The 57,671-nt window shown below is 37.1% G+C and carries 46 protein-coding genes and 2 tRNA genes (2 of these 48 running past the window's edge); 18 read left to right on the forward strand and 30 right to left on the reverse strand.

The features are described from left to right. The 4 genes from AC1RJ8_RS19285 to murA form a co-directional block, all read left to right on the forward strand. Positions 1 to 535, forward strand: the 3' portion of a protein-coding gene (locus AC1RJ8_RS19285) for a glycosyltransferase family 9 protein (protein WP_492955121.1). It extends 497 nt beyond the left edge of the window; the window shows 535 of its 1,032 coding nt (coding positions 498–1,032); its start codon lies beyond the left edge, outside the window; the stop codon is at positions 533 to 535. After that, positions 528 to 1,025 (forward strand): SixA phosphatase family protein, encoded by a 498-nt coding sequence (locus tag AC1RJ8_RS19290; RefSeq protein WP_492955120.1) that lies wholly within the window; start codon positions 528 to 530, stop codon positions 1,023 to 1,025. The genes AC1RJ8_RS19285 and AC1RJ8_RS19290 overlap by 8 nt, the downstream gene beginning before the upstream one ends. A 423-nt stretch (positions 1,026 to 1,448) precedes the next feature. Then, complete coding sequence (locus tag AC1RJ8_RS19295) at positions 1,449 to 2,141, forward strand: DUF4290 domain-containing protein (RefSeq protein ID WP_426328480.1); 693 nt, start codon at positions 1,449 to 1,451, stop codon at positions 2,139 to 2,141. A gap of 87 nt (positions 2,142 to 2,228) precedes the next feature. After that, entirely contained in the window at positions 2,229 to 3,554 is a 1,326-nt protein-coding gene (gene murA, locus AC1RJ8_RS19300) for a UDP-N-acetylglucosamine 1-carboxyvinyltransferase (RefSeq protein WP_492955119.1), read from the forward strand. Positions 3,555 to 3,802: 248 nt separating this feature from the next. Here the strand turns inward: murA and AC1RJ8_RS19305 are convergent, their stop codons facing one another. The 7 genes from AC1RJ8_RS19305 to AC1RJ8_RS19335 form a co-directional block, all read right to left on the reverse strand. Next, positions 3,803 to 5,164 carry a pyridoxal-phosphate dependent enzyme gene (locus AC1RJ8_RS19305; protein ID WP_492955118.1) on the reverse strand — a complete coding sequence of 454 codons (1,362 nt, stop codon included), beginning with the start codon at positions 5,162 to 5,164 and terminating at the stop codon, positions 3,803 to 3,805. 214 nt (positions 5,165 to 5,378) lie between these two features. Then, positions 5,379 to 6,473 (reverse strand): DNA-processing protein DprA, encoded by a 1,095-nt coding sequence (dprA, locus tag AC1RJ8_RS19310; RefSeq protein ID WP_492955117.1) that lies wholly within the window; start codon positions 6,471 to 6,473, stop codon positions 5,379 to 5,381. A 51-nt stretch (positions 6,474 to 6,524) separates the two neighbouring features. Further along, positions 6,525 to 6,791: a hypothetical protein gene (locus AC1RJ8_RS19315; protein ID WP_029277171.1), complete on the reverse strand. Its 267-nt coding sequence runs from the start codon at positions 6,789 to 6,791 to the stop codon at positions 6,525 to 6,527. 147 nt (positions 6,792 to 6,938) lie between these two features. Further along, positions 6,939 to 8,429, reverse strand: coding sequence for a S41 family peptidase (locus tag AC1RJ8_RS19320; RefSeq protein ID WP_492955116.1), 1,491 nt, complete (start codon positions 8,427 to 8,429; stop codon positions 6,939 to 6,941). A gap of 2 nt (positions 8,430 to 8,431) precedes the next feature. Continuing rightward, positions 8,432 to 9,040: an HAD family hydrolase gene (locus tag AC1RJ8_RS19325; RefSeq protein WP_492955115.1), complete on the reverse strand. Its 609-nt coding sequence runs from the start codon at positions 9,038 to 9,040 to the stop codon at positions 8,432 to 8,434. A gap of 1 nt (position 9,041) precedes the next feature. Further along, positions 9,042 to 9,521 carry a hypothetical protein gene (locus tag AC1RJ8_RS19330; protein ID WP_492955114.1) on the reverse strand — a complete coding sequence of 160 codons (480 nt, stop codon included), beginning with the start codon at positions 9,519 to 9,521 and terminating at the stop codon, positions 9,042 to 9,044. Positions 9,522 to 9,601: 80 nt separating this feature from the next. Beyond that, the gene (locus tag AC1RJ8_RS19335; RefSeq protein WP_492955113.1) at positions 9,602 to 10,252 is read right to left on the reverse strand and encodes an ABC transporter ATP-binding protein; all 651 of its coding nucleotides are present in this window, start codon (positions 10,250 to 10,252) and stop codon (positions 9,602 to 9,604) included. Between the two features lie 345 nt (positions 10,253 to 10,597). Here AC1RJ8_RS19335 and AC1RJ8_RS19340 point away from each other — a divergent pair, with 345 nt between their 5' ends. From AC1RJ8_RS19340 to sucC, 5 genes are all read left to right on the forward strand, one after another. Next, complete coding sequence (locus AC1RJ8_RS19340) at positions 10,598 to 11,233, forward strand: hypothetical protein (protein ID WP_492955112.1); 636 nt, start codon at positions 10,598 to 10,600, stop codon at positions 11,231 to 11,233. Positions 11,234 to 11,235: 2 nt separating this feature from the next. Continuing rightward, positions 11,236 to 11,532, forward strand: a complete 297-nt coding sequence (locus AC1RJ8_RS19345) for a winged helix-turn-helix domain-containing protein (protein WP_492955111.1) — start codon at positions 11,236 to 11,238, stop codon at positions 11,530 to 11,532. An 86-nt stretch (positions 11,533 to 11,618) separates the two neighbouring features. Beyond that, positions 11,619 to 13,181 carry a DUF4153 domain-containing protein gene (locus tag AC1RJ8_RS19350; RefSeq protein WP_492955110.1) on the forward strand — a complete coding sequence of 521 codons (1,563 nt, stop codon included), beginning with the start codon at positions 11,619 to 11,621 and terminating at the stop codon, positions 13,179 to 13,181. A gap of 528 nt (positions 13,182 to 13,709) precedes the next feature. Next, positions 13,710 to 14,018 (forward strand): hypothetical protein, encoded by a 309-nt coding sequence (locus AC1RJ8_RS19355; RefSeq protein WP_492955108.1) that lies wholly within the window; start codon positions 13,710 to 13,712, stop codon positions 14,016 to 14,018. Between the two features lie 435 nt (positions 14,019 to 14,453). Further along, a complete protein-coding gene (gene sucC / locus AC1RJ8_RS19360; protein ID WP_492955107.1) occupies positions 14,454 to 15,653 on the forward strand; it encodes an ADP-forming succinate--CoA ligase subunit beta in 1,200 nt (399 codons plus the stop codon). A gap of 316 nt (positions 15,654 to 15,969) precedes the next feature. On the opposite strand, the gene AC1RJ8_RS19365 is transcribed toward sucC, so the two are convergent. Genes AC1RJ8_RS19365 through AC1RJ8_RS19375 form a run of 3 tightly spaced genes read right to left on the reverse strand, consistent with a single transcriptional unit; the run spans position 15,970 to position 17,364 of the window. Then, a complete protein-coding gene (locus AC1RJ8_RS19365; protein WP_492955106.1) occupies positions 15,970 to 16,176 on the reverse strand; it encodes a helix-turn-helix domain-containing protein in 207 nt (68 codons plus the stop codon). A gap of 35 nt (positions 16,177 to 16,211) precedes the next feature. Continuing rightward, complete coding sequence (locus tag AC1RJ8_RS19370) at positions 16,212 to 16,805, reverse strand: hypothetical protein (RefSeq protein WP_492955105.1); 594 nt, start codon at positions 16,803 to 16,805, stop codon at positions 16,212 to 16,214. Position 16,806: 1 nt separating this feature from the next. Continuing rightward, the gene (locus tag AC1RJ8_RS19375; protein ID WP_492955104.1) at positions 16,807 to 17,364 is read right to left on the reverse strand and encodes a hypothetical protein; all 558 of its coding nucleotides are present in this window, start codon (positions 17,362 to 17,364) and stop codon (positions 16,807 to 16,809) included. A gap of 454 nt (positions 17,365 to 17,818) precedes the next feature. Between AC1RJ8_RS19375 and AC1RJ8_RS19380 the strand changes: the two genes are divergently transcribed. Continuing rightward, positions 17,819 to 18,679 carry a sigma-70 family RNA polymerase sigma factor gene (locus tag AC1RJ8_RS19380; RefSeq protein WP_010601359.1) on the forward strand — a complete coding sequence of 287 codons (861 nt, stop codon included), beginning with the start codon at positions 17,819 to 17,821 and terminating at the stop codon, positions 18,677 to 18,679. Between the two features lie 276 nt (positions 18,680 to 18,955). On the opposite strand, the gene AC1RJ8_RS19385 is transcribed toward AC1RJ8_RS19380, so the two are convergent. The 10 genes from AC1RJ8_RS19385 to AC1RJ8_RS19430 all read right to left on the reverse strand — a co-directional run bounded on the left by AC1RJ8_RS19385 (position 18,956) and on the right by AC1RJ8_RS19430 (position 27,644). Then, positions 18,956 to 19,819: an AMP nucleosidase gene (locus AC1RJ8_RS19385; RefSeq protein WP_057932891.1), complete on the reverse strand. Its 864-nt coding sequence runs from the start codon at positions 19,817 to 19,819 to the stop codon at positions 18,956 to 18,958. A gap of 92 nt (positions 19,820 to 19,911) precedes the next feature. Beyond that, the gene (clpX, locus tag AC1RJ8_RS19390) at positions 19,912 to 21,150 is read right to left on the reverse strand and encodes an ATP-dependent Clp protease ATP-binding subunit ClpX (protein WP_057932890.1); all 1,239 of its coding nucleotides are present in this window, start codon (positions 21,148 to 21,150) and stop codon (positions 19,912 to 19,914) included. Further along, positions 21,134 to 21,841: an ATP-dependent Clp endopeptidase proteolytic subunit ClpP gene (clpP, locus tag AC1RJ8_RS19395; RefSeq protein ID WP_057932889.1), complete on the reverse strand. Its 708-nt coding sequence runs from the start codon at positions 21,839 to 21,841 to the stop codon at positions 21,134 to 21,136. The genes clpX and clpP overlap by 17 nt, the downstream gene beginning before the upstream one ends. A 158-nt stretch (positions 21,842 to 21,999) precedes the next feature. Next, on the reverse strand, positions 22,000 to 22,332 hold the full coding sequence (locus AC1RJ8_RS19400; protein WP_492955103.1) for a four helix bundle protein: 333 nt from the start codon (positions 22,330 to 22,332) through the stop codon (positions 22,000 to 22,002). A 75-nt stretch (positions 22,333 to 22,407) separates the two neighbouring features. Continuing rightward, on the reverse strand, positions 22,408 to 23,760 hold the full coding sequence (tig, locus tag AC1RJ8_RS19405) for a trigger factor (RefSeq protein ID WP_492955102.1): 1,353 nt from the start codon (positions 23,758 to 23,760) through the stop codon (positions 22,408 to 22,410). A 175-nt stretch (positions 23,761 to 23,935) separates the two neighbouring features. Beyond that, positions 23,936 to 24,017: transfer RNA gene (locus tag AC1RJ8_RS19410), tRNA-Leu, on the reverse strand. A gap of 654 nt (positions 24,018 to 24,671) precedes the next feature. Then, a tRNA-Leu gene (locus tag AC1RJ8_RS19415) sits at positions 24,672 to 24,753 on the reverse strand. A 742-nt stretch (positions 24,754 to 25,495) separates the two neighbouring features. Then, positions 25,496 to 25,798 (reverse strand): hypothetical protein, encoded by a 303-nt coding sequence (locus tag AC1RJ8_RS19420; RefSeq protein WP_492955101.1) that lies wholly within the window; start codon positions 25,796 to 25,798, stop codon positions 25,496 to 25,498. Positions 25,799 to 25,877: 79 nt separating this feature from the next. After that, the gene (locus AC1RJ8_RS19425; protein ID WP_492955100.1) at positions 25,878 to 26,681 is read right to left on the reverse strand and encodes an ABC transporter substrate-binding protein; all 804 of its coding nucleotides are present in this window, start codon (positions 26,679 to 26,681) and stop codon (positions 25,878 to 25,880) included. 84 nt (positions 26,682 to 26,765) lie between these two features. Next, a complete protein-coding gene (locus AC1RJ8_RS19430) occupies positions 26,766 to 27,644 on the reverse strand; it encodes a helix-turn-helix domain-containing protein (protein ID WP_492955099.1) in 879 nt (292 codons plus the stop codon). A gap of 208 nt (positions 27,645 to 27,852) precedes the next feature. Here AC1RJ8_RS19430 and AC1RJ8_RS19435 point away from each other — a divergent pair, with 208 nt between their 5' ends. Genes AC1RJ8_RS19435 through AC1RJ8_RS19455 form a run of 5 tightly spaced genes read left to right on the forward strand, consistent with a single transcriptional unit; the run spans position 27,853 to position 33,337 of the window. Further along, on the forward strand, positions 27,853 to 28,617 hold the full coding sequence (locus AC1RJ8_RS19435) for an SDR family NAD(P)-dependent oxidoreductase (RefSeq protein ID WP_492955098.1): 765 nt from the start codon (positions 27,853 to 27,855) through the stop codon (positions 28,615 to 28,617). A gap of 14 nt (positions 28,618 to 28,631) precedes the next feature. After that, positions 28,632 to 29,852, forward strand: coding sequence for an enolase C-terminal domain-like protein (locus AC1RJ8_RS19440; RefSeq protein WP_492955097.1), 1,221 nt, complete (start codon positions 28,632 to 28,634; stop codon positions 29,850 to 29,852). Between the two features lie 18 nt (positions 29,853 to 29,870). Next, positions 29,871 to 31,523 (forward strand): sodium:solute symporter, encoded by a 1,653-nt coding sequence (locus AC1RJ8_RS19445; protein WP_492955096.1) that lies wholly within the window; start codon positions 29,871 to 29,873, stop codon positions 31,521 to 31,523. A gap of 13 nt (positions 31,524 to 31,536) precedes the next feature. Next, positions 31,537 to 32,835 (forward strand): alpha-L-fucosidase, encoded by a 1,299-nt coding sequence (locus AC1RJ8_RS19450; RefSeq protein ID WP_492955095.1) that lies wholly within the window; start codon positions 31,537 to 31,539, stop codon positions 32,833 to 32,835. Positions 32,836 to 32,887: 52 nt separating this feature from the next. Next, on the forward strand, positions 32,888 to 33,337 hold the full coding sequence (locus tag AC1RJ8_RS19455; RefSeq protein ID WP_492955094.1) for an L-rhamnose mutarotase: 450 nt from the start codon (positions 32,888 to 32,890) through the stop codon (positions 33,335 to 33,337). A 121-nt stretch (positions 33,338 to 33,458) separates the two neighbouring features. Here AC1RJ8_RS19455 and AC1RJ8_RS19460 read toward each other — a convergent pair whose 3' ends face one another. The 10 genes from AC1RJ8_RS19460 to AC1RJ8_RS19505 form a co-directional block, all read right to left on the reverse strand. Beyond that, positions 33,459 to 34,139 carry an ABC transporter ATP-binding protein gene (locus tag AC1RJ8_RS19460; RefSeq protein ID WP_492955093.1) on the reverse strand — a complete coding sequence of 227 codons (681 nt, stop codon included), beginning with the start codon at positions 34,137 to 34,139 and terminating at the stop codon, positions 33,459 to 33,461. A 76-nt stretch (positions 34,140 to 34,215) separates the two neighbouring features. Beyond that, positions 34,216 to 36,585: an ABC transporter permease gene (locus tag AC1RJ8_RS19465; protein WP_492955092.1), complete on the reverse strand. Its 2,370-nt coding sequence runs from the start codon at positions 36,583 to 36,585 to the stop codon at positions 34,216 to 34,218. A gap of 77 nt (positions 36,586 to 36,662) precedes the next feature. Further along, a complete protein-coding gene (locus AC1RJ8_RS19470; protein ID WP_492955091.1) occupies positions 36,663 to 39,059 on the reverse strand; it encodes an ABC transporter permease in 2,397 nt (798 codons plus the stop codon). Between the two features lie 73 nt (positions 39,060 to 39,132). Continuing rightward, the gene (locus AC1RJ8_RS19475; protein WP_492955090.1) at positions 39,133 to 41,508 is read right to left on the reverse strand and encodes an ABC transporter permease; all 2,376 of its coding nucleotides are present in this window, start codon (positions 41,506 to 41,508) and stop codon (positions 39,133 to 39,135) included. An 87-nt stretch (positions 41,509 to 41,595) separates the two neighbouring features. Further along, positions 41,596 to 43,977 (reverse strand): ABC transporter permease, encoded by a 2,382-nt coding sequence (locus AC1RJ8_RS19480; RefSeq protein ID WP_492955089.1) that lies wholly within the window; start codon positions 43,975 to 43,977, stop codon positions 41,596 to 41,598. A gap of 69 nt (positions 43,978 to 44,046) precedes the next feature. Further along, positions 44,047 to 46,419 carry an ABC transporter permease gene (locus AC1RJ8_RS19485; RefSeq protein ID WP_492955088.1) on the reverse strand — a complete coding sequence of 791 codons (2,373 nt, stop codon included), beginning with the start codon at positions 46,417 to 46,419 and terminating at the stop codon, positions 44,047 to 44,049. 154 nt (positions 46,420 to 46,573) lie between these two features. Further along, positions 46,574 to 48,934 (reverse strand): ABC transporter permease, encoded by a 2,361-nt coding sequence (locus AC1RJ8_RS19490; protein ID WP_492955087.1) that lies wholly within the window; start codon positions 48,932 to 48,934, stop codon positions 46,574 to 46,576. Between the two features lie 88 nt (positions 48,935 to 49,022). Further along, on the reverse strand, positions 49,023 to 51,392 hold the full coding sequence (locus AC1RJ8_RS19495) for an ABC transporter permease (RefSeq protein WP_492955086.1): 2,370 nt from the start codon (positions 51,390 to 51,392) through the stop codon (positions 49,023 to 49,025). Positions 51,393 to 51,621: 229 nt separating this feature from the next. Continuing rightward, a complete protein-coding gene (locus tag AC1RJ8_RS19500; protein ID WP_492955085.1) occupies positions 51,622 to 52,320 on the reverse strand; it encodes an ABC transporter ATP-binding protein in 699 nt (232 codons plus the stop codon). Positions 52,321 to 52,420: 100 nt separating this feature from the next. Next, positions 52,421 to 53,665, reverse strand: a complete 1,245-nt coding sequence (locus tag AC1RJ8_RS19505) for an efflux RND transporter periplasmic adaptor subunit (protein WP_492955084.1) — start codon at positions 53,663 to 53,665, stop codon at positions 52,421 to 52,423. Positions 53,666 to 53,905: 240 nt separating this feature from the next. Here AC1RJ8_RS19505 and AC1RJ8_RS19510 point away from each other — a divergent pair, with 240 nt between their 5' ends. The 3 genes from AC1RJ8_RS19510 to AC1RJ8_RS19520 form a co-directional block, all read left to right on the forward strand. Then, positions 53,906 to 55,276, forward strand: coding sequence for a sigma-54-dependent transcriptional regulator (locus AC1RJ8_RS19510; RefSeq protein WP_492955083.1), 1,371 nt, complete (start codon positions 53,906 to 53,908; stop codon positions 55,274 to 55,276). A 97-nt stretch (positions 55,277 to 55,373) separates the two neighbouring features. Continuing rightward, entirely contained in the window at positions 55,374 to 56,729 is a 1,356-nt protein-coding gene (locus AC1RJ8_RS19515; protein WP_492955082.1) for a sensor histidine kinase, read from the forward strand. An 84-nt stretch (positions 56,730 to 56,813) separates the two neighbouring features. Beyond that, positions 56,814 to 57,671, forward strand: partial view of a bifunctional alpha,alpha-trehalose-phosphate synthase (UDP-forming)/trehalose-phosphatase gene (locus AC1RJ8_RS19520; protein WP_492955081.1) — the 5' end (the start) only. It continues 1,332 nt past the right edge of the window; 858 of the gene's 2,190 nt are visible here — the first part of the coding sequence; the start codon lies at positions 56,814 to 56,816; the stop codon falls past the right edge of the window.

The raw sequence follows: 57,671 nt of genomic DNA on the forward strand, positions 1-57,671 counted from the left end.
GGCAAATGCACAAGATTTATTTGCCAATAAAGCAACAAAAAAAATAGGCATCTCCCCTTTTGCACAACATGTTTATAAAATATATACTTTAGAAAAAATGGAGGCCGTAATTGCCTTGTTAAGCGGATTAGGTTATGAGCTTTTCATATTTGGTGGTGGTAAAACAGAACAAACAACTGCCGAAAACTGGACTAAAACCTATAAAAACACCCATAATTTAATCGGTAACTTTAACTTAACGGAAGAGCTTGCCATTATTTCAAACTTGGATTTGATGTTAAGTATGGATTCATCCGGCATGCACATGGCATCGCTTGTTGGTGTGCCTGTTGTATCTATTTGGGGACCAACACATCCATATGCTGGCTTTTTGGGTTATGGGCAATTGGAAAGCGACTGCATCCAGATTGATCACCCTAACAGGCCCAATTCTATTTATGGAAACAAACCCTGCCTTTGCGGTGTTGAAAACTGTATAGACTTAATTAAGCCTGAAACAATTGTAGATAAAATTAAAGAGAAATTAAATGGCTAAGCAATTACTTTTGGTCCGTCACGGTAAATCGGATTGGGGAAATTTAGATTTAAAAGATTTCGACCGGCCACTAAACAAACGTGGCAAAGAAAATGCACCGGAAATGGCAGAAAGATTGATTAATAAAGGCTTCAAATTAGAGCTGATTGTAAGTAGTCCGGCGAAAAGAGCCAAATCTACAGCTAAATACTTCGCAGAAGCCTACAATATAGACCATATCCAATTTGAAGAATCTATTTACGAAGCCAATACCAGAGCCCTGCTTAAAGTGGTTAACGGGTTAAATAATGGCGCAGACCATGTAGTGATGTTTGGTCATAACCCCGGTTTTACAGATTTTGCGAACGAGTTATGCGATGCCGACATTTACAACATTCCAACTGCAGGCATGGTATTAATTTCTTTTCCTTTCGATTCGTGGCAAATGGTAAGCAAAGGAACAGGAGAACTCGTGTTTTTTGATTACCCGAAAAATAGTGATGAAGTTTAAGGCTTTTACCATTAAGGGATTAAGATCATTAAGGCTTAAATTCATTACGGTTTGGCTTCAGCCAACTGCATAAATACTTAACACGGCTTTAGCTCATTGGCGCTGGAAAGGCTTTTCCCGACAAGCACAACCCACAGTTAAATAAACCCGGTAGCAGCGGCAGCCCCTGATCCTTTATCGGGGCTATAGCGAATAACGGGCCTGAAGAAGCCAAGAACTACTGAACGAACATTTCCAAAAAAAAATCACCCACTTGATTATCACAATTTAGATAAGCATATCACAAATCGAATAATTTTATTAACTTTGACTATATAAAACGAAAATCTGGCAATAGACATTTCGGTGAATTCATAACCTAAACTCTTCTGGTTATTTCATAATTCGTATCGCCAGAAAATTTATCCATTAATTTATCTGAACATGAGTTTTGACTATAATACTACGCGTAGCCATTTAATTTTATCGGAATATGGCCGTAACGTTCAAAATATGGTAAAGTATATCTGCGAATTACCAACCATTGAAGAACGTAATAAATATGCCCAGGCGGTTATCGACCTGATGGGTTTTTTGCAACCACATTTACGTGATGTTGCCGATTTTAAGCATAAACTTTGGGATCACCTGCACATTATTTCTGGCTACCAGATTGATGTAGATAGCCCATACCCAAAGCCATTAATCGAAAATGCTTACATTAAACCAGCGCCACTGGCCTATCCTCAACAAAGAATTACCTATAAACACTATGGCAAAACCGTTGAGAATCTGATCGAAAAAGCCATGCGCGAAGAAAATGCCGAAATTAAAAAGGCAATGGTTCAAAGCATCGCTAATTTTATGAAAATGGCTTATGTTACCTGGAATAAAGATAATGTGAGTGATGATACCATTATTAAGGACTTAAAGTACCTTTCTGGCGGATTGTTATCACTTGATGAAGGTGTTAACCTGGCCAAGGTAGAATTTAGAGCACAAAACCCTCGCCAAAGTAATAACAACAACAATAACCGGGGCAGAAGCAACAATAATAACAACAACGGAAAAAACCGTCAAAATAACAACAACAACAATAACCGTCAACGCAACAACAACAATAAACCTAAATATTAAGGTTGAAGGTTAAAGGCATAAGGCGGAAGGTTAAAACATCCGCCCAATCTTGATACTTGATACTTGATACTTGATACTAAAAAATATATGAACGCATTTGAAATAACAGGCGGAATTAAATTAAGAGGCGAAATTACCCCTCAGGGAGCCAAAAACGAGGCTTTACAGATTTTATCGGCTGTATTGCTTACTGAAAAGAAAGTGACCATCAGTAATATTCCCGACATTAAGGATGTTAACAAGCTGATTGAGTTACTTGGCGATTTAGGCGTTACCGTTGAGCGCATCAATAAAGACACTTATACCTTTGAAGCTAAAAATATTGATTTGAATTTCTTTGAATCTGATACTTTTAAAGCTAAAGGTGGTGGCTTACGTGGTTCGATTATGATTGTTGGGCCATTGTTGGCACGTTTTGGTAAAGCGGCAATCCCGAAACCGGGCGGTGATAAAATCGGTCGTAGAAGACTGGACACACACTTTATAGGTTTCGAAAAATTAGGTGCAAAATTTGTTTACGACAGCAAAAAAGCTTTCTTTAACGTAGATGCAACCAATTTAAAGGGTGCATATATTTTATTAGATGAAGCATCGGTAACCGGAACCGCAAACATTGTAATGGCGGCTGTTTTAGCAAAAGGCACTACTACGATATACAATGCGGCCTGCGAGCCCTATTTACAGCAACTTTGCAAAATGCTTAACCGCATGGGGGCAAAAATATCGGGCATTGGTTCTAACTTGTTAACCATTGAAGGTGTTAGCGTATTAGGTGGAACTGAGCACAGAATGCTGCCGGATATGATCGAAATTGGCTCTTTTATCGGTATGGCTGCAATGACAGAGTCGGAAATTACCATTAAAAATGTTTGTTACGATGAACTGGGTGTAATACCAGAGGTTTTCAAAAAACTGGGCATTAAATTAGAGCGCCGAGGCGATGATATTTACGTTCCTTCTCAAAAACATTACGAAATTGATACATTTATTGATGGTTCGATTTTAACGATTGCCGATTCTCCCTGGCCAGGTTTCACGCCTGATTTACTGAGCATTGTGCTGGTTGTGGCTACACAGGCAAAGGGGAACGTTTTAATCCACCAAAAAATGTTTGAAAGCCGTTTGTTCTTCGTGGATAAACTGATCGATATGGGTGCTCAAATCATCTTGTGCGACCCACACCGCGCAACCGTTAATGGTATTGACAAAAAATATAAACTTCGTGGAATCAGCATGACTTCTCCTGACATTAGGGCTGGCGTTTCATTGTTAATTGCGGCGTTATCTGCTGAAGGCAAGTCGACCATTTACAACATCGAACAGATTGAACGTGGCTACCAGGACATCGACACTCGTTTACGTGCCTTAGGTGCGCAGATTAAGCGTGTAAATGCCGATGCGCCGAGCCATTAAGGTAGAAGGTTTAGAGGTGGAGGGTTTAAGGTAAAACCCAAAGCGAAAATAGCATAAATAAAAACGTCCGGGTAATTATTACCCGGACGTTTTTATTTTGGTCACTTTTTAAGGGGAATCGTCATGCTATGAAGATCCTGAAACAAGTTCAGGAGGACGATCGCAGGAACTAATCCATCATCTATCTTACATCATTACCCCGATATTGCAGATGCCTCGGTTTGTGTCATCACAAACCGAAATGAATTTTACCCCGATATCGCATTAATAATATCGTATTGTGTAATAATTTCGATCTTTCCAGATTCATCTTCTACCAATACAGCCGAGTTTTCTTTATTGATCAATGAAGAAATTTTATCAATTGAGGTGTTCAAATCAACAAAAGGGAAAGTAGCCGTCATAATTTCTGAAATTGGTGCCGATTTTAAGCCTGGATTTTCAAGTAATGCACTTAAAATATCACTCTCTGCTATTTTACCCACAATCATTCCTTGTTGCGTTACCGGAATCTGAGAGATATTCATCGATTTAATGGTATTGATGGCCTCAAGTACAGATTTTTGTGCATCAAGTGTTACAATCTCTGTGCTTTCTTTTTTAGCCAGGATAGTTTTAGCGGTTAATTTTTCATCCTGTAAAAATCCGCGTTCGCGTAACCAATCTTCATTATACATTTTACCCATATAACGGCTACCGTGATCGTGAAAAATAACCACAACAACATCTTCAGGCTTTAGTTTATCTTTTAACTGAATTAATCCGCCAATGGCAGCACCAGCAGAGTTACCTACAAAAATACCTTCCTTACGTGCAATATCGCGTGTCATTAAAGCAGCATCTTTATCCGTAACCTTTTCAAATAAGTCGATTACATCAAAATTTACGTTTGCCGGAAGGAAATCTTCGCCAATACCTTCGGTGATGTAAGGATAAATCTCATCCTTATCAAATATGCCTGTTTCTTTATATTTCTTGAAAACTGAGCCATAGGTATCGATTCCCCAGATTTTAATATTTGGATTCTTTTCTTTTAAATATTTCCCCGTGCCGGAAATGGTTCCACCAGTACCTACGCCAACCACTAAGTGTGTAATTTTACCTTCTGTCTGCTCCCATATCTCAGGACCAGTTTGCTCATAATGAGCCTGTGAGTTGGCTAAGTTATCATACTGATTAGGTTTCCATGAATTTGGCACCTCTCGTTCTAAACGCGAAGAAACAGAATAATAAGAACGGGGGTCTTCAGGCTCAACATTTGTAGGACAAACGATTACTTCCGCACCAAAGGCACGTAAAGCATCAACTTTTTCTTTCGATTGTTTATCTGTAGTGGTAAAAATACATTTATAACCTTTAATAATGGCCGCCATAGCCAGGCCCATACCTGTATTTCCGGATGTTCCTTCTATAATTGTTCCACCTGGTTTTAGTTTACCACTTTTCTCGGCATCTTCAATCATTTTAACCGCCATACGGTCTTTAATTGAGTTGCCTGGGTTAGTAGTCTCTATTTTCGCCAGAATTGTTCCCGGTATTCCTTTTGTTATCGTATTTAATTTTACCAATGGCGTATTGCCAATGGTTTCCAAAATATTATTGTACCACATGTTGCAAAATTAAGCAATGGCATTAAGTATTTTATAAACTATATTTTATTTGAAATATAATTTTGAAAACAACAAATTAAAAGAATTAAATTCCATAATCTATAATTATGATAGGCATTATAGATTGATTATTGGGCAGAATGCAATTTCGAAAGTGGATTCGTCATTTCGACTGTAGTGAAACGGAATGGAAAAATCTAATATCTAGTCTTCATTACCCCAACTTGTAAATTTTCCCTGGTAACGAAACAATAATCCCCTGCATTTCTAAGGTAAGGATTACAATTGCCAGTTTACTCTGCTGAATATTCAATTGAATGCAAAGCTCATCTATAGAAAGTTGGCCATTTTGTAATGCATCAACAACCCGCTGCTCGTTAGGGGTAAGACTAAGGTGTAGCGTGGTTTGCGCTTCCTTTTTCTTTTCTCTCACCTCATCATCCCAACCCAAATAATAAATCAGATCATGAGCATTATTTATTAATCCGGCTCTATTGGTTTTGATCAGGAAATTACAGCCTTCCGAAAAAACATCATTTGTTCTGCCCGGAAAAGCATACACATCTTTATTATAAGAATTTGCGATTTCTGCGGTAATTAAGGCGCCTCCCTTTATTGATGCTTCAACTACAATGGTAGCATCTGCAATACCTGCAATAATCCTGTTTCTTTGTGGAAAATTAGGCCGATCAGGATTGGTTAGGATTGGGAATTCGGTGAGCAGACTTCCATTCAAAACCATTTTTTGAGCAATCGTTTTATGAATTTTTGGATACATTCGATCTAAACCGTGACCAAGCACACCAACGGTAGGAATATTATTTACCAAACATTCTTTATGGGCCGTTATATCAATACCATAGGCCAGGCCACTCACAATCAAAACATTGTAAGGTGCTAAAACTTCGCACAATTCTTTACAGAGATTTTTTCCGTAGCTTGTTGCATTACGGGTTCCAACGATGCTGATGATACGCTGGTGGTTAAAATCAACCGCACCCTTGGCATAAAGCAGTATGGGCGAATCGATGCAATTCTTTAACCTTTTAGGATATTTTTCATCAGTGAAAAACAATACTTCTATCCCATGTTTTTCGATAAAATCCAATTCTTGCCTGGCCCTTACCAAAGCATCGGTACTACGAATAGCTTCAATTGTTTTCTCTCCAATACCCGGAATCTGCAAAAGCTGCTTTCTGCTCGCAGAAAATATATTTTCGGCGTTTCCACAATAGGCAAGAAGATTTTTGGCTGTTACCGGCCCTATAGATTTAATAAATGTTAAAGCAATTTTATGGAGCATGCTCATGATCTGATAAGGTTAAATAAATGCGGGATGATTTATTTCCTTAAAGCAAGCTTAAAAATCAATATCGATTAAACTTTTTAACGGAATATGAATATTATTCTTTAGCTGTATATATTTTTCTGTAACAGCCCAAACTGTAGTATCAACACGTTTTGGACCAATGGTAGTATTAAAAGTAATAACGGCTTTTGATTTAAACTCATTACCCAGCCGTTGTGCCTCATCAAGTTTTGTTTTTAATTCAGTAGTGTGATCTTCTTTTGCATTGATGATGTTTAAATAACTAATATGTTCCTTTTCTACAATTTCTATTGGCATGGTATCTCTTTAACGATTAATGTTAAACAAGCTTATCAATTTTTTATAAAAAAAACAATACTTATTTTCTCAAATAATGCAATAATCACGTAAAAAAGGCCAGATTTGAGATACAAAACTGGCCTTTTAAGTATAAAGTTTAGTTAATTATTTAAACCTCAGCTTTCTAGTTTCAACCATGCCTTTAAATTCATGATCCATCTTGCCAGAAAGATCTTCAACCTGCGTTTTAGATAGCGGTGAGGTACTGCTGATGATATTATCTTTAAGGAAAGAAGAGAAACCTCCATTAGCTGAATAGTATAAAGCCTGTGCCAATAGCTTTTCCGTTGGATCTCCAAAATCTTTGGTTACATCATCAAAAATATCTTTATCAACTGCCATTCCATCAAAGTAACCGCCTTGATTTAATTGATTTTTGGTTTCAAACTGGGGAATATATAAGTCGTTTTTATCTATACGGATGGAGAAAAAACCAACTGGTTTGCCATAAGTTTTCTTGCCAATTAGTTTAACATCGATTACAGGTTTTAGGTTGTTAATTAACAACTCGCTTGCCGATGCTGTACTACCGGTTACAATAAAGTAAACCCTGGTTAAACTATTCAATACACCACGTTTGGCAAAAACCTCCTGGTTTCCGGCAGCAACCGTAGGTTTGTAAGAATAATCAAAATAAGAGTACATCCGTGTTACACCATCATTACCTTTAGCGTAAAACTTCTGGTTCTGAAGAATAGTGGCTTGATTATCCTGCATTGTCTGTGTCCAGTAAGTGGTGTACATCACTTTACCATTTTGAGCGATTGGTGCAATCAAATTAGTAAAGGCTTCTGATGTAGCAACCGAACCTCCTCCATTATAACGTAAATCGACAACAAGTTCAGTAATTGCATCTGTCGAAAAATTTTTAAATGCTGCATCCAGAAAATCAGTTGAATTGGTGGTAAAACTATTAAAAACAATATATCCCACCTTTTTCGCTCCTACAGTGTAAGTTTTGGTAAAAAGTACAGGATTGATATTATAACTTGCTTTGGTTATTGTTACATCCTGAGTAGTCCCATCCGGTTTTAAAACCGTCATTGAAACCGTTGGGTTCGTACCAAAAATAGCATTCACTACATAATCAATCCTTGCATCAGTGGTATTAATATCTGTGCTACCATTAATTTTAGTAATCTGATAACCTCTTTTTAAGCCTTGAACACCTGCAGGTGATGTTGCATATACATATTTAATCCTTAGATCATTCGCGCTGGCAAAAAATACCGAGAAACCAAAATCTCCAGCCACGCCACCTAATTCTCCAGCTACAGTACCATCATCGATAAATGAATATTTATCTTTTCCTCCGGTACTGGGCAATGCTTTTAAAGCAGCTAAAACCGCATTGTTTGAATTATACTGTCTTGGATTAAAGGCAGAATAACTCGGCATCCCAACATTCCAATAATACGTTTGCTGTGCATACAGGTAAATCGAATCTTTAGTTAACTCTGCCCGGGTTCCTGGCGTACCTTGTGGTGCACCCTCTCCATCTGGGGCATTATTTGATTTTTTACACGATACTGTAAATCCAACCACAATAAGCAAAGCATATAAAAATGCATTTTGCGAAATAAATTTTCTAAGCATATTTATTTGTAAATTTCTAGTGACACAATATACGGCAAATTAATTAATTTAGATTGTTGCTCATCAAATTTATTTGCACCAACAACTAACGCTTGGTTAGCGGATAAATTACTGTTGTTTAATATGTTCTGAAAAATTTCTGCTTTGGTTAAGCCTAGCTCCTCTGCAAAGTATACGGTAAGATATTGCTCTAGCCCATTCCACTCTGTTTGCCTAATTTTATTGAGTTGTTGCTCAGGGTTGCCGGTAGTTACAATAAATATTTGTTTGCGGTCTACCACAAGTTCCTGCATAAACCCGAGCATATTTTTATAAAGCAAAAGTTTTAAAGGTAAACGGGCATTCTGATGTAGAAGATCAAAATTATGCTTATACTTCATATCAATGGCAAACTGATCTGCTGTTTTCTCAAAAAGCTTTTCAGTACCATTACTTTCGTACGTTGCACGCATAAATTCTATAATAGGCTGCGCACTTTTCTGCTCGGTATATTCTATAAACTGAGCAAACAGATAATAAACCTGTAGCAAATAATCTTTCTCCGGAAATAACACATCGTCCAATTCAAAAATTACGATCTGCTTGTCCTTAACGTATTGATACGCATCCATATTAAATTGTAAAAAGTTTTAAATCATCAGCATCGTTATAACCAAATACCCCGTTTAATTTAGGAGATACATTTGTAGGCAGCGCCCCCTCTCCGGTTGAAAAAATCTGATCGCCGTGAATAAATACCGCAAAATTTTGATAAGCAACCTTTTCTTCAGTTATATAGTCAGCAATAACATCTGCATCGGGCAACAGCACCTGGATTCCATACTCACTAAAAAGCACAGCAGATTTAGCCAGTGGCTCAAGTTCAAAATCGTGCAAAGGGATAATACAATCTATGGCCTCGGTAATGCAAAAATTTAATAGAATATGAGCGATACTGTCTTTATTTAATACACCTAAGGATGAAAAGGCATAATTTTCAGTTACAATTCCTGGAACATCGCCATAATCGGCAAGTAAAACAAAATGACGGGGAAACGCTTTCATCAGTTTTAAAGCCTTGGCATTGTTGCCTCCTGTTATCAGTATTTTCAAAGTATAATAATTGAATGAATAAATTAGTGATTGATAGAATGAGTGAATGATCGAATGCCTAGTTAGGGCAGATCATGATCTTATACAATTAAGCCATCCTTCATACTTACCACACGGTCGCTGGTTTTTGCAAGGTGTTCATTGTGCGTAACAATTACAAAGGTTTGATGGAAATTATCGCGCAAACTTACAAACAGCTGATGTAATCCGGCTGCATTTTCAGAGTCTAAATTCCCTGAGGGTTCATCAGCTAATATAATTGAAGGGTTATTGATCAGCGCTCTTGCAATGGCTACACGTTGCTGCTCACCGCCAGAAAGCTGATTAGGCTTATGCTGTGCCCTGTCTTTTAACCCAAACAGATCTAACAGTTCAAATGCCCTGCTTTCGGCCTGTTTTTTATTGGTTTTGGCGATGAAAGCCGGAATGCATATATTTTCAATGGCACTAAATTCTGGCAGCAAATGATGAAACTGAAATACAAAACCGATGTTCTGATTTCTAAAAGTACTCAACAGATCGCCATTCAATTTATTAACAACAGTACCTTTTAGTTCTACAGACCCGGCATCGGGTTTATCCAATGTTCCTAAAATATGCAATAAAGTACTTTTACCTGCACCAGATGGGCCAATAATACTTACAATCTCCCCTTTTTGCACTTCAAAATTTACGCCTTTTAAAATTTGTAGATTTCCGTACGATTTTCTTATTCCAGTGGCTTTTAGCATGCTTCAAATTTAGTAAAATGGTTGGTTAGTTCAATAGTTCATCGTCAATGGTTTATTGGTTAATAGTCTAATTGTTCATTAGCCAATAGTGTACCAGATTTTAGTCCATTGATTATTACAAATTAATTAGTTCCTAATCTGAGTAGTTCTTTAGCGATAGTTCAACAGGCGATAATCCATTGGAAATTCATTATTGGTAATTCATTAAATGCGTTTCTTAAATACCCAGGCTATGAACTATCTAACCATGAGCTATCTGGCCATTAGTATCAACCAATTAAAAACAAAAAAAGATTTGCATATATCAATTTTCTACTTAACTTTGAAAAACAAAGCACTTTTAAAATGAGCACTCAAGAAGAACAATTAAATGCCTTAAAAGATATCAGACAAATGATGGACAGGTCATCGAGATTTATTTCTTTGAGCGGGTTATCTGGTGTTTTTGCAGGCGTTATCGCTTTAATTGGGGCTTATTTTGCCAATGACGAAATTAATAAGTTCATCGACAAACGTGGCTACGCTTACGGTGTTGGCGGAGAAATGGACCTGGAATTTAACCTTATAAAACTTGGTATTTTTGTTTTGGTGATCGCATTGGCCGGCGGCATTTTATTTACCTATAGAAAAAGTCAGAAAAACAATCTTCCAATCTGGGATAAAACCTCTAAATCACTTTTAATTAATTTATTTGTTCCATTGGTTGCTGGAGGTTTATTTATTATTGCTTTATTGATTAACCATCCGAACACTTATGCTATTGTTGCACCAAGCTGTTTAATTTTTTATGGTTTGGCGCTTATTAATGCCAGTAAATATACCTACAGCGACATCCGCTACCTGGGGCTTTGCGAGGTAATACTTGGATTAATCTGCATGTTTTACGTAGGTTACGGCTTAATTTTTTGGGCTTTTGGCTTTGGTGTATTGCACATTGTTTATGGTCTTTTAATGTATTTTAAATATGAGAGAGGTCAGTAAGAATGAAAAACCCGATAGCAGATTTAAATAAAATATTCGATAGCCGGATCAGGTTAGGCGTAATGTCTATCCTGGTGGTAAACGATGAAGTTGGCTTTAACGACCTGAAACAGATGCTCGAATTAACAGATGGAAACCTGGCCTCACACCTGAATACATTAGAGCAGGCAGAATTTATCAAGGTACACAAAGGTTTTATCGGCAGAAAAACCAGTACCACCTACGCCATTACGCCTTTGGGCAAACAGGCCTTTAAAGCACATTTAGATGCACTTGAAAAAATGATCAAAAAACTATAGATCATTTTTTTTGATTATACACTTTGAAATTCAAAGCACTTTTAAAAAATATAAGCTTAAAATTTATAAACCATTATCATATCATTATGAAAAATAGATCCAACCTCTTATCACTCTCTGTTCTGCTGGGTGGCCTACTGTTTACTTTTCTCTTTTGGAAGGAAAGATTAGCGCTCAATTTGCTCATCTACAGCATTTACTTATTGGCTATTACCTTTATTAACCCAGATGTAGTTAAAAGTGCCAAACTAAAAATTTACGGTTTAGCACATCTTTTAGCAGCAGTGCTGGTAGTGGTTAACAATTCTGATTTATCTGTTGCCACCTATTACATCAGTTTGCTATTATTTATCGGTTTTAGTCATAACCAGCAGATCAGAACAATTTTTACTGCTTTTCTTGCCAGTATTTTACAAATGATTACGGTTCCTTTTAATGCGGTGCAAAATTTGAGTAAAATAAGCATAGGCAATTTTAACCTGAAACCTGTTTTCAAATTAATTAAGTACATTTTTATTCCTGTTATTGCCGTAATCTTTTTTGCATGTTTATATTCTGCAGCCAATGATGTTTTTGCACATTATGCCGAAAGTGTATTAACTCATATTGGTCAGTTTTTTGAAGATATCCTCCATTTCTTTTTCAAAGATTTAAGTATCGAACGCATCATACATTTCTGCTTTGGATTAGCCTTAACCGGAGGTTTATTACTCGCTTTTTTTGATAAAAGTTTAGAAAAAGCAGAACTGAAATGCAAGGAACAATTAGTAAGGATTAGGAGGAAATTAGGTCAAAAAACGATTTGGTACCACATTGTAGAAACATTTAGCGGCAACCTCTTAACAAGGAAAATGGCTTTAAAAACCGAATATATTATTGGGGTAATTTCCTTTGTTGCCCTTAACCTCTTATTGCTGTTATTAAATGTGATCGATATTACCACGCTTTGGTTTGGCTATAAACCTTCGGGAAATTTCTCTGGAGCGCTACACCAGGGTACCAATACATTGATCTTTAGTATTGTAATGGCCATGGCTGTAATCCTTTACTTTTTTAGGGGGAATCTAAATTTTTACCGTAAAAGCAAAACGTTAAGGGCACTTGCCTTTACCTGGATGATTCAAAATTTTATCCTGATCATCTCGGTATTGATCCGCGATGGTTATTATATCGAATTTCATGGTTTAACACATAAAAGAATCGGTGTATTGGTATTTGCCATTCTCTGTATCATTGGTTTGGCCACTGTTTATTTAAAGGTAGCTAAGCAAAAAACCATATTTTACCTATTTAAAGTTAACGGGAACATCTGGTTTGCCTTACTACTTGCTTTTAGCACCATTAATTGGGATGTTTTCATCGTTAAATACAATATAAAGCATGTAGATGCTGTTGCTATCGATCCTTATTATTTAATTTCTCTATCCGAAAAAACGCTTCCTTTCTTAGATAAAAACCGGTCAAAAATCCATCCTACTACCAATAACGATTCAGAGATTGCCAAAGTAGATCAGTCAGAAGAAGCGCTAATGAGAAAATTAGACCAACGGATTGGCTATTTTAAAGAACGTTACGAGAAATCGGGCTGGTTATCGTGGAATTTACAGGATTGGAATGCGGCAGAATATTTTGGTGTAAGTAAAAAATAATAGCGTCAGAAATCATGAAAGCAAAAGCATTTCTTATCATTTTGATTGTTGGACTGTTCGCCTGGAATTATCTCTATCAATTGAGTTCTAGCAAAACACTAAGCCATTGCATAATCGATCAGATTGTTTCAGCACAAAGTATTGATTTCACCAAGATTGAAAATTTAGATCTAGATCATATACTGATTGTTGCCCCCTATATTGAGATAAGTAAGCTTAAATGCAAGTTAAAAATAGATTTAAGAAACATTCGAAACAACGGCATAAGATATCTTGATCATTTCAATTTAGTTGTTTTAATAAAAAATGGCCAATCTGTTTCTATAGCAGAATTAAGTAGAAAACGGCAATTTTAAGGAGACACAAATACTTATTCCAATTGCACGGGCAAATCAAGAAAGTTAAAGCCGTTTTGCAAATCATTTTATAATTAACCGCTCAATCCTTAGCTCCCTGATGCGAAGTGCATCAGGGCAACTAAAAAATTATTTAATTATCCATTTAAAACGTATATTAAAATATAAAATCATGAAAAATCAAGAAACATTAAATTCAGGCAAATTAAGAATTACCATCATTTTAAGCGTAATAGCATCAATATTAGCTATTCCTTTAATAGCCATGCAGTTTACTAATGAAGTGGACTGGACACTATCCGATTTTATAATTGCTGGCATATTATTAACAAGTACAGGCTTAGCTATTGAACTTGTAATCAGAAACATAAAAACAGGCACCCTGAGAACAATAATACTCGTTGTTATTTTACTGGCCTTATTCCTTATCTGGGCAGAATTAGCTGTTGGTATATTCGGAACACCTTTTGCAGGAAGTTAACGGACACTATTAACCGTTTTGTTCACACAGATTTAAGATAATTAGCGCAGCGGAAATATTTTTTTTGCATTTGACAGGAACTAACTTTGTTTTTAAGCCTGATAGCAGCGGTAAGCCCGGAGCGTAGTGAGGACTTATAGCGGAAAGCAGGGCCGCCAGCCGCCACGGAGAACCTGGCCTTCACTTTCAAATAAAAAATCTCTGCACATATCTGCGAAATCAGCGGACACCATAAAACAGTGCCCATTAAAGGCACTAATTTCCCGATTAACATAAAACGTTCATTTTCTGAAAAAATCGGCGATTGCTATTTGTTTAAAGGGTTTGAAATTGTAGCTTTGGGCAAATTTTGTAGCAAATGAACCCGATGCGATTAAAATAATATTTTAATCGTAATAGGCTCCATCTGACAGATAAAGACAAAAATATAAACAGATGAATATTCACGAATACCAGGGTAAACAAATATTAAAAAGTTTCGGTGTTAACGTTCAAGAAGGAATAGTTGCCGATACTCCTGAGCAAGCTGTTGAGGCTGCTAAGCAACTGAAAATAGATTACAATTCTGACTGGGTTGTAATTAAAGCGCAAATCCACGCTGGTGGTCGCGGTAAAGGTGGTGGCGTTAAACTAGCCAAAAACCTGGAAGAAGTTAAACAACGTGCAACCGATATTATTGGTATGCAATTGGTTACTCCTCAAACCGGCCCTGAAGGTAAATTGGTGAATAAGATTTTGGTAGCTCAGGATGTTTATTATCCAGGTGCTTCTGAAACCAAAGAATTCTACATCTCTGTATTGTTAGACCGTGCAAAAGGCCGTAACATTATTATGTACAGTACAGAAGGTGGTATGGATATCGAAGAAGTGGCAGAACACACGCCACACTTAATTTTCAAAGAAGAAATCGATCCTAAAGTTGGTTTGCAAGGTTTCCAGGCACGTAAAATTGCTTTCAACTTAGGTGTAAGCGGTAATGCTTTTAAAGAGATGGTTAAGTTTGTAACTGCTTTATACAAAGCTTACGAAGCAACCGATTCTTCAATGTTCGAAATCAACCCGGTATTAAAAACTTCTGATGATAAAGTAATTGCAGTTGATGCTAAAGTAAATCTGGATGAAAACGGTTTATTCCGTCACCCTGATTATGCAGCAATGCGCGATGTTACGGAAGAAGATCCGATGGAAGTTGAAGCAAGTGCATCTAACCTAAATTTCGTTAACCTCGATGGTAACGTAGGTTGTATGGTTAACGGTGCTGGTTTAGCTATGGCTACCATGGATATTATTAAATTGGCCGGTGGTGAGCCTGCTAACTTCTTAGACGTTGGCGGAACTGCTAATGCACAAACGGTTAAAGCGGCTTTTAACATCATTTTGAAAGACCCTAACGTTAAAGCAATTTTGATCAACATTTTTGGTGGTATTGTTCGTTGCGACCGTGTTGCGCAAGGTGTAATCGATGCTTATAAAGAAATCGGTAACATTCCAGTGCCAATTATCTGCCGCTTACAAGGTACCAACGCAGAAGAAGCTAAAAAATTAATTGATGAATCTGGCCTTCAGGTTTACTCAGCAATCGCTTTAAAAGAAGCAGCTGATTTAGTAACTAAAGTATTGGCTGAACAAGGGTAATAAGCTTAAAGCATTTAATCATATTGTACAAACCTTTCAGTGAAAACTGGAAGGTTTTTTTTATTCCCCTCTTTTAGAGGGGTGTCCGCAGGACGGGGTGTTTCTTTAAACTATTATTACAGCAGCCCTCTATTTTTAACATTGTTACCTGGTGTTATTTTGAAAATGAGGGGTTCAATTCTTTTCGGTTACGAAAGCCATGCTATCACTTCAATCTTTTTGTGACTGTCAGTCTCAGCGGAGTCGAAGGCCTGGCAACAATAAGTATTTTCATTCTATCAGGTTTATTTAACATGAGTCCGTCGTACTTCGGAAGTTAATCTGCGCGGAATTCCAAAATATCTCCGGGCTGGCAATCCAGCACGCCACAAATCGCCTCCAGTGTTTCAAAGCGGATTGCTTTGGCCTTACCTGTTTTAAGTATCGACAAATTAGACATCGTAATCCCTACCCGTTCACTTAATTCGGTTAACGACATTTTACGCCTGGCAAGCATTACATCTAAGTTGATTATTATGGGCATTTTGAATCGCTAAAGTTAGGAATGTTTCGGTTAACCTAAATGGTTAAATCGTTTTCTGCTTTAAGCTTTCTGGAATAAGAAAGCAACTCATAAATTACACTGAGTATTGCTATGAGCGATAATATATTAAGATTAAAAGATCCATCAGCTGGATAATAATATTTAAATGCATTATGAGTTAAATTCCCTATATACTCATCAATCAAAAACTTAGTTAAAAATTTCAAAGAAAGAAACAGAATTCCACCGGCAGCCACAAGCTGCCATAGTCTGTTCTCAGTTAAATTTTCGACTGATTTAGGCTTAACATATGCAACAACAATAATAGCGGCTCCCAAAATCAGATAAAAAACTACATTTGGCCCAATATTATCAATCCCTCTTTCTGATAAAATAATAGCTTCCATTAAAGTAGGCTTAAATTCGTATACACCTAAGTGACTGTTGATAAATTTAGCGTCATTAACTATTTTCACCTCTTGTCTTACATCGTTCTCAATCAAACTAATCGAAAGTAATCCGTTATTAAAATTACTAACGGCCGAAATTATGTGGTTGGCAACAGATATTATCGCTATAAAAACCAAGCTAAAACCAGCGTACTTAAAAACGCTTAAAATTTTGTTCATACTATATCGTTAAATCGTTTTCTTGTTGAATTTCTATCCCTCTGTTTACAACCTGTACAATTATAAAAAGCACAATAGCCATAAAAAACCACACATCAGCTCCATCCATATTTAACGATTGGAGATTAGCGGCCATAACGCCATGTTCTGTAAGCCAAACCGTATACTTATAGCCTAAACGGGCAAAAAAACCTATTCCAAGCGCTAAAAAAACCTGTATCAAAATAAAATGCTTCAATTCTATACTGAAAGGCTGAGAAATACTGAGTTTTTTATCAATAAACAGTTTCACAATTAGATAGAACATGATTGTTTTTAACACAGCAACAATAATCATAAGGAGTGTAATGACCAGGAAATACCCCTGATCAAATTCGTAAACACTTGACAAATAATCTGCTCCGTTCCAAAAGTTCCTCACACCCTGCGGGTTTATAAACGTTGTAATAATTGTATTAACAATTACCCCACCGGCTTCGACACATAGCCCCATAAAAATTATCCAGGAAAGTACCTGTAATACTTTCAAAATCTGATTGGTTGTTATTTTAATTTCCATAATTACATACCAGTTTAAAATGTAATACCTGAGATTTAATTTACTGTTTAAATATGTAAGCCGATTTCTTGTTTTGATTTTTATACATGCAACCTGACAAAAATTACATAGTCGAAAACACCTAATAAGAATGGCTTTTGTTTTTTACTTTAAATAGTTGAAAAATTAAGAAACGTCATATTTATTCAATCATTTATCGTACAAACATAAATAATAAATTATTATAATTCAAAATATATTTATCGATTTACAATAAATAATATTCGAAAAACAATCATAATGCAGTTATTCAGACATACAATGGCAGAATTTTGTTTGGAATGATTTTTGCTGTAAGTAAAACTGTAAAAAACTTGTGCAAACAGTAACATTTTCAGCATTTTATCCTTTCGGATTGCTATACAATTTCGTAACTTTGCACACTCAATAATTAAAGAGCACACAATTCGTATAAATGAGACAACTCAAGATAACGCAATCCATTACCAACCGTGAAAGTCAGTCATTAGATAAATACCTACACGAAATTGGCAAAGTAGATTTAATAACAGCAGAAGAGGAAGTAATTTTAGCAAGGAAGATTCGTGAGGGCGATCAGGCTGCATTAGAGCGATTGACTAAGACCAACTTGCGTTTCGTTGTATCTGTTGCAAAACAATATCAAAATCAAGGCTTAACCTTAGGCGATTTAATTAATGAAGGTAACCTGGGTTTAATTAAAGCAGCAAAACGTTTTGATGAGACCAAAGGTTTCAAATTTATTTCTTATGCCGTTTGGTGGATTCGTCAATCTATTCTGCAGGCCATTGCCGAGCAAAGCCGTATTGTACGTTTACCTTTAAACCAGGTAGGCTCGTTAAGCAAAATCAGTAAAGCTTTCTCTAAATTAGAGCAAGAATACGAACGTGAGCCTTCTCCTGAAGAACTTGCCGATATTTTAGAAACAACAGTGGATAAAATTTCGGACACACTTAGTAATTCGGGCCGCCACGTATCAATGGATGCTCCTTTTGTTCAAGGTGAAGAAAATACATTATTAGATGTATTGGAAAACCACGAACCAAATACGGATAGCTCATTGATTAATGAATCTTTATCAGAAGAAATTAAACGTTCTTTATCTACTTTAACCGAAAGAGAAAGAGAGATTATCGTTTTGTTCTTCGGCTTAGGTTCTAACCATCCTCTTTCTTTGGAAGAGATTGGCGAGAAATTTAATTTAACCCGTGAACGTGTTCGTCAGATTAAGGATAAAGCCTTACAGCGTTTACGTCATACATCAAGAAGTAAAATCTTAAAATCTTATTTAGGATAGGATTTAAATGCATACAAACAGGAAAAGATCGGCAAATGCCGGTCTTTTTTTGTTTATACTATTTATGCTAATTGAGCTTATTAAGGATCCTGAAACAATTTCAGGATGACGAAACATCGTTAAAATAATTCTTCTCTGCGTCATGCTGAATTTATTTCAGCATCTATCTTAATAAAAAGTACCTCAAAATAAAGATTCTGACCACGAAGTAGCTATTAGGCCTTTAAAACAATAATAACGACTAATAAAACAAGTTCAGGATCTTGTTATCGCAGGTTAAAACAACAAATGTTTCACCGTCAATCCGTTATTAATTAACTGTTTCAACGAATCAATACCAATTCTTAAATGCGTTTCTACATATTTTTCGGTTACGCTGCTATCGCTTTCTGCCGTTTTAACGCCTTCAGGAATCATCGGTTGATCGGAAACTAACAACAATGCCCCAGCTGGAATTTTGTTTGCAAAGGCCGTAGTAAAAATTGTAGCAGTTTCCATATCTACAGCCATTGCCCTTAAAGTTTTCAAATACTTTTTAAACTCTTTGTCGTGCTCCCAAACCCTGCGGTTGGTGGTATAACAGGTTCCAGTCCAATAATCTCTGCCATGATCGCGTATCGTTGTCGAAATCGCTTTTTGTAAGGCGAAAGCTGGCAAGGCAGGTACTTCTGCCGGAAGGTAATCATTTGAAGTACCTTCTCCCCTGATTGCAGCAATGGGTAAAATTAAATCGCCCAACTGGTTTTTTTTCTTCAAACCACCACATTTACCTAAAAATAAAACGGCTTTAGGCTTAATGGCGGTTAATAAGTCCATCATTGTTGCTGCTAATGGACTTCCCATTCCAAAGTTGATAATGGTAATGCCATTTGCCGTAACGCTTTGCATAGGTTTATCTAATCCCATAACCGGTGCATTATCGTTCCATTCGGAAAACATGGTTACATATTTGCTGAAATTAGTTAACAGAATATAATCGCCAAATTGATCTAGGGTTCTACCGGTATAACGTGGCAACCAATTTTTAACAATTTCATCTTTCGATTTTAATCCTGATTTAACGGGAGTTTCTACCTCTTTTACTTTTTTCGATTTCTCTACTATTTCATCGTCTTTTTTTACGTCTTTTTCTTCGTTCATATTCTTTAGTTTTGAGCATAGCGCCTGGCGCTTAGCGTTAACAATATTGTATTAAAAAAAAATCCCCCCGCTTTCGCGAGAGGATTGAATTTTTAAGCGGCCTGTAACTTTTTAAAGTCGGCCTTTTCAAATTTCTCTATCGCGTAATCGAGATTGATGTGCAGTTCCTTGACATCCGTCTGCGTTGGTGTATCGAACATCGCATCCAACATAATCGCTTCACAGATCGATCTTAAACCACGTGCGCCCAGTTTATATTCCATTGCTTTATCTACAATAAAATTTAAAACATCTTCATCAAAAACAAGCTTTACGTCTTCATAAGCAAAAAGCTTCACATACTGCTTGATCAATGAGTTTTTAGGTGCGGTTAAAATGTTTCTTAAAGATTCTTTATCCAAGGGGTTTAAGTGAGAAAGAACCGGTATACGACCAATTAATTCCGGAATTAATCCAAAAGATTTCAAATCCTGAGGTGTAATATACTTATAAAGATTTTTAAGATCTAAAACTGTCTCATCTTTCTTTACTTTATAACCTACAGCCTGCGTACGTAAACGGTTGGCTATTTTACGTTCAATACCATCAAATGCCCCACCACAGATAAATAGAATATTATTCGTGTTTACCGGGATCATTTTCTGATCTGGGTGCTTACGTCCGCCCTGAGGTGGAACGTTTACAACTGTACCCTCTAAAATTTTCAATAAAGCCTGCTGAACACCTTCTCCCGATACATCACGTGTAATGGATGGGTTATCACTTTTACGCGCTACTTTATCTACCTCATCAATGTAAACGATACCGCGTTCGGCAGCCGTTACATCATAATCGGCAGCCTGGAGCAAGCGCGTTAAAATACTTTCAACATCTTCACCTACATAACCTGCTTCTGTTAAAACAGTTGCATCGCAGATACAGAATGGCACATGCAAAATTTTAGCAATGGTTTTGGCCAAAAGTGTTTTACCGGTACCGGTTTCGCCAACTAACATGATATTTGATTTTTCGATCTCAATCTCGTCTTTATCAACTTTTTGATTTAAACGTTTGTAGTGATTGTAAACGGCAACGGATAATACCTTTTTAGCATCATCCTGACCAATAACATACTGATCAAGATGCTGTTTAATTTCAAGAGGCTTTAATAAGTTTATCGCCTCTTGAATATTTTTTGTCCCTTTGGTCCCTAATTCCTGCGCAAGCAATTGATTGGCCTGGGTTACACATTTATCGCAGATAAACGCATCCATACCTTCAATCAACATTAACGTTTCATGCTTGCCAGAATGGCAGAATGAGCAACGGGATTCTTTATTTTGTTTCGCCATCTTTTTTTGCGTTTCTCGATAACACTTCATCAACCATACCAAATCCTTTTGCCTCGTCAGCTGTCATCCAGTAATCGCGATCTGAAGCTTTCTCTACCCAATCATATGTTTGCCCAGAGTGCTCTGAAATAATATCGTATAATTCTTTTTTCAATTTCAACATCTCTCTCAAGTTGATCTCCATATCAGATGCTACACCTTGTGCGCCTCCTGAGGGTTGGTGAATCATTACTCTTGAGTGAGGTAATGCAGCACGTTTTCCTTTTGCGCCTGCTACCAATAAAACTGCTCCCATTGATGCGGCCATACCTGTACAAATTGTAGCTACATCTGGTTGTATATATTGCATGGTATCATAAATACCTAAACCTGCATAAACTGAGCCACCTGGCGAGTTAATGTAGATCTGAATATCTCTATCGGCATCTGTTGATTGCAAAAACAACAACTGAGCCTGAATAATATTGGCATTCTGATCGTAAATCGCATCACCTAAAAAGATAATACGATCCATCATTAACCTCGAGAAAACATCCATTTGTGCTACATTCAACTGGCGTTCTTCAATAATATACGGTGTCATGCTCTTAGGGTTCAGATTAGCCTGAGCAATAAATTTATCTACATGTAAACCGCCAATCCCCTGATGTTTAACGGCAAATTTTCTGAATTCTTGTGAATCTATGTTCATTGTATGAGTTTTTTTAGCAGAGGGCATAGAGTTTTAATTTCCTGTTCCCCATAGTTTCGTGAATAATAAAAAACCAAAATATAAATAATATTTCAATTATGTACTGGTTTAGACAAAGAGTATACCACATCAAAATCCATGACAATATAGCACGCTTGTTATTTCAAACTTTTAGAGAAGCTAGAAATCATCCTTGCTAAAATATCTAAATCTTCTAATAAATCTGCCAAATCCTTGTCAGAAATCAGTAGCCTTAAATTCAAAACCAAAAGGATATTAGCATTCTCAAAAACAGATCGATGCGCAAAGTTCAAAAACCTCCTAAAATCAGGTGTAGAATTAGATCCCGAACCTTCTGCAATATTATTAGATACGCTAAGAGCAGCTCCGCGAAGCTGCTCTGCAAATCTATACTTTTTTATTTCTTCTAATTTCTCAGAAATGTCAATTAACTTATTACCTACAATTATAGCTCTCTGCCAAATTAGCAAGTCTTGAATCTAAATTTTGCCAAAAGACAAAATAAGATTTTATATTATGACATTAAAATCACGAGGCACTCTGCCCTATGCTTTTTTATCCAGCGCAATAAACTTATCGTAATCAATATCTTTTTGCTCTAAAGTAACAACAGATTTGATTTGTTCGAAAGTTTTTAATGCTTTTACCTCTTCGAAAACACGGTTTGCATTTTCTTTTTCCTGTAAAAACTGAACGGCATATTGAGCCAATTGATCCTCAGGAAGTGGGCTTGGGCTGTACATCCTAAACTGTGCATCTAATTTAGCCTTTGCTGCCTGAACTACATCCTCATATTTAATTTCGATACTGTTATCTTTAATGATTTTGTTTTCGATTAAAGTCCATTTAAGGTTTTTAGCGAAATCATCATAACCTTCTGCCAACTCTTCGTCGGTTAGTTTTTCGTTTGTAGCTTTTAACCAGCGACGTAAAAATTCATCAGGCAGTTCGAAGTTGTGTTTAGTTAAAAGTGCCTCATAAATATCATTTGATAATTTACGCTCAGCATCTTGTTTAAACATACCTTCTACTTCTTCAGTAATTTTTGCTCTGAAACCAGCTTCGTCAGTTACAGTACCTTCTCCAAATAATTTATCAAAAAACTCTTGGTTTAAATCTGACTCTTCTAAACGGTTAACGTTTTTAACATGAAGTTTAAAGTTTGCTTTTAACCCAGCAGCTTCTTCTTCCGAAATATTTAAAGCTTTTGCAATTACTGCAGCATCTTCTAATGCTTTTTGGATGTCGATGGTTACTTCATCATCTTTCTTTAAACCAATTAACGATTTAAGGATTTTTTTATCTTTAATCTGATCTAAACGAACAGTTGCTGTACTGGTAATACCACCTTCAACAGCATTACCATCTGCAGCTACCTGAGTTAATTCGGTGTAAAGTACATCATCATCAGCAGAAACCTCAGGATTGGTCATTTTACCATAACTACGACGGATATTTTTGATACGGCTTTCTAAAGTTTCTTTATCAGCTTTAATTACGTATTCTGTAAATTTATCTTTAGATGAAAGATTTACATCAAAAGCAGGCGCTAAACCTAACTCATAATCAAACTCGAAATCATCTGTATTATCCCATTTAAATTCACGCTCATCATCCATTTTAGGAAGTGGTTGACCTAAAATTTCTAATTTTTGCTCGGCGATATAGTTAGATAAAGTATCGTTCAACAAGTTATTAACCTCTTCTACCAAGATACTTTTGCCGTACATTTTTTTGATGTGGGCAGCAGGAACCATTCCTTTACGGAAACCAGGTAATTGTGCTTTTTTAGCTTGATCTTTAATGGCTTTCTCTACTTTTCCAGTGTAATCAGCAGGTGCGATTTTGATTTTTACAACAGCATTTAAGTTGCCGGTTTTTTCCTGTGTAATATTCATTTTTTCTGAGATATGAGTATTGAGATGTGCGATTAGATTTGAGTGTCGAGATATGAGATTTGAGACAAACAGCACATATCGCTTCAATTAAAACAGCACATCAATTTTTATTAATCAATGTTTTTAAAAACAAAACCGTTCCGATTTTTAAATCGGAACGGCCTTTATCTTGTTGTGCGGAAGAAGGGACTCGAACCCCCACGCCGTGAAGCGCCAGATCCTAAGTCTGGTGCGGCTACCAATTACGCCACTTCCGCAGTTAGGATGTTGTAAGGACTGCAAAGATAGAAACAAGATTGAATAATCAAAAGGCATCGGCAATATTTTATTGATTATTTCGATCAAAAACCGCTAACTCTTTAATTTTTAAGGAGAAAAATTTTAATAACAGGGCTATTAGAAGTTTTTTTGATGGTCTGTAGGGACACAAACCACGAAGACTTGTAACTTAAAGCAGGATTAACGAGTAATGAAACTTAGCCTTTGTTTTCAGCATAAATTAAGCATTTATTTTTTTGGAAAGCAAGCTCGGTAGCGTTTGGGCTAATGCAGCCCTGCTCTCCGTTCTTTCCGATGAAAAATCGGAACCACTGCGATCAGGTTTAGGTGGCAAGGATAGGTGAAGAATTAATGGTTAAAACACCAAACGTTCCTACGGAACGAAAACGCCAATTTTACAACTGGCTATCGTGGAATCGTCCCGCTGGGACGGCCAGGAAATCTTCTTTTAGCTATTTTTTGCAGTGTATAGAAAGAAAACCAATTAATTATGTAATTGAATCTATAACAAATGCACCATCCGTGTGCGTCTGTGGTTAAAAATAGCTGAGCAGTAACACTAATTGCAAAATTAATTACCTATGCCATAAAAAAACCGTTCTGATATTAAATCGGAACGGTTGATCTTGTTGTGCGGAAGAAGGGACTCGAACCCCCACGCCGTGAAGCGCCAGATCCTAAGTCTGGTGCGGCTACCAATTACGCCACTTCCGCAGATAGGATGTTTTAAGGATTGCAAAGATAGAAACTAAATTGAATAATCAAATCTTTGCAATACTTTGTGAAGAAACAAAATTAAGCTCAATGGTCTTGCGTACATCTTTGCAGTCCCCTAACACTGTCCGTCGTTGCCAGCCTGACTGGCAATCTTAATGCATTAGAAAGTTAATGAATTATGGGTGAAGCTTTAGGATTCCCGTTTTTTACCTGTCGTGTGGACACATGTTTTGATTTGGGTTTTTTATGCATTTTGCTAGCCAACGTTAATAAAGTTCAGGCTTTGCCGAAGAACGTCGTCAATCCCAAGTGGCAGAAAAATCAAAAAAACAGTTGCAGAATAGAAGAAATAGCACCACGAAACCTTAAATGCAGTGGTTTTGTGTTCAATAATCATGATTCCTAACTTTTAAAAAGGTATTGAACACAAAAGGAAGTGCCGCTGTTTTTTTGATGAGCCATGGGCAGTGGGAAGCCACCTTGCCGGATTGACAAAGCGCTTTGGGTACTTTGGCGCTCCAAAGTACCATGCCTCCGCGGCAAAGAGCGGCAAAAATCAATACTTGTGCGTAAACGGTAGTTCTTTTTGGACCAGAATGTTTTTAATAGCAAAAAAGATGCTGAAACAAGTTCAGCATGACGATCGCCTTAGACAAGGCAGCTAACAAATAAAGTCAAAGAAAAGTGTGTCCACACGAGAGGTTTTCACGGGAATGACGCTATTGCCTTAACTAGAGTATCAAAATTTCACTAGTGTTACATCAATAAATTCAGGCCCGCCTTCTAATGGATAACCAGAAACCTTTTTTCCTTTTATAGTAACCTTCTTATCTAAATAGGTATCAAGATTTATGCTTGCACTTTTTAAGGCATAAGTTTTATTGTCGGCTTTTAATAAATGCGTACCGTATTGAAACGTAGTCATGCCTAATTTTTCAATTGTTCCACTTGCAGTAACTGTAGTGGAGTTTCCTCCATTTTTCATTGAACTGCAACCAGAAATTACGGCTACGAACAGCGATAATATTAATATTTTTTTCATTGGTTTATGATTTGTTGTGATGTAATGGTATGATAACGGGATGTTTTAACGTTATGCTACAAATTATAAAAATTTGCTTTTAAAAGCTAATAATTTGCTTCTGAAACTCGAAAAAGTATTGAACCGCTTTTACCAATCTACTTCCATACCAGCTAAACATTTCTCCATCTACCAATACAATTTTTGCTTCAGGAACGGCAGCTTGAATCTCTTCAATATGTTTTTCGCCAAAGGGATAAGGTTCTGACGACAGTAGAATCAGTTCACAGTTTAAAGTTTTCAGTTCTGCTAGTGTAACCGATGGATAACGTTCTTGCGTAATCACATTCGTCATACCATTGATCAGCAGAATATCATTTATAAACGTATTTTTCCCAGCAGCCATGTAGGGTTTACGCCAGATGAGGTAGGCTACCTTTTTATCAATATGCTGTTGAAGGGCAAGTGTTTTCAGATCATTAAATCCAGCAGAAATTAAATGATTAAGGTAACTAGCTTCTGGCTCGCGATCTACAAGCTCCCCTATCTGCCCAATGGTCTTCATGGCATCATCCAAAGTGAAAATATCGCTCATCCAAACCGGAAAGTCTGCTGCAAGCTCTTCAATATCACTTTGCGTATTCTCTTCTTTGTTCCCAATAATCAAATCGGGTTTTAAATCTTTGATTAAATCGATGTTAAGCTTTTTTGTCCCACCAACCTTGGTTCTTTCTGCAAATTTTTCTATCGGATGGATGCAAAATTTGGTCAATCCGATAATTTCCTTGTCCAATCCCAAATCAAATAACAGTTCTGTTTGCGAAGGCACAACAGAAATAATCCGTTTAGGTGGAAAATTGATGAAAATTTCCCTGCCCATTTGATCGATAAAGGACTTTTGCATGTTGCAAATATAGGATTTAGTCAAGATTAGTCCGTTTAAGTCGGGCTTTTAAAAAAACATTTTTCATTCCGTATTTTTACCGCATCAATCTGCAATTAACATTTTTTTATATTCCTTTGGCGTAACGCCTTTTGCCAGTTTAAAAAATTTGTTAAAATTAGAAAGGCTGTTAAAACCACATACATAAGCCATTTCGCTTATCTGAAGATCACTTTCGGCAATTAATTTACAGGCATGGCCAATTCTTACTTCATTAACAAAAGTTACAAAAGTTTTCTGTGTACGGTTCTTAAAGTATCTGCAAAAAGCCTGTTTATTCATATTGGTCATCTCGGCAGCATCTACCAACAATATCTCTTTATTAAAATTGTCAAAAACATATTTCAAAATCTTGTCCATCCTATCATTATCTTTTAACTGATAGTTATTGGTATAGCCCGGGCTCGCCAGTAACACATAATCTCTGTTCTGGCAAAGCAGGTTTAAAATTTCGAGCACCCCTATTAAACGCGTTATTTCTTCTGTTGCCTGAGCAATTTTTAACAACAAAGGTTTTATTTCTTTTCTGGCCGAAAGGTTAAATTTCATTCCACGTTTAGCCAGCTGAAAAAAATGTTTAAGCTTCTGTATATTCTCTGGCTCATGAAAAATATCCAGTATTTTTTCGGGATGGAGAAAAAGCGAAATCGAATGTGCATGGCTATTTGGTATCGAATCGCTAAAATACTGCTGGCTATTGTGCCATACATGAGGCAGATTAGCACCTACAAAAATCATGTCTTCGTTGTTAAAATCTTCAATACTATCACCGATCATGCGCCGCCCTTCACTCTCAACATTATAGGTGAGCTGGCATTCTTCGTGAAAATGGAATTCGGTAGAAAAGTAAGGCGCGTTTACAATCTTTATGCCGTAAACATCATTTACCTTTCCATTAAGTATTTTGGCAAAAATCGGTTTCATTTGATACAGACTATTTTCTTTACCATCGGTTATGATGGCTATTTGGTTATGAAAAACTAATCTACAATTTACATCTTAAATTACCAATTAACACAAATAATTTCAATAAAAAGGCTAATATAACACCATTATTAGCGAATTATACCTCAGTTAATTTCTTTTTTCCTTAATAAATTAGCTATTACGAATACTAACCAAATTAATTAAAATGCTTCATCATAAAATTATTGTACTAACAGGAGGTGCCGATGGCATTGGCTGGGAATGTGCAAAGGCCTATTCAAAAGCTGGTGCTACTGTTTGTATCCTTGATAAAAACCCAGTAGCCGAAAACAAACTCAATGAACTCGGAACAGCGCAAAAAATAGCCATAGCCTGCAACCTGGTTAACGAAAACGATGTAATAGATGCTTTTAAAACGATCATCGAAAAATTTGGTGCTATAGATGCTATACATAACAATGCAGGGATTGCGCATCCTTCAAAAACGCTCGATCAGACCACAGATGCTGAGTGGGATCTGTTGATGAATGTTAACTTAAAAAGCATTTTATATACCACCCGCCATGGCATCGAACATCTTAAAAAAACAAAGGGTTGTATTTTAAATACCAGCTCGATGGTAGGCGCCCTTGGGCAAGACAACCATGCCGCCTATGTAGCCACAAAAGGCGCAATTAATGCGTTAACGAAAGCTATGGCCCTAGACTATGCGCCATACAAAATACGCGTTAATGCGGTTTCGCCCGCAGCGATTAATACCCCAACCTTGCAATCATGGAGCAAAGAACAGCCCAATAAAGCACAAATACAACATTACTTAGATAAACTTCAACCCTTGGGCGGCATGCCGGCTGGCGATGTAATTGCAGATGCCTGCTTATTCTTACTCAGCGACGCTGCCAGATTTATAACCGGAACTATTTTACCGGTAAGCGGCGGAGCCGAACTAGGATACAGAACCACCATATAATCCAGATTATTAACATGATAAACAAAATAGAAATTAGCGACAAACGATTTGAACTATCAACCGGTGCAGGCAGCGATGCTATACATAAAGATCCTCAATACGCTTATGCGGTGACCAATTTAACCAACGAAAACGGCATAACAGGAACAGGCTTAGCCTTTACCCTTGGCGCTGGTAACGATCTGGTCTGCAATGCTGCTCAATTTTATGCCAATACCTTAAAGGGAAAAGATATCGAAGAACTGATGAGCGATTTTGGACAGACTTTTCGCACCTTATCAAACGAACAGCAATTTAGGTGGTTAGGGCCACATAAAGGTGTTGTACATTTAGGATTAGCTTCTGTAACCAATGCCTGTTACGATTTATGGGCAAAAAAACGCGACGTACCACTTTGGAAACTATTAATCGATTTAAGTCCCGAAGAAATTGTGAATACGCTCGATCTCTCCTATCTGGAAGATGTACTCACCAAAGAAGAGGCAATTGCCATGCTGCAAAGTCAAACCGATTTCAAAAAATCGAGGGAAGGTATTCTTGATATCGGTTATCCAGGATATGATACTTCTGTAGGCTGGTTTAATTACGACGATGAAAAGGTACGCGAGAACTGCAAAAAAGCTATTGCCAATGGTTTTACCGCAATGAAACTCAAAGTCGGATCTGCCGATCCTAAACGTGACATCAGAAGGGCAAATATTGTACGTGAAGTTGCTGGAGAAAGCTCAAAAGTAATGTTAGATGCCAACCAGCAATGGACGCTGCCACAAGCCATTTCCATATGTAATGAGCTTAAAAATATGAATCCTTTCTGGGTGGAAGAACCTACCCACCCGGATGATATACTGGCACACCAGACATTGGCTAAAGAAATTGCGCCTATTAAATTGGCCCTGGGAGAACATGTACCCAACCGCATTATTTTTAAAAACTACCTGCAAACTGGCTGTACAGGTTTTGCGCAGGTAGATGCAGTACGTGTAGGCGGTGTTAGCGAATTCATTACGATTAGTTTATTGTGCAAAAAATTTGGCGTGCCAGTTGTGCCACACGTTGGCGACATGGGGCAGTTACATCAGCACCTGGTACTGTTTAATCATATTGCTATAGGGCACGAAGCTTTATTTCTGGAACATATCCCCCATTTAAAACAACACTTTAAAAATCCGATTAAAATTGAAAACGGAGTTTACATCACTCCACAAGAAACGGGAAGCAGCTGTGATTTAAAATAACCCAAAATCTAACCAAATATGATCAGTACAACCGATATCTTAATTACCATTACCTATATACTTTTTATTGTAACCATAGGTCTATGGACCGGAACACGAAAAAAGAAAAACGATGAAACCAGCAGTGGAGAATACTTTTTGGCAGGCAAATCGCTTAAATGGCCCATGATTGGCCTGGCATTATTTGCAACAAACATCTCGTGTCTTCATTTGGTAAGTTTGGCACAGAGCGGATTTGACAGCGGGCTTTTAAATGGCAATTTTGAATGGATGGCGGCATTTACCCTTATTCTTTTGGCCTTGTTATTTATTCCTTTCTATATCCGTTCGGGCATTTCTACTTTACCCGATTTTTTAGAACGGAGGTATAACCGGGCCTGCAGAGACTGGCTGGCATTCATCTCTATCCTATCGGCCATCATTATCCACATTGCCTTTTCTTTTTTAGCTGGCGGTATTGTACTCGAAACGCTATTCGGTATCAATATGTATGTAAGTATAGTGGTAATTGCTTTGCTAACCGGATTATACACCATTATTGGCGGCTTAAGGGCCGTGGTAGTTACCGAAACCATACAGAGTTTGGTGTTGATTACCGGAGCCATTATCATTACAGTTTTTGCGTGGAATAAAGTTGGTGGCTGGGATCATATGACGGCTATACTGCAAAAAGAAAATGCCATGGATAAGCTCAGTATGATACGCCCGATTGGCGATAAGAGTGGAATGAGCTGGATAGCTGTATTTTTAGGGTATCCGGTTTTGGGTATCTGGTACTGGTGTGCCGACCAAACCATAGTGCAACGTGTTTTAGGCGCAAAAGATGAAAACCATGCCCGCGTAGGCGCTTTATTCTGCGGTTTTATCAAAATTTTGCCTGTGTTTATTTTCGTATTACCAGGTTTGTTTGCCTATATCTTGTATAAATCAGGCACGATGGATTTATCTAGTTTGCAAACTATCGGCGCCAATGGCGAAAAGTTGTTAAATACCAAAGGCATTTATACTTTAATGATTACCCAACTTTTGCCTAAAGGACTGGTGGGCATTTTGGTAGCCGCATTATTATCAGGATTAATGAGTCAAATTGCAGGTGCATTAAATTCTATCGCCACCTTAAGCAGTTATGATTTGTACAAAAGATTTAAGCCTGAAACCAGCGATAAAAAATTAGTTAATGTAGGTCGCTGGTCGGCAGGTATAGCCTTAGCCGTTTCAATAGGCCTGTTGCCATTATTAAATAGCTATCAAAGTCTTTTCGAAGGCATAAATGATGTAATCGCACATATTGCCCCTCCTATTACCTGTGTGTTCTTATTAGGGGTATTTTGGAAAAAAGCATCGGCAAAGGGGGCGCAATATACTTTGCTGCTCGGTTCTATTATTGGGGCGGGTGTTTTTGTGGTAAACAAATTATATGGTACAGAAACTATAATCGGTAAAATCCCTTTCATGATGATGTCCTTTTACCTGTTCTGCATCTGTTTATTGATACAAGTGGTATTTTCTTATATCTACCCTGTAAAACACACCGCTCAAAGTGAAACCTTGTATTGGAGTTCTATTTGGGAACCCCTTAAAAGTAAAGGTTGGAGCGGGATAGGCAACTACAAATTTCTGTCGGCGCTTTTATTATTGATAATGAGCGTTTTATACGTCTACTTTAAATAAAATTGATATGAATATGAAAAGATTTCTCTCGCTCTTCGTTGCACTAATTACTTTTTTCAATGTTAATGCGCAAACCAAAACAAATGCTTCGGTAATGAACGATTTTATGGATAAACGGTTTGGTATGTTTATTCATTGGGGGCCAGTAAGTTTACGTGGCACCGAGATTGGCTGGAGCCGTGGCGATCAGGTTGCGACTGAAGATTACGACAATCTCTATAAAGAATTCAACCCTGTTCTATTTGATGCCGACGCCATTGTAAAAACAGCAAAAGATGCCGGAATGAAATATCTGACCATTACGGCACGTCATCATGATGGGTTCTGCTTATGGCCAACTGCATTTACTGATTTCAATATTACCAATACACCTTATAAAAAAGACATTGTTGGTGCATTAAACGAAGCCTGTAAAAAACAGGGAATTAAATTCTGTATTTATTATTCGGTATTAGACTGGCACCATCCAGATTACCCAATTCATTCTCCAAAAAATCAAACAATTGATCCAAAATCAGACATGAGCCGATATGTGCTTTATATGAAAAACCAGTTAAAGGAACTCATTACCAAATATGATCCTTATATGTTCTGGTTTGACGGACAATGGGAAAAACCATGGACAGACGAAATGGGTAAAGATTTATATGCATATCTAAAACAGCTAAACCCCGATGTAATTATCAATAACCGCTTGGGAAAAGAATTTGCAGCAATGGAAAATAAAAACATTGATGCTTCTAAAATGATTGGCGATTATGACACGCCCGAACAGGTAGTAGGCAAATTAAATATGTTTATGCCCTGGGAAAGCTGTTTTACTATTTGCAACCAATGGGCCTGGAAACCAAACGATAAAATGAAACCGCTAAAACAATGCCTCGAAATTATTTCGAAAACTGCAGGGGGTAATGGCAATCTTTTATTAAATGTAGGCCCTATGCCAGATGGCAGAATTGAGGTCCGCCAAATAGAACGCTTAAAAGAAATCGGCGATTGGTTAAAAACCAATGGCGAAGCCGTTTATGGCACAAAAGGTGGCCCATACCAACCGAACAATGATTACGCAACGACCAGAAAAGGGAATAAAATTTACGTACATATATTAAACACCAATCTGACCAGGTTGAATTTAAAGGCTATCCAAGGTTTAAAAGCTAAAAAAGCTTACCTGTTAAATAACCAAACCATTAATATGGAGCAAAAAGATGGCATTTCGTTACAACTTCCCGGCAACCAGGCCAACCAATCAGATTATATTGTTGTGCTAGAATTAAACGGAAACGCCGAAAACATTCCGGTTATTGAATAAACCGATACTTTGCCAGTAGGCAAGGGTTTATAAAAAAGCAAATTATATGCTCATGAAAAATTTAAAAACAATTTATTTGTTGGTCTTAGCTTTTGTACTAATGTTTACTGCCTGTAATCCACCTTTAAAAAAGGAAGCGAAATCACTGAATGCAGCGAACAAAGTGTTACGTTATGGCAGTATTACAGGCTTGAAGCCCGAAAAGATGGACTATTACAAAAAGTTACATGCCGCAGTGTGGCCAGGGGTATTAAAGAAAATAACAGCATGCAACATCCATAATTATTCCATTTATTTAAAAGAAATTGAGGGCAAACCATATCTTTTCAGCTATTTCGAGTATACCGGAAACGATTTTGCCGCTGATATGAAAAAAATGGCTGCTGATACCACTACGCAGCGTTGGTGGAAAGAAACCGCACCAACTCAGATCCCATTGCCTGATGCGGCTGCTAAAGGCGAAAGCTGGAGCAATATGGAAGAAGTTTTTCACCAAGATTAGTAACGGTATAAAAACTATATACATTCCATCAATTAAAATAATGTTTAGTTAGATAAACACAGTTGAAAGATTAAAGACTGTGTTTATCTCTCTAAACAAAAGCTTAATTTAATAAATTGGTTTAACCTACTGCCACATCTTCTTTTACTACACCATCGGCAATATGCAAGATCCTATTCCCATATTGCGCATTTTTTTCGGAGTGTGTAACCTGAATAATCGTAATTCCCTCTTCCTGGTTTAACTTTTTAAATAGCATCATAATTTCCTCTGCCTGTGCCGATTGCAGGTTACCCGTTGGCTCATCGGCCAGAATTATAGATGGTTGAGCGGCCAATGCTCTTGCTATACCAACCAATTGCTGCTGTCCGCCTGAAAGTTGATTTGGGAATAAATCTTTTTTTGCCACCATATTAAAACGGTCTAACAGGTCGGCAATTCTACTTGCTCGTTCGGCGCTACCTACTTTTTTGTATAGTAATGGGGCTTCAATATTTTCGTAAACGGTCATTTCATCAATTAAGTGGTAGGCCTGAAAAACAAAACCGATGTGATTTCGGTAAAGTTCAATGCGTTTACGTTCATTTAACGAAGTTACATCCTCGCCCAAAAACTCATACGATCCATAAGTTGGTTCTTCAAGCATGCCAATTATATTGAGCAAAGTAGATTTCCCTGCACCTGATGGGCCCATAATGGAAACAAATTCTCCTTGTTTAATTGTTGTGGTAACCAAACGCAACACGTAGTTTTTAATGCCTTTGTTTGCGTAATATTTTTCGATGTTATTAAGTTGTATCATATTTTTTAGGGTTTAGCGAAAAGTGCTTGGCGGTTGGCGGAGATTATCGCTGAGCACCAAACACTGTACGCAGGTTTTATTCGTATTTTAAGGCCTCAACAGCATTTATTTTTGCAGCACGGTAGGTTTGCCAGGTAATTGTTAAAATGGAAATCAACAACGTAAGTATCGCAGTTAATACAAACATCCATAAACTTAAAGATGTTCTTAATTCGAAATGTTGCAACCAACCGTGCATAATATAGTATGCAATTGGAAGAGATATTATAATTGCTATAAATATTAATTTTATAAAATTTAATGAGAGTAAGGTCATTAGTTCTGTAATTGAAGCACCCAGGATTTTACGAATACTTACTTCTTTTATTCTTTGTGAGGTACTAAAAGATGAAAGACCAAATAAACCCAAGCAGGACACAAAAATGGCTAAACAACCAAACAGATTGGCCAAAGTGCCTAAAATCTTCTCATTCTTTAATTTAATTTCATTTAAGCTATCAATAAATTTTATCTCGACAGGAAAATTTGGGTTTATTTCTTTTACCAGCTTATCAATTACACCAACACTCTCGTTTAAGCTTTTAACAGGATTTAACCGCATCGTAATTACATCGCTGATATCTGCATAGGCAATAACCATCGGTGCCGCCACCTTATTGGGATCTCCCCAAACTATATTTTCAAAAACCCCCACTACATTCCGCTGAGCACCTTGATATAAAATCCTGGCGCCAATTGGATTTTTTAAATGCATTACTTCAACAGCTTTTTTACTTAATAGTAAAGCAGCTGTATCCGATGCAAATTTTTGATTAAAATCTCTCCCAGCTAACAATTTAATATTTGTCGTTTTGATAAAATCGTAAGTGGTGTAAATTTGATCGAAATCTACCATTTTGTCACTTTCTGTCATTCCATCCCAACCTAAACCTCTGATGCTGCTGTTTTTATTCGAAATACTGCCTGATGATTGTGTTACGCCAACCACAGCTCCGCTAGATAACAGCCTTGTTTTTAATAGATTGAATTTTTCATACAATAATCCTTCATGAGGAATTTCTAATAACCCGATTGATCTGTAGCCTAGAGGTGTATTTTTAATAAACTGAATCTGTTTGTAAATGGTTATAGTTGCTGCAATTAACACGATCGAAAAGCTAAATTGAACAACTACCAAAACTTGTCTGAAGGTTAAACTGTATCCGCTCTTAAAATTTAAAGTTTTTTTGAGCGATTGTATAACGTTAAATCCGGAAAGATAAAATGAAGGATAGCTTCCTGATATAAAACCAGTTACAATCAGAACACCAAAAATCAGTATCCAATTAATTGGGTTTAAATAATCAAAAACAATTTCAATCCCCAATAACCGATTAAATATAGGTAGGCTAAATTCGAGGATAATAATGCTAAGCAGGATACTGATTAATGTTAAAATAAACGACTCTAACATAAACTGAAAAATCAGATCTGTTCTGGATGCGCCCATTGTTTTTTTAACACCAATTTCTTTTGCCCTACCCTGTGTGCTGGCCGTTGCCAAATTCATAAAATTAATACAGGCAATAAGGAGGATACCTACGGATAAGCCAACAAATAGTTGCACCTGGGAAATATTGCCGCCAATACTTTTGCCATTTAAAAAGGTTCCGTACAAGTGCAATTTTGTTAACGGATAAATAAATACATCTTCTTTAGCTGCCGAAAAATGATTACCTATAAAACCCTTTAATTTTGCATTAAAGGCGGCAACATCGGTATGTTCATTTAGTTTTAATAAAGTATAATAATCGTGGCTTCCCCAATTTGGTTTTTTCGGCCATTGATTTAAATTTTCATATAAAGACCATGTTGTTAACGATTCGAAACCATAGGTAACATTGGTTGGAAGGTCTTTTATTACTGCGGTAACTTTTAAATCAACCTGGTTTTCAAAACGCACTTTTTGATTCAGTATATCGGTTTTACCAAATATCCTTTTTGCTGCCGTTTCGGTTAGTACAATAGAATTCGGATCGTTTAATGCTTTCTCTGGGTTTCCACTTATGAAATCATAGTTAAATAACCGCAAAAAATCAGGATCAACATACCTGCTATCTAGCTTTAAACTTTCTTCGCCGTTAGCAACCAACCTTTTATAAACACCTGTAGCCCTGGCACCATACATCACATCAGGGAACTCCTCTTTAAGGGCGCCTAACATCACATTCTGCGATTGATCAATGGTTCTAATTACTTGGCCTTTCTGATCATTTAAATTGATCATGGCCTGATAAATATGAGGTGAGTTTTTAAACTGCTTATCGTAGCCCCATTCATAAGTAGCATATAACATTAATAACAAACAAGAGGTTAAGCCAATAGCCAAACCACCAATGTTTATAGCTGCATAAACTTTGTTTCTAAATAGATTACGCAGTGCGATTTTTAGGTTGAGTTTAAACATAAAGTGTAAGGTTTAGGGTGTAGGGTTTAAGGTCTGGGCGCTTTAGTCTTACGCACTCAACCTTAAACCTTGCACCTTTATTCATATTTAAGTGCATCAATAGTATTTGCATTCGCGGCTTTATAAGATCGAAAGCTTACTGTTATTAGAGTAATCAGCATTGATATCACCATAGCCATAGCAAAAGGCCAAACGCTCAGATCTATCCGATAGGCAAAACCAGAAAGCCATTTACTCACAAAAAGATAGGCTAATGGCCATGCTACTACATTTGCAACAAACACCATCAATAAAAAAGAGCCATTCAGCATTTTAACCAGCTGTAAGGTAGATGCGCCCAAAACTTTCCGGATGGCTACCTCCCTGGTGCGTTGCATAGCCACAAATGAAATCAGGCCAAACAAGCCTATAAAAGAGATGAAAATGATTACGCTGGCAAACACTTTAAATAATACCCCCATGACGTGTTCACTTTCATAATAGCCCTTTATCCGGTCATCAACAAAATCTGCATTATAAATATTATTCGGGAACGTACTGTTCCACAAGGTTTCTATCTGGTTCATGGAAGATACAAGCTGTTTGCCCTCTAACTTTATTGCAGCTTGCCAATATTGATTTTTATCGGCAGAAATAGCCAGACCGGATATTTTCTCTTTTAACGATTTATCATTGTAGTCCTTTACCACTCCTACAATCGGAATATTAATACCTGTGGCATTGATCATTTTACCAAGGGCATTTTTGGGCTTCGTTATGCCTACTTTTTTCAAAAATGTTTCGTTAACCACATAACCATTGGCCGTATCGCTCTTCATAAAAACTTTTCCGGCAATAATTTTTAAATCGAAAAGTTTAAAATAATTTTCATCGACCTTACAGGTTCTTACCTCGAAATCTTTATTTTTCGCTCCATTAAAAGTAAAATTGGTCGAATTTATATCTTGGGATAAGGGTGGCGACTGGCAGTAGCTCAACAGTTGTACACCGGGTATTTTTAAAATCCTTTCTTTAAAAACACTCCGCTTCTCTTTACTCACCTGGTCTCCTGGCATCCCCACCATTACCACTGTGGATGAATTAAAACCCAACGGTTTCTGCTGAAGGTAGTCCATTTGATTTACAATTACAATGGTACCGATAATGAGTATAACAGTAATTGCAAACTGCACCACCACCAAAATTTTACGCAGGCTTAGACCGTTGTTGTTAAGGGTAACTTTATTTTTTATAGCCAACGCCGGATTAAAACCTGATATGATCATTGCCGGATAAAAGCCGGCCAAAAAGCCTACAAATGCAACCAGCAGAATCATAAACACAAAAATAACCGGGTGACCGAACAAACTAAAGCTGATCTGATTTTTAAATAGGTTCTGCATAGCGGGTATAGCCAACTCACTGATGATACAGGCAATTAAAAGTGCGATTAAAACCAGTACAACGGTTTCGGTTAAAAACTGTACAATAAGCTGTTTGCGCTTGCCCCCCATTACTTTCCTCACACCAACCTCTTTAGATCGGTTGACAGCCTGTGCTGTATTTAAATTAATAAAATTGATACAAGCCGTACAAATTAAAAACAATCCGATAATGGCAAGTCCATAAATCTGGCTCCTGGCAATTGTTGCATTTACAAAATTATCATAACGATCATCAAAATGAATCTCTTTTAATGGCTGAAGCCTGTTGACCTGATTGCCCTCAATTTTCTTATCTGCATAATATTTTTTATTGAATTTTGCCATTGCTCCATCAAGATCTGATTTGCTCAGTCCTTCTTTAAGCAACACATAACTACTTAAACTCGAATTGATACAATCCCAACAGTCGCGGTTACCGTAATAATCATATAAATTTTGGTAAGTGATCACTATTTTTAAAGGAAAGCTGCTGTTCTGCGGCATATCCTGAAATACTCCAGTAACACTTAGCTGTGTTTTGGTCCCCATGGTAATACTTTTACCAATTGCATTTTGTATGCTGCCAAAATACTTAATGGCCATCGCTTCAGATAGGGCAACGCTATTAGGGGCTTTTAAAGCTTCTGCCGGTTTGCCGTACTTCCAGTTGATATGAATTACATCAAAAAAATCGGGTTCGGCGAAATACAAGTTTTCCTGACTTTTTAAAATTTCCCTGCCTGAATTATCCTTAATGTGTATAATATCTTCTAATTTGGCAATTGCACCAATCTTTTCTATCCCAGCGATCTCATTTCTCGCTGCTGCTGTAAAAGGTATGGGTACTCCTGCAGAGAAATCATCGAAAGCATTGTACTTCCAATCCGTAACTACCCTATAAATCCGATCTGCATTTTTATAACCTTCATCAAAACTGAGTTGAAAACGGATAAAAATAAATATCAAAATACAACTTGCCATCCCAATTGATAAACCAAGAATATTGATAAGCGTGTAGCCCTTGTTTTTCCAAAGGTTTCGCCAGGCGATTTTTAAGTTAAGTTTAAACATGTTGAGTGAGGTTTAGCGTAAAGCGTTTGGGGGTTAGCGAAAATCGCCAAACGCCAAACGCCACTCGCAGGTCTTATTCATATTTAAGTGCATCAACAGGGTTTGCTTTTACGGCATTGTTTGCCTGTATACTTACCGTAATAATGGTTAACAAAATAGTTAGGGCTGCACTGATTAAAAAAGGAAAAAGTGGCAGATCGATTCGATAGGCAAAAGTTTCGAGCCACTTTCTGGTTAATATGTATGCCAATGGCCAGGAAATAATATTGGCTATAAGCACCATAACAAAGAATGAGCTATTAATGAGCTTGAAAATCTGTAAATGACTTGCACCAAGAATTTTCCTTACTGCAATTTCCTTCATTCTACCAGTGGTAATGTATTTTGCAAAGGCAAATAAACCCAGTATGGCAATAAAAATGGTGAGCATTGCAGCAGCAAAAAATACCGATTGCAGCTGTTCTTGTTTTTTAAAGAGTTTACCATACATTTCATCCAGAAATTGGTAACGGAAATTATCTCCGTCCAACTTGTTAATTTCTGGCCACTGCGATTTTAAGGCACTGAGCACTTCAGGCATCCTGTTTTCTTCTATTTTTAGCATAATTTCTGTTTTAGGATTTCCGCAGGGATCATTTATCGTGTAAATGGCAGGCTGTACTGCTTTCTCAAATCCAAGTGCTTTAAAATCTTTTACCACGCCTACAATCTTATATTTTTTATTCTGGCAGCCTTTTATGGTTTTACCTATAGGCTTGGTTAATCCATACTTTGCTACCGCCGCTTCATTAAGTATAGCAGAATTTGCCGTATCGGTTTTAAATTGCCTGGAGAATGTTCTGCCTTCTTTAAGCTTAATATCTAACGTTTCGAAATAATCAAAATCTACATCAGTAAAACTTAAACTTTGTTCTTTTCCATCTACAGTATATTTGTTTTTTCCACCATCAGAACCATCCGGCAATGCATTGGCAACAGTGATCGACTTCACCCCCGGAATCTTGGCCATTTTATCCCTTACAGGATCGAATTTGCTTGGCGAGGCGAAATATGCCAGGTTTTTAATGTACACTACTTGTTCGGGTTTGAAACCAACATCCTGGGTACGCATGTATTTCAGCTGGGAATTGATAATCAGTAAACCGATAATAAAAATTACAGCTATGCTAAACTGAAACACCAATAAGCTATTACGCAACCAATAGCTTTGTTTGCTGGTTTGAAAATTGCCCTTTAAAACAAGGGCAGGTTTAAAACCTGATAAAACCATTGCGGGATAAATGCCGGCAATTAGGGTAATAAAAATTAATATAAGCGGCAATTGCCAGAATAAGGCACTATTGGCTACCCAAATGGATAAATTGACCACGAACAGGTTATTAAATTTTGGCAAGATGATTTCGGCCATAATCAGTCCTAATATCGTCGCTGCTAAACACTGGATTAAAATTTCTGTTAAAAACTGAAAGGCAAGCTGAAAGCGATAAGCACCCATCACTTTTTTAACCCCTACCTCTTTTGCCCGTTTGGTTGCCTGCGCTATGCTCAGATTGGTAAAGTTGATACAAGCAATTAGCAAGATCAAAACCCCTAAAACAGATAAAGCCATTAGCACTTTATAGTTGGCATCGGTACCAGCCTTTGGTTTAAGGTGTAGGTTTTTTAAAGGATCGAGAAAGGCTTTTGTTGCTTTAAAAGTCTCGTTATTGGGATCTTCTCCATCTTTAAGCATCTCCTTTTTATAAAGGGTATTAATTTTAGCTTCAAGTGCCTGGATATCTGTGCCCGGTTTTACCTGAATATAAGTGTTATAGTTATTATAACCATAGTTTTCTCCTAAACCCATTTCTTTTACCAACGAAATGGCATCGAAAGTAATATTAGAATGGGGGTCTGCAAAAATACTTCCGCTCAGTTTGCCGGTTATACCTGAAGATTTACTGCCGATTCCAATCATTTCAGGCTTATTATCTTTATGGTGAGGGAAAAGCGTTTTATAATTTTCGTTGCTCAGGTAAAACAGATTTTCGGTTGTACTTTCTGGTTTAATTAAACCATTGCTAGGTTTGATGTTAAACATTTTTGCAGCATCATAATCGAGATACAGACATTTACTTAAAAAAACAACACCGTGATCGCTGTAAACCGGAAATTCAAAAAAGCTCATTTTCATGGTACCAACTGAAAGTACTTCCGGCATTTCTGCTTTAATGGCCTTGGCTAATGGCGGGGCAGTATTATTGGTTTTAAAATCGGGCAACTGTCTCCCTACTATATAAATATCATTATAATTAGGATTTTTCCTATCAAAACCTGTTTCATAGGTAAAGTACATGGTTACCAAAATAAAAGCGGCCAGGGCAATAGCCAATCCACCTATATTTATGGATGTAATTACTTTGTTTCTCCAAAGGTTGCGCAGTGCAATTTTTAAGTTTAATCTGAACATAGCTTTAAGGTTGAAGGTTGAAAGGTTGGAAGGTTGATGGGCCAGGTGTTTAAACCTTCAGCCTTATTACCTTCGAGCTTCCCACCCTTATTCATATTTAAGTGCATCAACAGCGTTTGCTTTGGCCACTTTAAAAGTTTGCAGGCTCACTGTTAAAATGGCAATAACTACCGAGGTTAAAAGGGCAAGCAAAAATGGCCATGGATTGATGGTAATTTTATAATCATATTTCTCAAGCCATTTAGCAACAAGAATATAAGCAACCGGAATAGCGATCACATTGGATATGACTACCAGTTTCATAAAATCTTTGTTCAAAAGGACCAGGATATCAGAAAGATTGGCCCCCAATACTTTACGGATACTGATTTCTTTACTGCGCTGCTCAGCCGTATATAGCGCTAAACCCAATAAACCTAAGCAGGAAATAAAAATGGCAAATCCTCCAAAAATATTGGAAAGTACACTGAGCAGCCTTTCGCTCCGAAGTTTTTCAGCCATACCCTGGCTAACCAGTTTCACTTCAATTGGATAAGCAGGGTTTAGCTGCTGACTTACCGCTTTTATGGCTTCAATTGATGTAGAAAGTGACTGTTTAGGATTCAGTTTAAGCAATAAAACACGACTGGTTCTGATATTATAGTAATAAACTGTTGGCTGTATTTTCGAAGCGAGCGATTCGTTAGAATAATCTTGCACCACGCCCACTACTTTAAGTGGAGGATTATCGCCCCAATGGATAATGGTACCCACAGGATTTTTTAGTCCCATTATTTTAACAGCGGTTTGGTTGAGGAGCAGAGATGTAGCTGTATCTGCTGAAAATTTAGGATCAAAATCTCGCCCTGCAAGAATCTTTACGCCAGTTGTTTTGGCAAAATCGAAACCCGTACTTCTATAATTAATAATCGATACATCATTTTTAGGCTTGCCTGGCCACTGAATGTCGCCAGTAATTGAGCCACCAGCAGTAAATGAACTTGCATATTCCGTTGCTGCAATTGTAGCACCTGCCCTTTCTAATTCATTTTTAAAAGTTTGCAATTTTTCTGGTTTTGTCCATTCTCCTTCTAAATCGATCTGTGCCAGCGCAGTTTGATCAAAGCCTAAGGGTTTATTTTTAAGGTGCTGAATTTGGCTGTAAATTACGATAGCCGAAATAATCATGCAGATAGATAGGCTAAACTGCACCACTACCAGTGTTTTGCGGATTGATAATGAGCCCGTTGAACCTTTAAAGCCTTTTAATACCTTTACAGGGATAAAAGACGAAAGGTAAAATGCAGGATAACTACCAGCAAGCAAACCAGTTACCAATATCATAGCAAGTAACACGCTCCAAAATTGATAAGTATTGTAATTAATTTTTATTGAGATATCGAGCAGGTTATTAAAGTAAGGCAAGGAAACTTCGAGTAATGTAAAAGCAATTAACATGGCTAAAAACGATAACAAAAGCGATTCGATTATAAATTGACCCATTATTGTATTTCGGGTAGAACCTAAAGCCTTTCTTACTCCTACCTCACGGGCACGTTTCTCCGACTTAGCCGTTGATAGATTCATGTAATTGATACAGGCGATAAATAATACACAGATGGCCAGAAAAACAAATAATCGCAACTGATCAATTTTACCCCCCACCGATTTCCCATTGTCAAAATCATCATATAAGTGAAATTTGCTTAAAGGAAAAAGAAAAGGTTCGTAGGTCATTTCTTTTAAATCGGGTTCTTTGTTTACGATAAAGTGTTTTAGTGCTGCGTTTGTGGCCGCTAAAGAAGCATTATCTTTAAGCTGAAATAAGGTTAAACAGGTAATTGCTCCCCATCCATTTTCTTTTTCAGAAGGGTTTTCCTGCTCAAAAAAAGCCCATGGCTGTAAAACATCAAACTGCATGCTTTGATTTTTTGGCAAATCTTGTATTACAGCGCTAACTTTTAAGTTTACCCTATTATCGTATTTAATACTTTGCCCTATTGGGTTCTGGTCGCCAAATAATTTTTTTGCTGTCGATTCGCTTATCAATATATTATTAGGCTCGGATAAAGCAGTGCCCGGATCGCCGTAGATAAATTTCTGTTGAAGGATTTTTAAAAAATCAGGATCTACATTAATGCCTATTAATTTAAAATTATTCCGGTTATGGCTATATAATTTCTGGCCATTGTTCATCGAAATGCGGGCTGCACTTTTAATGCCTGGCAATTCTGAAACCCCTGCTTTGGCCAGTTTATTCGGAACGGCCATTGTAGTTGCCAGCTTGCCATTAAACTTTAAATTTAATGCGGCAAAATATACTTTATCAGCATTTTTATATTGTTTATCGAAGCTCCATTCGTAGTTAACGTACAAGAGTAACATTAAACAACAGGCCATTCCGATCGCTAAGCCGCCCACATTAATTAATGTAAAGCCTTTGTTTTTCCAAAGGTTACGTAGTGCTATTTTTAGGTTTAATCTGAACATGATGGGTTAACTGTATAAATGGTTAAATTGGTTAATTGTTATATTGCTAACTGAAAACTGCCAACTGGATTATTCATATTTGAGCGCATCAACAGGATTGGCATTTGCAGTTTTATAAGCCTGAAAACTTACAGTGATCAATGCCATTAGCAAAGTCCCAAATCCTGCTATCGGCATAATCCACCATGAAATTTCGGTATGGAATTCGAACTTCATCAGCCATTTATTCATCATAAAATAACTCAAAGGAATAGCGATAACGATAGAAAAAACGATCATCTTCACAAAAGAGAGCGACAGCAATTGCATCAAATTAAATAATGAGGCACCTAATACTTTGCGTACACCAAATTCTTTTGTTCGCTGCTCTGCACTATAGGCCACCAGACCAAAAAGTCCAAGGCAGGAAACAAATATGGCCAGTCCACCGAAAAGGTTTGAAAGGATGCCCAAAGTTTTTTCTGCATTGTATTTTTCAGCGTATACGTTGTTTAAGAAATTAATTTCAAGAGGATAAGCTGGATTTAATGCCTTTGTGATCCTGCCAATGGTTTCGATATTACTTTGAAAGTTGTTATTTTCATTCAAGCGCATCGTAATGTTCCCGGTTTGCTTCTTATCGAAGAACACAACCATTGGATTATTGGATTTGTAGGGCGAATCCCAAACATAATCATCAAAAACACCTATGATATTGAATTTATCGCCGAAAATGGTAATTGTTTTGCCTACAGGATTTTTGTAGCCAAAAACTTTAACAGCCGAAGTGCTCACCATCACAGCGCTGGTATCTGAAGCGAAGTTTTCTGAAAAGTCTCTCCCGCTGGTTAATTTAATACCATTGGTTTTAATAAAATCGTAGGTCGTTATTACCTGGTTAAACAATTGGTTGTTTGTAGCTTTCAACATTCCATCCCATTCGATACCTGCAAAGTTACGTCCATGATGCGATAAGCTAACAGATGATTGGAACATCGAAGTAACCGCACCTGATTTTAGCAGTTCGGTGCGCAGCAGTTCATATTTTGTTTTCAGTTCGCCATCCTGCGGCATTTCTACTAAAGCATTTACATCAAATCCTACCGGCCTGTTTTTAATATACTGAATCTGTTTGTAGATAACCAGCGTAGAAATGATCAGGATAATGGCAAAGCAGAATTGCCCCACCACCAATACCTGCCTTAAACTAACTGAAAAGAAACCACCAGATTTAATTTTTCTTTTAAGCGTCTGGATCGGGTTAAAAGAAGACAGGTAAAATGCAGGATAACTCCCAGCGATTAGGCCTGTAGTGAAAACAATGCCCAAAATCCCCACCCAGCTGCTGCTATTGAAATAAGATATGTTCAGTTTAATATTCAAGAGATTGTTAAAGGTTGGCAAAAAGATCTCGAGGATAGCAATCGAAAAGATCACTGCAATAAAAGTTAGCATCATCGATTCTGTTAAGAACTGTACAATCAGCGAACTACGGTTGGCACCAATAGTCTTTTTTATGCCTACTTCTTTTGCACGTTTTTCGGATTTGGCTGTAGCCATGTTCATAAAATTGATGCAGGCGATCAACAAGATGCCAAAAGCTAAGCCAACGAATAAATAAATCTGTTCTATTGCGCCACCGATACTTTTGCCATCTTCGAACTTGCCATATAAATGTAGCTTAGCCAATGGGAACAATACCTGCGATTGCTGATTATTTGTATTATTTTTTTTCTCTATCTGATTGATTTTTTGGTTAACCAAATCTAAATTTGCCCCACTTTTTAACATCACCAGCGTTACAAAACTATAATTGCTCCAGTTTAAATCTTTAGCACTTTGATCAATTGTTTCGTATAAAGACCAAGGCATTAAATAATCAAATTTATTAGAGCTATTATCAGGTTGATCTTTAATTACACCGGTTATATTCAAATCTAAACGATCTTTAAAACGAACCGATTTATTCAACACATCAGTAGTTCCAAACAGTATTTTAGCGGTAGATTCCGTTAAAATGACAGAATTTGGATGATTTAAAGCTGTGCTTGCATTGCCATAAATAAATTCATAATCGTACATTTTTAAGATATCAGGTTCGGCGAATTTAGATTGACGCTTGAATGCATTTTGTCCGTTGGCTATTAAATTCCTGCCTCCATAGTCCATCCTCGCCATATACCTAAGTTCGGGCAAACTTTGCTTAATTACCGGCCCGAAAGCAGTGGTTGAGCCTTCAAATGTTCCGGAAATTTTACCGTTATCACCAGGAATATTGGTCATAGTGGTGAAAACGTTAGCCGATTCTTTGGCCTGCTTATCAAAGTTCCATTCGTAGGTAACATACAAGAGCAACATTAAACAGGCAGCCAAACCAATGGCCAACCCAATTACGTTAATAAACGAGCTTACCTTGTTTCGCCAAAGGTTACGTAGCGCAATTTTTAAGTTTAATCTAAACATTAGGTTTAAGGTTTAGGGTATAAGGTTTAGGGTGTTGGCGTACTAACTTTACGCCTTCTACTATAAGTCTTATACCTTATTCATATTTAAAGTATTAATTGGATTTAGGGCTTTGGCGTATTAACCTTACACCTTTTACCTTAAACCCCACGCCTTATTCATATTTTAAAGCATCTACCGGGTTTGCCTTTGCCACTTTAACCGATTGAATACTTACAGTGAGTATAGCAATGATTACCGAAAGACTAATTGCGGCTATAAATGGTAAGGCAGAAACAGAAATACGGTATTCGTATCCGGAAAGCCATTTGTTAATAATAATGTAGGCCAATGGAAATGCAATTACATTGGCTATTGCAACCAGTTTGATGAAATCTTTGTTGAGCAAAGTAAGGATGTTGGCTGTACTGGCGCCCAAAACTTTGCGGATACTGATTTCCTTTTTGCGTTGCTCTGCCATAAATAAAGCTAAACCAAGTAAACCCAGGCAGGAGATAAAAATGGCAAAACCACCGAACCAGTTTGATAATGTGCCTAAAAGCTTTTCATTTTGGAACTTCGATTCGAAATTTTCATTCACAAATTTAACTTCAGCTGGAAATGCAGGATTCAGTCTCTTTACAATTTCATTTATTTTATTAATAGATGAGGTAACATTGCTTTGATCATTTAATCTCATAATTATTGTACTTGTAGCCTGCTTATTTTGTGCAATAATTAACGGTTTCGGACTTTGATAAGGCGACTCCATTACATAATCCTTCACTACCCCAACAATGGTTAAGGGTTGGTCCCAGCTAATCACTTTACCAACAGGGTTTTTCATACCCATCACTTTAACTAAAGCCTCATTAACTAAAACATTTGCGGTATCTACCCGGTCTTTCGAAAAATCGCGACCAGCAAGAATTTCCATTCCTGTGGTTTTAGTCAGATCAACCGTTGTAAATCTATAGTTTACCAGTATTTTTTCATTCTCATCTTTACCAGGCCAGCTTACTGCATACGTATTATTACCGCCAGCGGTTAACGATTGACTGTATTCTGTAACTGCAGTTGCAGCACCAGATTTTAGAATTTCATCTTTTAGAATATTACGTTTACCTGGGTTGGCCAATTCGCCCTCAGCAGAGATTTGAACAAGATTACCGATGTTATAACCGATCGGTTTATTCTTTATAAAATTCAGTTGCTGATAGATAACCGCTGTACAAACAATCAAACATGCAGCAAATACAAACTGAAAAACAACTAAATACTTACGAATAGATAACGATGAGCCACCAGAAAGCTTAAATCCTTTTAATACTTTAACCGGGTCGAATGATGAAAGGTAAAAAGCTGGATAACTGCCTGCAATAATGCCGGTTAATAATGCGAGCCCTAAAAATACAGCCCAGAATTTCCAATCTACATAATCTATTTCCAACGAGATTCGCAACAGGTTATTGAAATATGGCAAACTTACCTCTATTAACACAAAAGCAACCAGCATACTTAGTGTGGTAAGTAAAATCGATTCGAACATAAACTGGCTAACCAGATTATTCCTAGACGAACCAATGGCTTTACGGACGCCGACTTCACGGGCTCTTTTTTCTGATTTTGCTGTAGAAAGATTCATAAAATTAACGCATGCAATCAATAGAATACAGAAAGCTAAAAGAAAAAATATTTTTAACTGGTCTATCCTACCGCCTACATTTTTGCCATTTTCGAATTTTTCATATAAATGCCATTTAGATAGTGGATGCAGAAAAGGTTCTCCATTCGAATTTTTATCATTGGCCTTAATCATACCATGCATTTGATTATTAGCTTGTTCGAAAAAAGAATTATCTTGCAACTGAACAAATAACACGCAGTAATTAGAAGTCCAGCCACTGGTTTTTGTCCAGGGATTTAATGTTTCGTATAATTTCCACGACATTAGGTAATCTATTTCCAGGCTACTGTTTTTCGGTCTGTCTTCAACTACACCCTCTACTTTTAAACTCAGATTATTTTCAAGTTTTACAACCTTATTTAAAGGATCTTCATTACCAAAAAGATTCTTCGCTAGGGTTTCGCTTAAAATTACGCCATCAGGATTTTTTAGAAAAGTATTTGGATTACCTTTCAAAATCTTATAATCAAACATTTTTAAAAAGTCTGGATCAGCAAATACGGCACTTTTCTTAAAGTTATTCTGATGGTAAGAAAGCATTTTATATTCAGGATAAGATAATCGACCAACCTTTGAAACACCCGAAACTTTAGAACGTACCTCGTTTTCCATTAAACCCGGCACCGCAAGAAAGCTGAAAGTTTCTTTTGCCGTTTTCTGATTATTATAAACCAGGTAGGTTTTATCATAATCGGTAAATTGTTTATCATAACCGTACTCGTAAGCAACATAAAGCAACAAAACCATACAGCTGGCCAAGCCAATGGCCAATCCGCCCAAATTAATCAGGGTAAATCCTTTATTTCTCCAAAGGTTTCGCAAAGCGATTTTTAAGTTAAGTCTAAACATAGTTTTAAGGTTGAGGGTTGGAAGGTTAAAGGATGGAAGGCTTTGGGCGCTTTAGCCTTCTACCTTAAAACCTTCTGCCTTCCCTCCTTTATTCATATTTTAACGCATCAATAGGATTTGCTTTGGCCACTTTAACGGACTGAACACTAACCGTAAGTATGGCAATGACTACAGATAAAGCAATAGCCACAATAAACGGCAATGCAGATATAGAGATGCGATACTCGAAGGCTGAAAGCCATTTATTTACAATAATATAGGCTAACGGGAACGCTATAAGATTGGCAATGGCCACCAATTTTATAAAATCTTTATTTAACAACACGAGGATATTGCCGGTACTGGCACCTAAAACCTTACGGATACTGATTTCCTTTTTGCGTTGCTCTGCCATAAAAAGCGCCAGACCTAATAATCCTAAACAAGAAATGAAAATTGCGAAACCACCAAACCAGTTTGAGAGTGAACCTAAAAGTTTTTCATTTTTAAATTTCACTTCAAAAGATTCGTTCACAAATTTGCGGTTAACAGGATAATTTGGTTCCATTTGCTTTACTAAATCATCAATTTTAGCCAGTGATGAACTGATGTTTTGATTTGGATTTAACCGTACAATGATAACCCTCGCGTCTTCCCTTTGATTTACTCTAAAAATCATTGGGGCCACTCTTTGATAAGCACTTTCTACCACAAAATCTTTTACTATCCCAACTGTAGTTAGTTTTTTATCCCAGAAAGTAATAACCTTACCGATCGGATTCTTTAATCCCATCATTTTCACGGCCGCTTCATTTAGCAATACACTGCTTGTATCATTAGGAAATTTCGCAGAAAACTCCCTACCATTAACCATCCTCGTTCCAATAGTTTCTACAAAATCATATCCTATTGATCTATGGTTAAAAGAAATAGCCTCGTTCGGGTTTTTACCTTCCCAGTTTACACCTGTAGTATTATCTCCACCTTCAGTAAAATCTGTACTAAAAAAAGTAACACCGCTTGCAGCGCCTGATTCTAATAGTTGCGTTTTAAGCAATTCTAATTTAACAGCATCATTCATTTTACCGACTACTGCTATTTGAATTAAATTGGACTTATCGTAACCAATAGGCTTATTTTTAACATAATTAAGTTGCTGATAAATTACTGCTGTACAAATAATTAAACTTGCAGCAAAAACGAATTGACCAACCACTAATACTTTCCTCACCGAAGCGGATGAATCTGCTTTAAGTGTGAAACCTTTTAAAACTTTTATAGGCTCAAAAGAAGATAGATACAACGCTGGATAACTACCCGCAATAAATCCGGTTAAAATCATTAAACCCAATAATGTTAACCAAAATGGGCCATTATAATAATCGATTGTTAATTTAATATCTAACAAACTATTAAAATATGGCAAACTAACCTCAATTAAAATAAAAGCTAAAACTGTGGCAATAAATGTGATGAGCAGAGATTCTAAAAAAAACTGATTAATTAACGATCTACGCGTTGATCCGATTGCCTTACGAACGCCAACTTCTTTTGCCCTACGCTCTGAGCGTGCCGTAGATAAATTCATAAAATTTACACAGGCAATTAGCAATATGCAAAAGGCCAGCAATAAAAATATTTTAAGTTGGTCTATTTTACCTCCTACCGATTTACCGTTTACAAATTCATCATATAAATGCCATTTGGTTAAAGGATGTAATAAAGCCACTGACAAATTATCTTTTTGATTCCGCTTGTAGATACCATGCATTAAACCATTTGCCGCAGAGAAAAAGTTATTATCCTGTAATTGAACAAGCGTTAAACACATATTATTTCCCCAATTGACTTCCTTCACCCAGGCTTCCCGTTTTTCGAACAATGCCCAGGGCATGATGCACTCAAAAGCTAAGCTACTATTTGCAGGTGCATCTTCTATTACGGCTTCCACTTTTAATACTTCCTGATTTTCCAGCTTTACCATTTTATTAATAGGATCTTCATTTCCAAATAATTTTGTTGCAAAAGATTTGGTAAGGATGATGGTATTTACATCTTTTAAAACTTTTGCTGAATTACCTTCAAGAAATTTATAATCCAATATTTTAATAAAATTTTGGTCGGCAAATATTGCAGTGCTATTTATTTTATTATCACCAACGGTAATTAATTGTTTCCTCGGATAAGTAGTGTGAGAAGCATATTTAACGCCAGGGATTTTTTCTTGCACTTCTTTAGCCATCACATTTGGTGTCCATGCCCAGCTAAAAGTTTTACCACTTGCCTTCATATTTTGATAAACTACATAAGTTTTATCGCTGTTGTTAAATTGCTTATCGTAGCTCCATTCGTAGTTCACATACAATAGCAAAATCATGCAACTGGCCAAGCCAATGGCTAACCCCCCAATGTTGATCAAAGAGAATCCCTTGTTTTTCCAGAGGTTTCGCAAAGCGATTTTTAAGTTTAATTTGAACATATTTTTGAGGTTTAGGGTTTGAGGTGTAAGGCTTAAGGTCTAGGGCGCATAAACCATACGCTTTACCTTTTACCTTTCTTGTGCCACTCCCTAATCTCCCCATCCGGGAAGATTACTGGGCGGCTATCATTAACTAAACTAAAATCTTTTTTGAGGTTGAAGGTAGGAAGGTGCAGGATTAAAGGTTACGATAAATAACCTTCCACCTTTAAACCTTCAGCCTTTAACCTTATATTAGTTCTTCGTTTCTGCTTTTATTGATCTTTTCAGAAATCACGTGACCATCTTTCAGATTGATGATTCTGTTCGAAAAACTGGCATCGTGACTGGAGTGGGTTACCATCACGATGGTAGTACCGGTTTCATTCAGTTCGCAAAGCAACTCCATTACTTCATTACCGTGCGAGCTATCCAGGTTTCCGGTAGGCTCATCGGCCAAAACCAACTTCGGTTTGGTAACCAAGGCCCTTGCCACTGCTACCCGTTGCTGCTGTCCGCCTGATAACTGTTGTGGAAAGTGACCGCTACGGTTTACAATATTCATTCTTTCGATAATTTCGTTTACCAGTTTCTTGCGTTCTCCAGCAGGAATTTTGTTATAAATTAGTGGCAGTTCAATGTTTTCGAAAACAGTTAATTCATCAATCAGATTAAAATTCTGGAAAACGAATCCCATATTTCTTTTACGGAAATTAGACCGTTCTCTATCGTTAAGCGTTAAAAGCTCGGTATCGATAAACTTATAACTTCCGCTTTCGGGCTTATCCAATAAACCCATTACATTTAACAGGGTAGATTTCCCACAGCCCGATGGCCCCATAATGGAAACAAATTCTCCTGCTGCAACATGGAGATTAATACCATTAAGTGCAGTGGTTTCTATCTCCTCAGTTTTGTAAACTTTTTCCAGATTTTCTATTTTAATCATAATTCTAGTTGTTCTAGTATCAAGTATTCAGTATCAGGTATCAAGACCTGAGTGTTATTTTATTTCTAATTGTTTAGTCCTTTTTCAACAAACTCCAAACTTATTTATTGATCTCCACCTGATCGTACTGGTTAAACTGATCGTAAGATGAAGTAATTACTTCGTCGCCTTTCTGCAAACCATCCAATATTTCATAGTACAAATAATTTTTTCGCCCGATTTTAACGTTTTTCTTGGTGGCTTTACCATTATTTACTACAAATACCCAAGAGCCGCCTGTACTCTGGAAAAACTGTCCCTGGGCAAGAAGCAGCGATTTACTATTGTCAGACAAGGTTAATTTTGTTTGTAACGATAATCCGCGACGTAAACCTTCAGGTGCAGCCCCCTTAAAAACCATTTCAACCTGAAACTGACCAGCTGTAACTTCAGGGATTACTTTACTCACGGTTAAATTATAAGTTTTACCATTAAACTCACAGTTAGCGGTTTGTCCTTCTTTTACCCGATTGATATAATATTCGTCAACTCCTGCCTGAAGTTTATAACCCTGCAGTACGTCAATCTTTCCAATCATTTCGTTAGAGTTATAAGATTTTCCGATAACTGGATCGTAAGAAGACAGCTTACCAGATACAGGCGCCTTAATGGTCATATTTTCGATGTTCTTACGGATCATCTCTAAACTTTCGTTCATTTGCCCCATCGATTGATCGATCTGAGCCAACTGCATCTTTCTGCTTTGGTTTTCTTGTTTAATCGCTTGACGCACAATCTTCAATTTACCCTGGTAATATTCGTAATCCTGATTCGATTTATTAAATTCCTGTAGTGTGATTACTTTTTTAGCAAATAGTGAGCTATCTAATCTATACTGACGGGTTGCTGTTCTTAAGCTATTTTCTACATCTAAAACATCCTGATTTAACACCCTTTGGTTTTGCTCTAAATCCAACCGCGATTTCCGCAATTGGTTAATCTGCTCGGTTGCTGCTGTTTGACTTGAGGTATAACTCAACATGGCATTTGAGTTGGAAATTCTCAATAATGGGGTTCCTTTAACTACCGAAGCACCATTTTCAGTAAAAATTTCGGCAACTGTTCCACCTTCTGATGAACTTACGATTACCGAAGTTAATGGAACTACGCTGGCATTTAATAACACTACATCTTCAAAATCACCATATTCTACTTTGCTGATGGTTAATTTATCGGCATCTGCGCTGTAAACTTTTTTGAGGGATAAAGTATAGCCATAAATTACAACCGCTGCAAAAGCAATTGCTCCACCTATTATTAAAAGGGTTTTAGTGCTAAATCTTTTTTTCTCTATTTTCTTATCCATGTGTTCGGTTGTACGGTTTGGTTTCATCAATAACCAAGCTTGTGCCAAAAGCGAAAAACACATTTAAAACACTAATAATCAACAAATTAATAGTTATCTTATTTTTTATATGTTCATTATCGGACAGTTGATGTGCGGGAGCGGACAGTTTTGGTATTTTTGCCTCACCCCTTCATCCCTCTCTTGAAAGCGAGGGACGGCAAAAGAATAAATATATACTAACTTTAATAGCGAGAGATTATGCTTGACGCCACAGTTTTAATTATCGATGATGACGACGATATTCTGCTTAGTGCCCGTTTGTTTTTAAAGCAGCAGGTAAAGCAGGTAATAACATGTAAATCGCCTAAAGAGATCAATGTTTTATTGAGCAAAAATGAAATTGATATCATCTTGCTGGATATGAACTACCAAAAAGGAGCCAGTGATGGCCGTGAAGGTCTTTATTGGCTAGAACATATTTTATCGGTTGATAAAGATTATGTAGTCATATTAATGACTGCTTTTGGTAATGTTGAACTGGCAGTAAAGGCGATTAAAAAAGGCGCTACCGATTTTATTCTTAAGCCCTGGGAAAATGAAAAGTTATTTGCCACCATTTCTTCGGCATCTAAACTCCGCGAATCGACCAAAAAGGTAAAGAAATTAGAAAAAATACATTCATCGCTCCAAAAAGACCTTACCCGAGGTTTCGAGAATATTGTTGGGCAGGCAGATGAAATAAAGCATTTACAGCATACGCTCTTAAAAGTAGCCCCTACTGATGCTAATGTGCTTATTCTGGGCGAAAATGGAACAGGAAAACAGGTTTTTGCTTATGAAATACATGGTAATTCGCAAAGGAAAAACCAGGTGTTTATGCATGTCGATTTAGGCTCGTTAAACGAAAATTTATTTGAAAGCGAATTATTCGGTTATGCTAAGGGTGCCTTTACAGATGCCAAAGAAGATAAACCAGGTCGCTTTGAGCTGGCCGATGGAGGAACGATCTTTTTAGACGAGATTGGAAATTTAACATTACCGCTTCAGGCTAAACTCTTAAGCGTTTTGCAAAACCGTACAGTTACCCGTTTAGGTGAAAGTAAAGCGCGTAAGGTGAATGTCCGTTTAATAACCGCTACCAATATGCCCCTGAATGAAATGGTAGCTAAAAATACATTTAGACAAGATTTATTGTTCCGCATTAACACTGTCGAGCTTTTGCTACCAGCCTTACGTAAACGTGGAACAGATATTCTACTCCTGGCCAATCATTTTATGCAGGTTTTTAGCTCGAAATACCATAAAGACATCCGAAAATTGAGTAATAAGGCCCAAGAAGCACTTTTACAGTATAAATGGCCGGGAAATGTGCGCGAGTTACAGCACGTTTTAGAAAGAGCGGTTATTATGAGCGATGGTGCTGATATTGCAGAAGAAGATTTGCAGTTAAGTCCGCAGCGCTACGCACAGAACAACGCTATACCAGATGAAATGGCGCTTGAGGATATGGAAAAAATGATGGTGCAGAAAGCAATTGACAAACACAAAGGAAATATATCAAAAGCCGCGGCAGAACTCGGTTTAACCAGAGCTGCACTGTACAGAAGAATTGAGAAATTTGGAATCTAAGAAAGGTTGAAGGCAGGAAGGCTGAGGGCGAAAGGTTAAAATTTCCGCATCACCTTAAACCCTCCACCTTTTAACCCTTTACCTTCAACCCTAAAACATGTTTTACCAACGTTTTACTTTCCGTTTAATATTTCGCCTGCTGATGATCAATCTGCTGGGCTATCTCTTATTTTACCTGATTAAAAACACCCAGCTTTGGTTTACCATCATCGGCGTAGCTTTAATTTTATTGGGTACGATTATTTCCCTTTATTATTATATCAATCAGATCAGATCAGATATTAACCGTTTCGTTTTAGCCGTTAAAACGAGAGATCATACCCTAAATTTTAAAAACAAAGTAACTAAAGGCAGTTTCCCTGAGCTATACGAATCCTTCAGCGATATTTTACAGGTTCATAAACAGATCAGATTGGAACAAGAAGCCATGTTTCAATTGATTAAAACCATTTTGGAGCAGGTTCCCGTTGGTGTAATCGTGGTAAATAATACCATTCAGAAAGAGCATGAAGAGGTTGCATTTTTTAATCAGGCCGCTTCAAATCTTTTAGGTATTCCGGCGTATAAGTATTGGCACAGGGTAAAGCAACACCTCCCAACCTTTGCAACAGAAATAGAGCAGATTTTAACTGGGGGGAAAAGGTTTCTGGAATTGAAAATCCAGGATAAACTGATTCAATTATCTACCGAAGTTATTCCATTAAATCTTTACGGAAATAACTATACCATTATCAGTTTCCAAAACATTAAAGATGAGATTGAGCAAAAAGAAACGGAAGCATGGAATAGGTTAATTGGTGTAATCTCCCACGAGATCTTAAACTCAATTACCCCCATAAGTTCATTATCGGATACGATCAACCGGATGGTAACCGATAAAAAGAACCTCACAGAAGACGAAATGGACGATCTGAAAACGGCCCTGCAAACCATACAAAGAAGATCTTCTGGTCTATTAGATTTTGTAAAGGATTATCGGCTAATTGCCGAGCTGCCTACACCAAACCTCGAATCGCATACCATTGGTGAAATACTGAAACACATTAAGGTATTGATGCAGCCATTTGCCAAAGTTAAAAATGTGGTATTGGATGTAGAACAAACCTCTTCAAAAATCACCATTCAGCTCGACCTGAAATTAATTGAACAAGTGCTGATCAACCTCATTACCAATAGTATTTACGCTGTAGAGAACAGAGAACACCCGCACATCAATGTAAATTACCGGTTGGAAAACACCAAGCTATACATTGATGTTACCGATAACGGGAAAGGCATCGATGCCAGTAATCTCGAAAAGATTTTTGTTCCATTTTACACCACCAGGAAAAATGGATCAGGAATAGGATTAACGATTAGCCGCAACATTATGAAAATGCATAGAGGCAGCATAGAAGTTGTTTCAATGCCTGATAATGGCGCCACTTTTTCTTTGGTATTTAATTACGTTTAATCATTTGAATGTTTTTTCGACCTAAAAAATCAAACAAAACAGTTTTGATATGCTTTTAATAATGTGGATACATCAAATACAAGCATGAAGACAGTTATAATATCGAACAGACTACCCGTTAAAATCATCGAAGAAAACAACGAATACACCCTTATTCCGAGCGAGGGCGGCCTTGCCACAGGATTAGGAGACGTTTATAAATCAGGCAATTCCATTTGGATCGGCTGGCCCGGTATAGAAGTACCGGAAGAACGTCAGGAAGAAATTACTCAAAAACTTGCCGCATTAAACCTTTATCCAGTTTACCTTACTCAAGGCGAAATTAATCTATATTACGAAGGCTTTTCAAACGAAATATTATGGCCAGTATTTCACTACCTTGTTACTTATGCGCATTACGAACAAAGTTACTGGGACTGCTACCGATCGGTTAATGAGAAATTTGCAAAAAGTGCTATGCAAGTCCTCAACAGAAAAGATAAAATTTGGATCCAAGACTATCAGTTGCTGCTTTTGCCGGGTATTTTAAGAGAAAAACTGCCAAATGCTACCATCGGTTTTTTCCAGCATATTCCTTTCCCATCCTACGAAATATTCCGTTTAATCCCCTGGCGCGAAGAACTATTGAACGGCTTAGTTGGTGCCGATTTAATCGGTTTTCATACCTATGACGATGTTCGCCATTTTATTAGCACGGCAACACGCTTGCTCCCTGTAAATTCATCATCAAACATACTCAATAGCAACGAAAGGCAAATTGTTGTGGAAGCTTTTCCAATGGGAATTGATTTCGATAAATTTTCAGGTTTACCAGCAACTGATCGGGTGCAACAAGAGATCGACTATTTCAGAGCAGGTAAAGAAGATATGAAAGTAATCTTGTCTATAGATCGGCTCGATTACAGCAAAGGCATATTAGAAAGATTAAAGGCTTTAGAATTA

Source organism: Pedobacter sp. GW822-FHT03F06, assembly GCF_058801365.1.

What these genes read in the sequence shown, in the direction of transcription:
- AC1RJ8_RS19355 (WP_492955108.1), top strand. Translation starts at nt 13,710, where the DNA reads ATGAAAAATCAAGAAACATTAAATTCAGGCAAATTAAGAATTACCATC.
- AC1RJ8_RS19480 (WP_492955089.1), bottom strand. Translation starts at nt 43,977, where the DNA reads ATGTTCAGATTAAACCTAAAAATAGCACTACGTAACCTTTGGAAAAAC.
- AC1RJ8_RS19465 (WP_492955092.1), bottom strand. Translation starts at nt 36,585, where the DNA reads ATGTTTAAACTCAACCTAAAAATCGCACTGCGTAATCTATTTAGAAAC.
- clpX (WP_057932890.1), bottom strand. Translation starts at nt 21,150, where the DNA reads ATGGCGAAACAAAATAAAGAATCCCGTTGCTCATTCTGCCATTCTGGC.
- AC1RJ8_RS19420 (WP_492955101.1), bottom strand. Translation starts at nt 25,798, where the DNA reads ATGAAAAAAATATTAATATTATCGCTGTTCGTAGCCGTAATTTCTGGT.
- AC1RJ8_RS19315 (WP_029277171.1), bottom strand. Translation starts at nt 6,791, where the DNA reads ATGCCAATAGAAATTGTAGAAAAGGAACATATTAGTTATTTAAACATC.
- AC1RJ8_RS19425 (WP_492955100.1), bottom strand. Translation starts at nt 26,681, where the DNA reads ATGCAAAAGTCCTTTATCGATCAAATGGGCAGGGAAATTTTCATCAAT.
- AC1RJ8_RS19385 (WP_057932891.1), bottom strand. Translation starts at nt 19,819, where the DNA reads ATGAACGAAGAAAAAGACGTAAAAAAAGACGATGAAATAGTAGAGAAA.
- dprA (WP_492955117.1), bottom strand. Translation starts at nt 6,473, where the DNA reads ATGAGCATGCTCCATAAAATTGCTTTAACATTTATTAAATCTATAGGG.
- AC1RJ8_RS19370 (WP_492955105.1), bottom strand. Translation starts at nt 16,805, where the DNA reads ATGAACAAAATTTTAAGCGTTTTTAAGTACGCTGGTTTTAGCTTGGTT.
- AC1RJ8_RS19495 (WP_492955086.1), bottom strand. Translation starts at nt 51,392, where the DNA reads ATGTTCAAATTAAACTTAAAAATCGCTTTGCGAAACCTCTGGAAAAAC.
- AC1RJ8_RS19345 (WP_492955111.1), top strand. Translation starts at nt 11,236, where the DNA reads ATGAAAAACCCGATAGCAGATTTAAATAAAATATTCGATAGCCGGATC.
- AC1RJ8_RS19455 (WP_492955094.1), top strand. Translation starts at nt 32,888, where the DNA reads ATGAAAAATTTAAAAACAATTTATTTGTTGGTCTTAGCTTTTGTACTA.
- AC1RJ8_RS19295 (WP_426328480.1), top strand. Translation starts at nt 1,449, where the DNA reads ATGAGTTTTGACTATAATACTACGCGTAGCCATTTAATTTTATCGGAA.
- AC1RJ8_RS19305 (WP_492955118.1), bottom strand. Translation starts at nt 5,164, where the DNA reads ATGTGGTACAATAATATTTTGGAAACCATTGGCAATACGCCATTGGTA.
- AC1RJ8_RS19485 (WP_492955088.1), bottom strand. Translation starts at nt 46,419, where the DNA reads ATGTTTAGATTAAACTTAAAAATTGCGCTACGTAACCTTTGGCGAAAC.
- AC1RJ8_RS19375 (WP_492955104.1), bottom strand. Translation starts at nt 17,364, where the DNA reads ATGGAAATTAAAATAACAACCAATCAGATTTTGAAAGTATTACAGGTA.
- AC1RJ8_RS19470 (WP_492955091.1), bottom strand. Translation starts at nt 39,059, where the DNA reads ATGTTTAAACTTAACTTAAAAATCGCCTGGCGAAACCTTTGGAAAAAC.
- AC1RJ8_RS19510 (WP_492955083.1), top strand. Translation starts at nt 53,906, where the DNA reads ATGCTTGACGCCACAGTTTTAATTATCGATGATGACGACGATATTCTG.
- AC1RJ8_RS19500 (WP_492955085.1), bottom strand. Translation starts at nt 52,320, where the DNA reads ATGATTAAAATAGAAAATCTGGAAAAAGTTTACAAAACTGAGGAGATA.
- AC1RJ8_RS19435 (WP_492955098.1), top strand. Translation starts at nt 27,853, where the DNA reads ATGCTTCATCATAAAATTATTGTACTAACAGGAGGTGCCGATGGCATT.
- AC1RJ8_RS19515 (WP_492955082.1), top strand. Translation starts at nt 55,374, where the DNA reads ATGTTTTACCAACGTTTTACTTTCCGTTTAATATTTCGCCTGCTGATG.
- AC1RJ8_RS19325 (WP_492955115.1), bottom strand. Translation starts at nt 9,040, where the DNA reads ATGGATGCGTATCAATACGTTAAGGACAAGCAGATCGTAATTTTTGAA.
- AC1RJ8_RS19475 (WP_492955090.1), bottom strand. Translation starts at nt 41,508, where the DNA reads ATGTTCAGATTAAACTTAAAAATTGCACTGCGCAACCTTTGGAGAAAC.
- AC1RJ8_RS19505 (WP_492955084.1), bottom strand. Translation starts at nt 53,665, where the DNA reads ATGGATAAGAAAATAGAGAAAAAAAGATTTAGCACTAAAACCCTTTTA.
- sucC (WP_492955107.1), top strand. Translation starts at nt 14,454, where the DNA reads ATGAATATTCACGAATACCAGGGTAAACAAATATTAAAAAGTTTCGGT.
- tig (WP_492955102.1), bottom strand. Translation starts at nt 23,760, where the DNA reads ATGAATATTACACAGGAAAAAACCGGCAACTTAAATGCTGTTGTAAAA.
- AC1RJ8_RS19365 (WP_492955106.1), bottom strand. Translation starts at nt 16,176, where the DNA reads ATGCCCATAATAATCAACTTAGATGTAATGCTTGCCAGGCGTAAAATG.
- clpP (WP_057932889.1), bottom strand. Translation starts at nt 21,841, where the DNA reads ATGAACATAGATTCACAAGAATTCAGAAAATTTGCCGTTAAACATCAG.
- AC1RJ8_RS19440 (WP_492955097.1), top strand. Translation starts at nt 28,632, where the DNA reads ATGATAAACAAAATAGAAATTAGCGACAAACGATTTGAACTATCAACC.
- AC1RJ8_RS19290 (WP_492955120.1), top strand. Translation starts at nt 528, where the DNA reads ATGGCTAAGCAATTACTTTTGGTCCGTCACGGTAAATCGGATTGGGGA.
- AC1RJ8_RS19445 (WP_492955096.1), top strand. Translation starts at nt 29,871, where the DNA reads ATGATCAGTACAACCGATATCTTAATTACCATTACCTATATACTTTTT.
- AC1RJ8_RS19380 (WP_010601359.1), top strand. Translation starts at nt 17,819, where the DNA reads ATGAGACAACTCAAGATAACGCAATCCATTACCAACCGTGAAAGTCAG.
- murA (WP_492955119.1), top strand. Translation starts at nt 2,229, where the DNA reads ATGAACGCATTTGAAATAACAGGCGGAATTAAATTAAGAGGCGAAATT.
- AC1RJ8_RS19450 (WP_492955095.1), top strand. Translation starts at nt 31,537, where the DNA reads ATGAAAAGATTTCTCTCGCTCTTCGTTGCACTAATTACTTTTTTCAAT.
- AC1RJ8_RS19460 (WP_492955093.1), bottom strand. Translation starts at nt 34,139, where the DNA reads ATGATACAACTTAATAACATCGAAAAATATTACGCAAACAAAGGCATT.
- AC1RJ8_RS19490 (WP_492955087.1), bottom strand. Translation starts at nt 48,934, where the DNA reads ATGTTTAGACTTAACTTAAAAATCGCTTTGCGAAACCTTTGGAGAAAT.
- AC1RJ8_RS19430 (WP_492955099.1), bottom strand. Translation starts at nt 27,644, where the DNA reads ATGAAACCGATTTTTGCCAAAATACTTAATGGAAAGGTAAATGATGTT.
- AC1RJ8_RS19335 (WP_492955113.1), bottom strand. Translation starts at nt 10,252, where the DNA reads ATGCTAAAAGCCACTGGAATAAGAAAATCGTACGGAAATCTACAAATT.
- AC1RJ8_RS19350 (WP_492955110.1), top strand. Translation starts at nt 11,619, where the DNA reads ATGAAAAATAGATCCAACCTCTTATCACTCTCTGTTCTGCTGGGTGGC.
- AC1RJ8_RS19340 (WP_492955112.1), top strand. Translation starts at nt 10,598, where the DNA reads ATGAGCACTCAAGAAGAACAATTAAATGCCTTAAAAGATATCAGACAA.
- AC1RJ8_RS19320 (WP_492955116.1), bottom strand. Translation starts at nt 8,429, where the DNA reads ATGCTTAGAAAATTTATTTCGCAAAATGCATTTTTATATGCTTTGCTT.